59 protein-coding genes and 1 tRNA gene (2 of these 60 only partly in view) are annotated in these 54,847 nt (G+C 69.8%); 24 read left to right on the forward strand and 36 right to left on the reverse strand.

The features are described from left to right. On the reverse strand, positions 1-1,312 hold the 5' portion of the coding sequence (locus ASF27_RS03200; RefSeq protein ID WP_056265029.1) for a DEAD/DEAH box helicase. The gene continues 320 nt to the left of window position 1, outside the view; only the first 1,312 of its 1,632 coding nucleotides appear in the window; it begins with the start codon at positions 1,310-1,312; the stop codon falls past the left edge of the window. Positions 1,313-1,371: 59 nt separating this feature from the next. Next, entirely contained in the window at positions 1,372-1,581 is a 210-nt protein-coding gene (locus ASF27_RS03205) for a hypothetical protein (RefSeq protein ID WP_056165982.1), read from the reverse strand. Positions 1,582-1,722: 141 nt separating this feature from the next. Between ASF27_RS03205 and ASF27_RS03210 the strand changes: the two genes are divergently transcribed. Further along, positions 1,723-2,043: a hypothetical protein gene (locus ASF27_RS03210; protein ID WP_056165979.1), complete on the forward strand. Its 321-nt coding sequence runs from the start codon at positions 1,723-1,725 to the stop codon at positions 2,041-2,043. 7 nt (positions 2,044-2,050) lie between these two features. On the opposite strand, the gene ASF27_RS03215 is transcribed toward ASF27_RS03210, so the two are convergent. The 3 genes from ASF27_RS03215 to ASF27_RS03225 form a co-directional block, all read right to left on the reverse strand. Further along, positions 2,051-3,493: a UdgX family uracil-DNA binding protein gene (locus tag ASF27_RS03215; protein ID WP_056357613.1), complete on the reverse strand. Its 1,443-nt coding sequence runs from the start codon at positions 3,491-3,493 to the stop codon at positions 2,051-2,053. Between the two features lie 2 nt (positions 3,494-3,495). Continuing rightward, complete coding sequence (locus ASF27_RS03220; RefSeq protein ID WP_056265020.1) at positions 3,496-4,710, reverse strand: putative DNA modification/repair radical SAM protein; 1,215 nt, start codon at positions 4,708-4,710, stop codon at positions 3,496-3,498. Between the two features lie 85 nt (positions 4,711-4,795). After that, positions 4,796-5,326 (reverse strand): RecX family transcriptional regulator, encoded by a 531-nt coding sequence (locus ASF27_RS03225; RefSeq protein WP_056265241.1) that lies wholly within the window; start codon positions 5,324-5,326, stop codon positions 4,796-4,798. 278 nt (positions 5,327-5,604) lie between these two features. Between ASF27_RS03225 and ASF27_RS03230 the strand changes: the two genes are divergently transcribed. Next, entirely contained in the window at positions 5,605-7,035 is a 1,431-nt protein-coding gene (locus tag ASF27_RS03230) for a TAXI family TRAP transporter solute-binding subunit (RefSeq protein ID WP_056265018.1), read from the forward strand. A 66-nt stretch (positions 7,036-7,101) separates the two neighbouring features. On the opposite strand, the gene ASF27_RS03235 is transcribed toward ASF27_RS03230, so the two are convergent. Beyond that, on the reverse strand, positions 7,102-7,371 hold the full coding sequence (locus tag ASF27_RS03235; protein ID WP_156467434.1) for a hypothetical protein: 270 nt from the start codon (positions 7,369-7,371) through the stop codon (positions 7,102-7,104). Between the two features lie 129 nt (positions 7,372-7,500). Between ASF27_RS03235 and ASF27_RS03240 the strand changes: the two genes are divergently transcribed. After that, a complete protein-coding gene (locus ASF27_RS03240) occupies positions 7,501-8,046 on the forward strand; it encodes a PAS domain-containing protein (RefSeq protein WP_056357620.1) in 546 nt (181 codons plus the stop codon). Positions 8,047-8,131: 85 nt separating this feature from the next. On the opposite strand, the gene ASF27_RS03245 is transcribed toward ASF27_RS03240, so the two are convergent. From ASF27_RS03245 to ASF27_RS03265, 5 genes are all read right to left on the reverse strand, one after another. Then, a complete protein-coding gene (locus ASF27_RS03245; protein ID WP_244476567.1) occupies positions 8,132-9,544 on the reverse strand; it encodes a carbohydrate porin in 1,413 nt (470 codons plus the stop codon). Positions 9,545-9,692: 148 nt separating this feature from the next. Continuing rightward, a complete protein-coding gene (locus ASF27_RS03250; RefSeq protein ID WP_056357627.1) occupies positions 9,693-11,006 on the reverse strand; it encodes a Gfo/Idh/MocA family oxidoreductase in 1,314 nt (437 codons plus the stop codon). A gap of 92 nt (positions 11,007-11,098) precedes the next feature. Then, positions 11,099-11,467, reverse strand: a complete 369-nt coding sequence (locus ASF27_RS03255; RefSeq protein ID WP_156369072.1) for a hypothetical protein — start codon at positions 11,465-11,467, stop codon at positions 11,099-11,101. 84 nt (positions 11,468-11,551) lie between these two features. After that, the gene (locus ASF27_RS03260; protein ID WP_056165954.1) at positions 11,552-12,316 is read right to left on the reverse strand and encodes a phosphatase PAP2 family protein; all 765 of its coding nucleotides are present in this window, start codon (positions 12,314-12,316) and stop codon (positions 11,552-11,554) included. Positions 12,317-12,338: 22 nt separating this feature from the next. After that, a complete protein-coding gene (locus tag ASF27_RS03265; RefSeq protein WP_056165951.1) occupies positions 12,339-12,869 on the reverse strand; it encodes a 2'-5' RNA ligase family protein in 531 nt (176 codons plus the stop codon). Positions 12,870-12,950: 81 nt separating this feature from the next. Between ASF27_RS03265 and ASF27_RS03270 the strand changes: the two genes are divergently transcribed. From ASF27_RS03270 to ASF27_RS03300, 7 genes are all read left to right on the forward strand, one after another. Next, positions 12,951-13,883, forward strand: coding sequence for a hypothetical protein (locus tag ASF27_RS03270; protein ID WP_056357631.1), 933 nt, complete (start codon positions 12,951-12,953; stop codon positions 13,881-13,883). 76 nt (positions 13,884-13,959) lie between these two features. Further along, complete coding sequence (locus ASF27_RS03275; protein WP_056265009.1) at positions 13,960-14,433, forward strand: hypothetical protein; 474 nt, start codon at positions 13,960-13,962, stop codon at positions 14,431-14,433. 115 nt (positions 14,434-14,548) lie between these two features. Beyond that, positions 14,549-15,442 carry a thioredoxin gene (gene trxA / locus ASF27_RS03280; RefSeq protein WP_056165943.1) on the forward strand — a complete coding sequence of 298 codons (894 nt, stop codon included), beginning with the start codon at positions 14,549-14,551 and terminating at the stop codon, positions 15,440-15,442. Positions 15,443-15,521: 79 nt separating this feature from the next. Beyond that, positions 15,522-16,190: an LON peptidase substrate-binding domain-containing protein gene (locus ASF27_RS03285; protein WP_056165941.1), complete on the forward strand. Its 669-nt coding sequence runs from the start codon at positions 15,522-15,524 to the stop codon at positions 16,188-16,190. Positions 16,191-16,215: 25 nt separating this feature from the next. After that, positions 16,216-16,422 carry a Trm112 family protein gene (locus ASF27_RS03290; protein ID WP_056165938.1) on the forward strand — a complete coding sequence of 69 codons (207 nt, stop codon included), beginning with the start codon at positions 16,216-16,218 and terminating at the stop codon, positions 16,420-16,422. Between the two features lie 97 nt (positions 16,423-16,519). Next, positions 16,520-17,515: an asparaginase gene (locus ASF27_RS03295; protein WP_156369084.1), complete on the forward strand. Its 996-nt coding sequence runs from the start codon at positions 16,520-16,522 to the stop codon at positions 17,513-17,515. 278 nt (positions 17,516-17,793) lie between these two features. Further along, entirely contained in the window at positions 17,794-18,186 is a 393-nt protein-coding gene (locus tag ASF27_RS03300; RefSeq protein WP_056165932.1) for a hypothetical protein, read from the forward strand. Between the two features lie 3 nt (positions 18,187-18,189). Here ASF27_RS03300 and ASF27_RS03305 read toward each other — a convergent pair whose 3' ends face one another. Together ASF27_RS03305 and ASF27_RS03310 are read right to left on the reverse strand one after the other, a co-directional pair. Then, positions 18,190-18,549, reverse strand: a complete 360-nt coding sequence (locus ASF27_RS03305) for an STAS/SEC14 domain-containing protein (RefSeq protein WP_056166902.1) — start codon at positions 18,547-18,549, stop codon at positions 18,190-18,192. A 54-nt stretch (positions 18,550-18,603) separates the two neighbouring features. Then, a complete protein-coding gene (locus ASF27_RS03310; protein WP_056357634.1) occupies positions 18,604-20,880 on the reverse strand; it encodes a primosomal protein N' in 2,277 nt (758 codons plus the stop codon). A 132-nt stretch (positions 20,881-21,012) separates the two neighbouring features. Between ASF27_RS03310 and ASF27_RS03315 the strand changes: the two genes are divergently transcribed. The 5 genes from ASF27_RS03315 to ASF27_RS03335 all read left to right on the forward strand — a co-directional run bounded on the left by ASF27_RS03315 (position 21,013) and on the right by ASF27_RS03335 (position 25,935). Beyond that, positions 21,013-21,726 carry an alpha/beta fold hydrolase gene (locus tag ASF27_RS03315; protein ID WP_056357637.1) on the forward strand — a complete coding sequence of 238 codons (714 nt, stop codon included), beginning with the start codon at positions 21,013-21,015 and terminating at the stop codon, positions 21,724-21,726. Further along, positions 21,723-22,784, forward strand: a complete 1,062-nt coding sequence (locus ASF27_RS03320; protein ID WP_056357640.1) for an ABC transporter ATP-binding protein — start codon at positions 21,723-21,725, stop codon at positions 22,782-22,784. Before ASF27_RS03315 ends, ASF27_RS03320 begins: the two co-directional genes overlap by 4 nt. Before the next feature lie 150 nt (positions 22,785-22,934). Then, positions 22,935-23,957, forward strand: a complete 1,023-nt coding sequence (locus tag ASF27_RS03325; RefSeq protein WP_056306443.1) for an extracellular solute-binding protein — start codon at positions 22,935-22,937, stop codon at positions 23,955-23,957. A gap of 25 nt (positions 23,958-23,982) precedes the next feature. Further along, positions 23,983-25,707 (forward strand): iron ABC transporter permease, encoded by a 1,725-nt coding sequence (locus ASF27_RS03330; protein ID WP_082478765.1) that lies wholly within the window; start codon positions 23,983-23,985, stop codon positions 25,705-25,707. A 153-nt stretch (positions 25,708-25,860) separates the two neighbouring features. After that, positions 25,861-25,935: transfer RNA gene (locus tag ASF27_RS03335), tRNA-Val, on the forward strand. Positions 25,936-26,080: 145 nt separating this feature from the next. Here ASF27_RS03335 and ASF27_RS03340 read toward each other — a convergent pair. Beyond that, positions 26,081-26,788, reverse strand: coding sequence for an HAD family hydrolase (locus ASF27_RS03340; RefSeq protein ID WP_056165921.1), 708 nt, complete (start codon positions 26,786-26,788; stop codon positions 26,081-26,083). 186 nt (positions 26,789-26,974) lie between these two features. On the opposite strand from ASF27_RS03340, the gene ASF27_RS03345 reads away from it, so the two are divergent. The 4 genes from ASF27_RS03345 (at position 26,975) to ASF27_RS03360 (ending at position 30,253) form a co-directional block, all read left to right on the forward strand. Next, positions 26,975-27,466 (forward strand): hypothetical protein, encoded by a 492-nt coding sequence (locus tag ASF27_RS03345; protein ID WP_082478766.1) that lies wholly within the window; start codon positions 26,975-26,977, stop codon positions 27,464-27,466. Between the two features lie 142 nt (positions 27,467-27,608). Then, positions 27,609-28,319 (forward strand): ribose-5-phosphate isomerase RpiA, encoded by a 711-nt coding sequence (gene rpiA, locus ASF27_RS03350; RefSeq protein WP_056165918.1) that lies wholly within the window; start codon positions 27,609-27,611, stop codon positions 28,317-28,319. A 69-nt stretch (positions 28,320-28,388) separates the two neighbouring features. Beyond that, the gene (locus tag ASF27_RS03355) at positions 28,389-28,994 is read left to right on the forward strand and encodes a DUF2059 domain-containing protein (RefSeq protein ID WP_056264992.1); all 606 of its coding nucleotides are present in this window, start codon (positions 28,389-28,391) and stop codon (positions 28,992-28,994) included. Positions 28,995-29,035: 41 nt separating this feature from the next. Beyond that, entirely contained in the window at positions 29,036-30,253 is a 1,218-nt protein-coding gene (locus tag ASF27_RS03360) for an O-antigen ligase family protein (RefSeq protein ID WP_056357643.1), read from the forward strand. 3 nt (positions 30,254-30,256) lie between these two features. On the opposite strand, the gene ASF27_RS03365 is transcribed toward ASF27_RS03360, so the two are convergent. Continuing rightward, positions 30,257-31,630 carry a PleD family two-component system response regulator gene (locus ASF27_RS03365; RefSeq protein ID WP_056357646.1) on the reverse strand — a complete coding sequence of 458 codons (1,374 nt, stop codon included), beginning with the start codon at positions 31,628-31,630 and terminating at the stop codon, positions 30,257-30,259. Between the two features lie 56 nt (positions 31,631-31,686). After that, positions 31,687-32,067, reverse strand: a complete 381-nt coding sequence (locus ASF27_RS03370; protein WP_056165906.1) for a response regulator — start codon at positions 32,065-32,067, stop codon at positions 31,687-31,689. 75 nt (positions 32,068-32,142) lie between these two features. On the opposite strand from ASF27_RS03370, the gene ASF27_RS03375 reads away from it, so the two are divergent. Continuing rightward, positions 32,143-32,475, forward strand: coding sequence for a DUF3572 domain-containing protein (locus tag ASF27_RS03375; RefSeq protein ID WP_056165903.1), 333 nt, complete (start codon positions 32,143-32,145; stop codon positions 32,473-32,475). Positions 32,476-32,722: 247 nt separating this feature from the next. Here ASF27_RS03375 and ASF27_RS03380 read toward each other — a convergent pair whose 3' ends face one another. Next, positions 32,723-33,598 carry a cell envelope integrity EipB family protein gene (locus ASF27_RS03380; protein WP_056165900.1) on the reverse strand — a complete coding sequence of 292 codons (876 nt, stop codon included), beginning with the start codon at positions 33,596-33,598 and terminating at the stop codon, positions 32,723-32,725. Positions 33,599-33,998: 400 nt separating this feature from the next. Between ASF27_RS03380 and ASF27_RS03385 the strand changes: the two genes are divergently transcribed. After that, complete coding sequence (locus ASF27_RS03385) at positions 33,999-34,640, forward strand: GcrA family cell cycle regulator (protein ID WP_056357649.1); 642 nt, start codon at positions 33,999-34,001, stop codon at positions 34,638-34,640. A gap of 66 nt (positions 34,641-34,706) precedes the next feature. Here the strand turns inward: ASF27_RS03385 and phoB are convergent, their stop codons facing one another. The 6 genes from phoB to pstS all read right to left on the reverse strand — a co-directional run bounded on the left by phoB (position 34,707) and on the right by pstS (position 40,287). Continuing rightward, the gene (phoB, locus tag ASF27_RS03390) at positions 34,707-35,408 is read right to left on the reverse strand and encodes a phosphate regulon transcriptional regulator PhoB (RefSeq protein WP_056165894.1); all 702 of its coding nucleotides are present in this window, start codon (positions 35,406-35,408) and stop codon (positions 34,707-34,709) included. 100 nt (positions 35,409-35,508) lie between these two features. Further along, positions 35,509-36,249, reverse strand: coding sequence for a phosphate signaling complex protein PhoU (gene phoU, locus ASF27_RS03395; protein WP_056165889.1), 741 nt, complete (start codon positions 36,247-36,249; stop codon positions 35,509-35,511). A 94-nt stretch (positions 36,250-36,343) separates the two neighbouring features. After that, complete coding sequence (gene pstB, locus ASF27_RS03400; protein ID WP_056165883.1) at positions 36,344-37,162, reverse strand: phosphate ABC transporter ATP-binding protein PstB; 819 nt, start codon at positions 37,160-37,162, stop codon at positions 36,344-36,346. 50 nt (positions 37,163-37,212) lie between these two features. Next, complete coding sequence (gene pstA, locus ASF27_RS03405; protein WP_056165880.1) at positions 37,213-38,103, reverse strand: phosphate ABC transporter permease PstA; 891 nt, start codon at positions 38,101-38,103, stop codon at positions 37,213-37,215. 20 nt (positions 38,104-38,123) lie between these two features. Then, positions 38,124-39,098: a phosphate ABC transporter permease subunit PstC gene (gene pstC, locus ASF27_RS03410; protein WP_056165877.1), complete on the reverse strand. Its 975-nt coding sequence runs from the start codon at positions 39,096-39,098 to the stop codon at positions 38,124-38,126. A gap of 148 nt (positions 39,099-39,246) precedes the next feature. Continuing rightward, positions 39,247-40,287, reverse strand: coding sequence for a phosphate ABC transporter substrate-binding protein PstS (gene pstS / locus ASF27_RS03415; RefSeq protein ID WP_056264982.1), 1,041 nt, complete (start codon positions 40,285-40,287; stop codon positions 39,247-39,249). A gap of 266 nt (positions 40,288-40,553) precedes the next feature. Between pstS and ASF27_RS03420 the strand changes: the two genes are divergently transcribed. Then, positions 40,554-40,823 (forward strand): hypothetical protein, encoded by a 270-nt coding sequence (locus ASF27_RS03420; protein WP_200918677.1) that lies wholly within the window; start codon positions 40,554-40,556, stop codon positions 40,821-40,823. 21 nt (positions 40,824-40,844) lie between these two features. On the opposite strand, the gene ASF27_RS03425 is transcribed toward ASF27_RS03420, so the two are convergent. The 13 genes from ASF27_RS03425 to murB form a co-directional block, all read right to left on the reverse strand. Further along, positions 40,845-41,054: a hypothetical protein gene (locus ASF27_RS03425; RefSeq protein WP_244476557.1), complete on the reverse strand. Its 210-nt coding sequence runs from the start codon at positions 41,052-41,054 to the stop codon at positions 40,845-40,847. Positions 41,055-41,177: 123 nt separating this feature from the next. Then, positions 41,178-42,845, reverse strand: a complete 1,668-nt coding sequence (recN, locus tag ASF27_RS03430; protein ID WP_056264977.1) for a DNA repair protein RecN — start codon at positions 42,843-42,845, stop codon at positions 41,178-41,180. A gap of 191 nt (positions 42,846-43,036) precedes the next feature. After that, a complete protein-coding gene (locus ASF27_RS21400; RefSeq protein WP_082478767.1) occupies positions 43,037-44,221 on the reverse strand; it encodes a glycosyltransferase family 2 protein in 1,185 nt (394 codons plus the stop codon). A gap of 12 nt (positions 44,222-44,233) precedes the next feature. Then, positions 44,234-45,040 (reverse strand): CatB-related O-acetyltransferase, encoded by an 807-nt coding sequence (locus ASF27_RS03440; RefSeq protein WP_162238633.1) that lies wholly within the window; start codon positions 45,038-45,040, stop codon positions 44,234-44,236. Between the two features lie 266 nt (positions 45,041-45,306). Next, positions 45,307-46,185 carry an outer membrane protein assembly factor BamD gene (locus ASF27_RS03445; protein WP_056165863.1) on the reverse strand — a complete coding sequence of 293 codons (879 nt, stop codon included), beginning with the start codon at positions 46,183-46,185 and terminating at the stop codon, positions 45,307-45,309. 245 nt (positions 46,186-46,430) lie between these two features. Beyond that, on the reverse strand, positions 46,431-47,378 hold the full coding sequence (lpxC, locus tag ASF27_RS03450; protein ID WP_056264968.1) for a UDP-3-O-acyl-N-acetylglucosamine deacetylase: 948 nt from the start codon (positions 47,376-47,378) through the stop codon (positions 46,431-46,433). A 321-nt stretch (positions 47,379-47,699) separates the two neighbouring features. Further along, positions 47,700-49,463 carry a cell division protein FtsZ gene (gene ftsZ / locus ASF27_RS03455; RefSeq protein ID WP_056357659.1) on the reverse strand — a complete coding sequence of 588 codons (1,764 nt, stop codon included), beginning with the start codon at positions 49,461-49,463 and terminating at the stop codon, positions 47,700-47,702. 128 nt (positions 49,464-49,591) lie between these two features. After that, entirely contained in the window at positions 49,592-50,914 is a 1,323-nt protein-coding gene (ftsA, locus tag ASF27_RS03460) for a cell division protein FtsA (protein ID WP_056306451.1), read from the reverse strand. A gap of 81 nt (positions 50,915-50,995) precedes the next feature. Continuing rightward, entirely contained in the window at positions 50,996-51,949 is a 954-nt protein-coding gene (locus tag ASF27_RS03465; protein WP_056264959.1) for a cell division protein FtsQ/DivIB, read from the reverse strand. After that, positions 51,916-52,839: a D-alanine--D-alanine ligase gene (locus ASF27_RS03470; protein WP_056357662.1), complete on the reverse strand. Its 924-nt coding sequence runs from the start codon at positions 52,837-52,839 to the stop codon at positions 51,916-51,918. Before ASF27_RS03470 ends, ASF27_RS03465 begins: the two co-directional genes overlap by 34 nt. Before the next feature lie 38 nt (positions 52,840-52,877). Further along, positions 52,878-53,234, reverse strand: a complete 357-nt coding sequence (locus ASF27_RS03475) for a type II toxin-antitoxin system PemK/MazF family toxin (RefSeq protein ID WP_056357665.1) — start codon at positions 53,232-53,234, stop codon at positions 52,878-52,880. Continuing rightward, a complete protein-coding gene (locus ASF27_RS03480; RefSeq protein ID WP_056357668.1) occupies positions 53,221-53,451 on the reverse strand; it encodes an AbrB/MazE/SpoVT family DNA-binding domain-containing protein in 231 nt (76 codons plus the stop codon). The genes ASF27_RS03475 and ASF27_RS03480 overlap by 14 nt, the downstream gene beginning before the upstream one ends. A gap of 28 nt (positions 53,452-53,479) precedes the next feature. Continuing rightward, a complete protein-coding gene (gene murB / locus ASF27_RS03485; RefSeq protein ID WP_056306454.1) occupies positions 53,480-54,439 on the reverse strand; it encodes a UDP-N-acetylmuramate dehydrogenase in 960 nt (319 codons plus the stop codon). Between the two features lie 62 nt (positions 54,440-54,501). Here murB and ASF27_RS03490 point away from each other — a divergent pair, with 62 nt between their 5' ends. Both ASF27_RS03490 and ASF27_RS03495 read left to right on the forward strand, forming a co-directional pair. Beyond that, positions 54,502-54,756, forward strand: coding sequence for a type II toxin-antitoxin system RelE/ParE family toxin (locus ASF27_RS03490; RefSeq protein WP_082478769.1), 255 nt, complete (start codon positions 54,502-54,504; stop codon positions 54,754-54,756). Positions 54,757-54,766: 10 nt separating this feature from the next. Then, positions 54,767-54,847, forward strand: the beginning of a protein-coding gene (locus ASF27_RS03495) for a helix-turn-helix domain-containing protein (RefSeq protein WP_056165838.1). It continues 309 nt past the right edge of the window; only the first 81 of its 390 coding nucleotides appear in the window; the start codon lies at positions 54,767-54,769; the stop codon falls past the right edge of the window.

Consider the following 54,847-nt stretch of genomic DNA (forward strand, 5'->3'; position numbering starts at 1 on the left):
AGCCCCGGATGCCGCGCCACACCGGCACGGCCCGCGATAGGATCGGGTGCTCGTCCTCGGCCGCCGCCTCATGGCTCGGCCCGTCGTCGGCCTCGTCCTCCGGCTCGACCCAGCATCCCTCGCAGGTGCTGGCGTTGAGGGGGATCAGCGCGCCGCAGCCCGGACAGGCTTTCGCCCGCACCTCCCCTTCGCGGCCCTTGATCAGCGCGGCGCTGCGGGCGGTGACGATGTCGACGGGGCCGTGCATCCGCACCAGCCCGGCATAGTCGAGGATCAAGGCATCGGTCTTGCCCGGCGCGGTGCGCAGCGCCCGGCCGACCTGCTGGACGTAGAGCCCGGTGCTCTGGGTCGGGCGCAGGAGGGCGATGAGGTCGACGCGCGGCACGTTGAACCCCGTCGCGAGCACGCCGACGGAGGTCAGGCAGCGCACGCGGCCCGCGCGGAAGTCGCGCACGATCCGGTCGCGCTCGCGCTTGGCCGTCTCGCCCGTCACCATCTCGCAGGAGACCCCTTGCGCCCGCACGGCGTCGCGCACGGCCTCGGCATGGGCCACACCGGCGCAGAAGGCGAGCCAGGCCTTCCTGTCCCGGCCGTAGCCGGCCATCTCCTCCACGGCCGCGCGGGTGATCCAGTCCTGGTTCACCGCCGCCTCCAGGGCGCTCGGGATGTAGTCGCCGCCACGCTTGCCCACGCCGGAGACATCGAGCGCTGTGGCGGTGGCCTTGCAGATCAGGGGCGACAGGTAACCCTGGTGGATGAGGTCGCCGACATTGGCCTCGTAGACGATGCGCTCGAACAAGCGGCCGGCGCCCTCGTCGAGGCGGCCGCTGTCGAGGCGGTAGGGCGTGGCGGTGAGGCCGACGACGCGCAGATCGGGCCGGGCGGCCCGCAGGGCGGCGAGGAAGCGGCCGTAGCGGGTCTCGGCGGCGCGCGGAATCAGGTGGGCCTCGTCCACCACCACGAGGTCGAAGGCGCCGATGGAATCGGTCTGGTTCCAGACCGACTGGATGCCGCAGAACAGGATCTGCGTCGCCGTCTCGCGCCGGCCGAGCCCCGCCGAGTAGATCCCGGCCGGGGCCTCGGGCCAGTACGCGAGGAGTTCGCGGTGGTTCTGAGCGATGAGCTCGCGGGTGTGGGTGACGACGGCGATCCGCGCGCCGGCCTCGCGGGCAATCGTTTCCCGCACCAGGGCCGCGATAACGAAGGCCTTGCCGGCGCCCGTGGGCAGGACGATCAGGCCGTCGCCGGTCTCGGTGCGCCAGGACGCGTAGAGGGCGTCGAGGCTGGCGCGCTGGTAGGGTCTGAGCTCCATCGCCGGGTCTCTACGGCGGTTCGCACGGATGCGGAACACCGGGCGGGCGCAAGGGCCGGCTAATCGGTGCCGCGCACCACCCGGGTGATGCGCTCGACCATGCCCTGCGACAGGCGCACGAACTGCCCGGTGCCGTGGCCGCGCCCGTCCAGCAGCTCGGCGAAGACGGGTTTGGCCGGCTCGCAGGTGAGCGCTTCCACCGGCCGGGTGTTGCGGCGCTTGGCCCGCAGGCGCTCGGCCAGCGCGTCGGGAACGAAGGGATCGCGCAAGCGGGCATCTCCTGTCAGGGCCGTCCTGGGGGGTCGACGCGGGCCTAAGCGCCCCGGGTTGCGGAGGCCTTAAGGCGGCGAAACGGAACTCCCCCTCGCGCCGCCGTGTTTGGCTCAAACCCAAGCGGAGATGGAGATTTCATGTCGGACAGCGTGCTCGCCTCGGTTGCCTTTCCTTCCCTGAACCAGGCTCGTTCGGCGCGCGACCGTCTCGCGCGGGCAGGGTTCGCCCGCAACAGCATCGACATCATCCGCCACGACGACGACTTCTCCGTCGCCATCAACACGCGGCCCGAGAACAAGGCTCGGGCGGAGCGCATCCTCACGGGTTCGCCGCTCGCCGACGACCTGCGCCGCGCCGGCGATTCCGTGGCGACGGCGGTCAACGGCAACCGGGGTCTCGCCCTCGGCCTCGCGGCGCTCGCGGGGTTCGCGTTGTTCGGATTGACGCGACGGCGTTGAAGACCCGTCAGGCCGCCAGCCGCGTCGCGAGTTCGCCGACGCGGCGCAGATCCTGGACGAAGGCCGCATAGGCCTCGTCCTTCGCCCCGTCCGGCAGGCGCAACAGGTAGGACGGGTGGACGGTGATGAACCCGGCGTAGCCCTTGCCGAATTCCGCCGGGCCCCGCGCCCGGGTGACGGGGATCGCCCGACCGGCGAGCGCCAGGACGGCGGTGGCGCCGAGGGCGACGACGAGGCGGGGCGCGACGAAGTCGAGCTCGCGTTCCAGCCACCAGCGGTAGTGGCTGACCTCGCCGGCGGTGGGGTTCTGGTGGATGCGCCGCTTTCCACGCTCCTCGAACTTGAAGTGCTTGACCGCATTGGTGAGGTAGGCGTCCCCACGCACGAGGCCGGCTTCCGCCATGGCCTTCGACAGGAGCTGGCCCGCGGGTCCCACGAAGGGGCGCCCCTGTCGGTCCTCGTGATCGCCGGGCTGCTCGCCCACGAAGGCGATGGCCGCGCCCACCCGTCCTTCGCCCAGAACCGCTTGGGTCGCCCCCGGCACCAGGGGCTCGGAGCGCCGGATGATGGCGTTCAGGGCGTCGAGGGATTCCGGAGCCTGATCCGCCATGGCTGCCACCGCCCGGACGGGATCGCGCTTGATCGCCTTCTGGGGCGCGCGCTCGATCATCGAATCCGTGCGCGACGCCGCCGCTCGGACGAGGCCCGGAATCGCGGCGGTCTCCGGCATGTTGCGCCAGTACTTCTTCGGCATCTCCGCCCGCATGGCGGCCAGGTTGGTGCGGGCGGGATTGAAGGTGCTCTCATAGTAATCGCGCCAGCCCGCTTCGAATCCGTCGCTTGTCGGCGCGTCTTCCCGCCGTCCCGGTGGGCCGAAGGTGAGCGCGGAGGTGTCCCACAGGGCAGACCCCTCGGGGGTGAGAATCGTCCAGTGCAGACTGCGGAAGCGGCCGACGAAGAACGGGGCTGCGGCCTGCAGGATATGGTGATCGGGCTCGAACCAGGCGACGAAGCGCTCCGGCCCCTCACCCTCCACAAGGCGGAAGCGCAGGAAGGCGTGCATCTTGTGCAGGTCGCGGGCGATGGCCTTGGCCATGCGCTCCAGGCGATGAACCAGGGGGTCGCTCGACACTTCGAGCAGGCGGCGCTCGCCGTGGAGGACACGCCAGACGAGGGTGTAGAGCAGGGCGTACCGCTCGGGGTCGCGATGCGGCACCACCCGGGTCACGAGGTCGGCGACCCCGCGCGGCAGGGCCAGCGGCGGCGTCTCGCCCGATTCGTCCGTTGCCCCGAACAGGCCGGGCGCCTCCCCGACGGACCAGACCACGCGTTCGGGTGGGACATCGCCGGCGACGAGGCGCCGGACGGCATTGCGGAATCCCGTGACATCCGCGCCGGCCGCGAGGGACACCGCCCGTGGGCCGGCCCCGAACAGGTCGCCCGGATCCATCGTCAGAACAGGCTCAACTGCTTCGGCGGGTCCGCGAGCCGCGCGCGCAGGTCGAGGCGATCGGTGAGCCCACCGCTTGGGCGATAATCCTCCGTGATGAGGAACGGCCGGGCGCGCTTGAGGCCGGAGGTGAGGCGGGCGACGTCCTCCAGGCGCAGGCGCGTGTGGCGCCGCGCCCGAATGATCTTGTCCACGGCGCGCGCCCCGAGACCCGGCACCCGCAAGAGCCATTCCCGATCGGCCCGGTTCACGTCGAGGGGGAAGTGCGCGCGGTGCTTGAGGGCCCAGGCGAGTTTCGGATCGACGTCGAGGGCGAACATGCCGTCCTCGGTGGCATCGGCGACGTCGTCGGGGGTGAAGCCGTAATACCGCAGCAGCCAATCGCCCTGGTAGAGCCTGTGCTCGCGCTGGAGCGGGGGCGACTTCAACGGCAGGATGGTCGAGCCATCCGGAATCGGGCTGAAGGCCGAGTAATAGACCCGCTTCAGGTTGAACGACCCGTACAGATGCGCGCTCTTGCGCATCAGCGCCTCGTCGGTAGTGGCGTCGGCGCCGACGATGACCTGTGTCGATTGTCCGGCCGGCGAGAACCGGCGCTTTTCGGCCTTCGCCTCGACAATCCGCTCGCCGATCTGCTGAATGGCGTTTTGGATGACCAGACCGTTCTTCTCCGGCGCCAGCCGCTCCAGGCTCACCTCGGTCGGGAGTTCGACGTTGATGGAAAGCCGGTCGGCGTAGAGGCCCGCTTCCTCGATCAGCCAGGGACTCGCTTCCGGGATCGATTTCAGGTGGATGTAGCCGCGAAAGCCGTGGTCGCGCCGGAGCGACTTCGCCACCCGGGTCAGCAATTCCATGGTGTGGTCGGGCGACTTGATGATGCCGGACGAGAGGAACAGGCCCTCGATGTAGTTGCGCTTGTAGAACTCCACCGTGAGGGTCACGACCTCCTCGACGGTGAACTTCGCCCGGGCGACGTTGGACGAGCGCCGGTTGACGCAATAGGCGCAGTCGAACAGGCAGTAGTTCGTCAGCAGGATTTTCAGGAGCGAGATGCAGCGCCCGTCCGGCGTGTAGGCGTGGCAGATGCCCGCCCCCGTGGTCGAACCGAGCTCACCCTTGCCGGCCGTGCGCTTGGGCGCCCCGGAAGAGGAGCACGAGGCGTCGTACTTAGCGGCATCGGCGAGGATGCGCAGCTTCTTCGCGAGGGCTTCGTCCATGGAAGAGAGATGCGCTCCGTTCGCGGTTCGTTCAATTTTTTCTTCGACGAAACACGATCGTGTGCGCTGCCGGATCGTCGCAGCCTCAGGAATCCGCGTCCGGCTCCAGCTCCGCCTCGACGATGCGGCGAGCGAGTCCGTAGGGGAAGCCCGCCCGGGCCATGGCGGCGAGATCGCGGTCGCGGTGGGCCTCGCGGGTGCCGGGCCGGCGCCAGGGTCCGAGCCGCCGGCGCTTGGCATAGGCGTTGGCGGCGGCCTCCTCGGTGTCGGTCCCCTCGGCTTCGGCCTCGTCGCGCTCCGCCGCCATGGCCTCGTCGACGAGGCCGCGCGGCACCCCCTTGGCGGCGAGCTTGGCCGAGAGGGCTCGGGCCGAAGTGCCGCGTCGGCGCAGGGCCGCCATCCGGCCGGCGGTGAAGCGAGCATCGTCGACGAGGCCGGCGCTGACGGCCCGGGCGACCACGGCGTCGATGGTCTCGGCGTGGACGGAGGGGTCCTCGTCGCGCAGACGGCAGCGCTTGTCCACCCGCCGCTGGAGAGTCCGCCGCAGCATCGCCACCGAAGCGCTGTAGCGCTCGAGGTAATGCAGGGCGGCCCGTTCCAGATAGGCCGCGCTCACGGGCCGGGTCGGCTTGACGACCGCCGGCGTGTCCCGGCTCGACCTGTCGAAAGGCGACGTTCCTTTCATGGAAGGCTTGTCATGGAAGGTTTGCTCTCAAAAAGGGCCTGCTCTCAAAAAAGGCTCGCTTCCCAGGGAAGGGGTTGCCCCTCCCCGGCTTGGGATTTGCAACGTTTGAGGCATTCATCGGTTCTTTACGCTTCGGACAGGTTTCCGGTTCAGACTCCCAATAAGGATCCGACCCGGATCGCAAGGATGGACGAGGGCTCGAGCATGCTATGCCGGCATTCCTCCTGAGACGCGAATGGCTCCTCGTCGTGCTGGCCCTCGGCCTCGCGGCCCTGGCCGGAGCGGTGGTGTACCTGTCGCGTCCGACGACGCTCACCGTGGCCGTCGGTCCGCGTGACGGTGCCGAGGCGAACCTGCTCCAGACCTACGCCCGTGCGCTGGCCCGTGGCCACGAGGATGTCCGCCTCAAGGTCATCCCCTATGACGACGTGCGCGATTCCGCCGAAGCCCTCCAGCGCAGCGAGGCCGACCTCGCAGTGGTGCGCCCGGACGTACTGCTGCCCGAGAATGGCCTGACCCTGGCGATCCTGCACGACGAGGCGCTGCTCATCGTCGCCCCCGCGGCGGCGGCCATCGAGAGCTTTCCCGATTTGTCGCGCAAGCGCCTCGGCATTGTCGAACGGCATCAGGCCGACGTGCCGTTCGTGACCAATCTGCTCGGCTTCTACGACTTCACCGCGGAGCCGATCGGCGACGCCGGACCGGACAGGGTCATGGGCCCCGCCCGCGTCGCCCTGGTGCCGTTGAAGCCGGCGGACGTGACGAGCGCCCTGCAGGAGGGTCGCGTCGACGCCGTCGCGGTGATCGCCGCCCCAGCGTCGAAGGCCGCCATCTCCACCGTACGGGCGGTCGAGGCGGCCGCGGCGGACAAGCAGGTGACGTTCGTCTCGGTGCCCGACGGCGAGGCCATCATCCAACGGATGCCCGAACTGCAATCCGTGACGATCCCGGCCGGCACCTTCGGCGGGCGTCCGAAGCGCCCGGAGGAGGACGTGAAGACCGTCGGGGCGTCCTACCGGTTGATGGCTCGGGGTAGCATCAGCCGCATCACCGTCGCCTCCGTCACCCAGCACCTGTTCGAGTGGCGCTCGAAGCTCGCCCCGCAAGCCCCCATCGCCAAGCTGATGAAGGCCCCGGATTTCGATTCGAGCGTCGCCGCCACCAGCGCGCGCCTGCCGAACCATCCGGGCGCGGTGGACTATTTCGAGCGCGAGCAGCAGACCCTGTTCGAGCGCTACGAGGATTACATCTACCTCCTCGCCTTCTTCGGCGGCACCATCGGCTCGGGTATCGCCTGGCTCGGTCAGCGCCTCGCCCGTGAGCAGCGCGAGCGCATCGATGTGGTGCTGGATCGGCTCCTCGATCTCCTGCGCGAGGTGCGGTCGGCGCGCACGCGGGAAGACCTCGACGGTCTCGTGCTCGAGACCGACAGCCTGGTGGCCGACGTGGTCCAGCACGCCCGGGCCCGCAACATCGACACCCGGACGATCAGCGCCCTGATCCTCGCCATCGACGCCGTCCATGCCGCGGTCAACGATGCGCGACGGACCCTGGAAGGGCGCGAGCCGGACGCCGCGCGGACGGCGGCCCGCACCCGCACGGCCCGCCTACTGGCGCTCAACACCCCGGCGGCCGAGTAGACACAGCCTCAAAGTCTGCGGCCGAGCGTTTTCGAAGGATGACGCGGCAGCGCCGCACGGACGGCCCTACGGGCCTCCGCTTTCCGCCAGATCTTCGCCTTCCGCCAGATCTTCGCCTTCCGCTAGGGCGCGCAGGAGGGCGAGGGCCCGGCGGCGGCGCTCCGGCGTTTCGATCTGAAACCACAGCCGCAAGCATTCGTTCGCCTCCGCGGCACTGCTCTGTGCCGTGGTATCCGCGTAGAAATACTCCGTCGGGACGTTGAGTGCGTCAGCGATCTGCCCGACTCGCGCACGAATTCTCTCGTCCCGATCCGCCCGGCGCTGTTTCTCGACCATAAGTCGCACCATGGAACCATTGTGATGGACGACGCCATCTATCAAAAGACATAACCGCGCGGGCCGCAGGCCCGCGATCGCATACGCGATACATCCGCGATGATGCTGAATTGAGGCAGGAGCCGCTCAGTGATCTTCGCGATCGATCCGGTTGGCGCATTGAGCCATGTCAGCCCGGAATGGACCAAACTCACGGGCCAGCCCATCGCCGCCGCCCTGAACGAGGGCTGGCTGTCGTGCCTCCACGACCATGACCGTCCGATCGTCAGGCGGGTCCTGGTGCAGGCGGTCGAGACGGCGTCCGAGTTCTGCATCCAGTTCCGCCTGCGCTCCACGGATGGTGGCGCACGCTGGATCGGCGCCGGCGGTGTTCCCTCGTTCGGCCCGCCGGGCCGCACGTTTCTGGGCTACCTCGGGTCGATGACCGAATTGTCGTTGGACGGGGCGGAGACACCGGCGGCGTTCGGCAACATCGGCCGTTTCGTGCCCCCGCCGCCGCACCCGATGACCACGGCGAGCGACCACCTCGAGACCATCGCCGACCATCTCCTCATCGCCAACGCACTCATCGAGAACGACGGCGCGAAGGCGGCCCTCCCGGGCCTGCGCGAGGCCCTGTACGAGGTGGGGCGGGCCCTGGCCAAGAAGGTCGAGGCGGAACGCAGGCTCAACTGATCCGTCGCAGGCGCGGACGAACGGAAAATCCGACCGGCCATCGGGTTCGCTCCGAAAACCGGCGCCCCCTTCAGGACCGATACCCCTAATATCGGATCGTCGTCCGCAGGCCGAACACCGCAGCGTTGCGGATGCGCCCGGCATCGGGATCGCGCGGGTTGGCGATGCCGCCGCTCGGCCGGAAGATGTACTGCACATCCGGCTGCACGGTCACGCCGGGGCCGAGGACCGCCTGATAGGTCGCCTCCAGCACCGCCTCGCTGCTGCGGCGCGGACCCGGGGCACCGGTGGCCAGGATCGTATCGGTGTCGAAGGCCCGTGCCGTGCGCGACACCCGTGAGAGCGCGAAGGCGATGCCGACGGTGTCGTCGGAGCGTCCCGGCACCAATCCCTTGTAGGCGATACCGGCATCGACATAGAGGTCGATGAGGTTTCGGTCCGAGGGCCCGCCGGCCACGCGAACGAACACGCTGGCGCCGTCGTTGGGGTCGTCGGGTTCCCGGTAGATCGTCTGGTCGATGATGCCGTAGAGGCCGCTGTCGCCCCGGAACCGGCGGGCGATGCCGGTGCTGTCGGGTGAGGCCAGGGGAACGCGGTTCCCGTCGAAGCGCAGGCTGTCGAAGCGCCCGAAATGGTGCCAGCCGCCGAGCGTCACGGTTCCGGCCTCGCCGGTGCTGCCGGGTTCGATGTTGTAGGCGTAGGCGGCCTCGGCGATGACGAGGGCGGGGTCGTTGGTACGAAAGTTGGTGCCGGTGCGGTTGCGCCGCTGCGGGTCGGGATCGGCGCCGGAGCGGGCGGGACCGGCCGGATCGCCGTCGAACACGCCGACCTGCAGCGAGAAATTGGCGTTGGGCACGACTTTCGCCCGGACGCCCGGGACCGCCAGGGGATAGATCGGGCCGCCGCTCGGGATCACCACGGCCATGTTGTTGGGCCAGCCGAAGGTGGAATTGACGAACACGGTGCCGGTCTGGGTCACGGCGAATTCCGTGTCGGCGGCGAGTTGCCCGAACCGCAGCGAGAACCGGTCGTCGAACAGCTTCTGCTCGAAGGAGAGTTCGTAGACGCGCGAGGACGGCAGGGCCTCGATGCCGCTGACCGTGATGATGTTGTCGAGGGTGCCGCGCGACAGGCCCGCACCGTGGATCTGGAACAGGTTGGTGTGCAGGAGCGCCCCCTGCCAGCCGACGAGGGGCCCGAGATCGACATCGATCTCGAGGTCGAGGAGGCCTTCGAGGATCGCGCGCCGCCGCAATCCCCCGGTCGCATTGCCCAGGCCTTCGCCGATGTAGGTCAGGCTGTAGGTGATGCCGCGGGTCTTGAGGAAGGCCCGCAGGCCGAACGGATCGCCGGAGGGACCGAGCTGATCCTCGATGGACGTGTCGAGGTTCGCCGAGGGCCGGGACGAGGTGACCGACTGCGCGACCGAGGTCTGCGGATCGCCGCCGGCCCCCCGGGACGACCCGATGGCGATGGGTTCGGCCGCGATTCGCGCCAGCTCCTCGGCCGGGCTCTGTGCCTGGGCGCCGCGAAGGCTCGCGAGACCGAGCAGGCAGAGGGCGAGGCGAAGGCGGGAGATGGGCGATCTTTCGGGTCGGTGTTCGAAACCGACCCTACCCTGCTTTCATGACGATCCGGAGGGCTCCTCAGCCGGCGTCGTCGAGTTCCGGGCCACGCGTGACATCGAGGCCGCCAGCGCTTCCCGGGGGAGGCCCGACGGTGACGGGACGACCCGATCGCGCGGCTTCGTAGATCGCCTCCATGAGGACGTGGTCCTGAAGGCCCTCCTCGCCGGGGGTACGCGGGCGCCGGTCCTCGAGGATGCACCGGGCCATGTGGTCGATCTCGAGGGCGAACTGGTTCTTCGCCGTCAGCATCCGCGAATCCTGCGATTCCACGGCGCCGTCCGGGTGCGACACCACGAGGTGCTGGCCGCGATACGCGAAGGCGTTGCGCAGGTCGATGTCGGCCCGTTCCGTATGGAGCTGGAGCCGGCGCGACTCGTGGATGCCGTAGCCGGTCATGCATTGGGCGATGAGGCCGGAGGGAAACCGCAAGGTGAACGAGACGGTCTCCTCCACCTCGGCGAACTTCGGATCGCCCGGTGGGGAATAGACGCTCGCCTCCACCGAGACCGGCTCCTCGCCGGTCAGCGCCCGCACGCCGTTGAGGCAGTAGAGACCGATATCCGGCAAGGCCCCCCCACCCGCCAGGGCTTTGCGCAGGCGCCACTGCTCGGGCAGTCCCGTGGTCTGCCCGTTGAAGGCCTGGATCAGGCGCGGCTTGCCGAACTCGCCGGAGCGGGCGAGGCGCGTCACCTCACGGTTGTAGGGCTCGTACTGGCAGCGATAGGCGATCATGAGCTTGAGGTTGGCCTTGGCGCAGGCCTCGATCATCTCACGTGCCTCGGCCGAGGAATTCGCCATGGGCTTCTCGCACAGCACGTGCTTGCCCGCCTTCGCGGCGGCCACGACGTGATCGCGGTGCAGGCCGTTGGGCGTGACGATGTAGACGGCCCTCACGTTCGGGTTCTGCGCCAAGCGCTCCCACCCGTCGTAGCCGTAGACCGCATCGGCCGGTACGCCGTACTGTTCGGCGACGAGGCGGGCCTTGGCTGGCGTGCCCGACATCACGGCCGCGAGGCGCGCGCGCTTCGTCTGCCCGAAGGCCGGCAGGATTTCCTCCAGGCTGAGGCGCCCGAGGCCGACCACGGCGAAGCCCACCCGCTGAGCCGGGGGGAGGGGCGCGGGCGGCGGTGGCGGCACCCGATCGCCGGCGCCGCGCCAGTTCGGAAACATCACCTTGCCGCCCTGCACCGCGCCCGTATCGGCTGGCACGGATGGACCGGGCAGTCCTTGCGCGCCCGCAGCCCCGGTGCCGAGGCCGAGGGCCGCCCCCGTGACCGTCAGGCCGCCGGCGCGCAGAAGGTTTCGTCGGGAAACGGGAAAGTCGTCGCTCATGAATTCACGCCGCTGAAAGCCTCGGACAGGTCGATGACTGTCCGGGAACGCCATGCGGCAGCGCGTGTTCCTGCGTGTGGATGTTTCGGCGGTCAGTCGTCCAGGCCGGCGGCGGCGAGGCGTCCCCGCAGGCCGGAATTCTCCGCCCGGACCGCACGCAGCTCTCGCACCAGATCAAGGGGAACCGTGACGCCGGCGGACTTCTCGGGCGCGAAGCTGATCCCCATGGCGTCGCCCTCGCGCCAGACGAGATGCGCCGTCCGGGTCTCGCGCCGGACGTCGATGGTGACCGGGAAGGTGGCGGGCACCGGCACGGCCGCGCTCACGATGAGCTTGGCTCCCTCCGGACCGACGTTGCGCACGAGGCAGGTGGTAATCGATTCACCGGGGCCGACCTGAAGGCTGGCACCGAGGAGGCTTCGCTGGCGCGGGTCCCGTCGGCGTTCTCGGGGTTCGGTCAAGCGGATCTCCATGGGTTGCGCGACCATACAACCACAACCGCGCCACAATTGATGCGTGCCCTCGTCGCCGTTCCGTCCGCAGCGTTAACGGGGTGCCGACGCGGTGCCCGGAGCCTCGACCTCGCCGCGGCGCTGGAGTTGCAGGGCGATGAACCAGCACAGGGCTGCCCAGGCCGCGCCGACGCACCAGCCGGCGAGCACGTCGCTCGGCCAGTGGACGCCGAGATAGACCCGGCTGAAGCCGACGAGCAGGGTCATGGACACGCCGACCAGCATCACCAGCACCTTGACGCCGCGCTGGCGATCGACCCGGGCGACGAGGGCCGCGAGGGTGAGGTAGGCGATGGCCGACATCATCGCGTGGCCGCTCGGAAAACTCGCGGTGAACACCTCCATGCCGTGGGGCACGAGGTCCGGCCGGGGCCGGTGGTAGAACAGCTTCAGCACCGTGGAGGCGAGCTCGCCCCCGCCGATGGCGGCGACCACGAAGACGGCGATCCGGCGCCGCCCGGTCATGGCGAGGTAGGCCACGGCCGCCACCGTGACGAACACGATGGTGAAGATGCTGCCCAGTCCCGTGATGTCCCGCATGGTCTCCTCGAGCCAGCGCGGCCCGATGGGGTCGGAGAGATCAGCCGGATTGCGCAGGGACAGCAGGATCTTGCGGTCGAGGGCCGCGGTGGAGCCCTCGCCCACTTCGCTCGCCAAAGCAAAGAAGCCGTAGCCGAGCAGGCTCACGGCCAGGAGCGCCACGACGGCCCCGACCTCGTTGAGGCGCAGTGCCAGCCGCAAGGCGTTGGCCCGGCCGATCAACGGGTCGATGCGCCCGAAGGCCGTGAGGGATTTCATCGCGCCGTCGTCCTGTGCTGGCTCACCGGTTCTCTCCAAACGCGAAGGCGGCGCGGCGTTCCCACGGACCGCCGAGATAGCGCCATAGCACGAGGCCCGGCGCCGTGAAGGTGAAGGGCGCGAAGGCGGCCTCGCGCTCGGCCAGCAGCGCGCGGGCGACACCGGCCGTCACCTTGTTCTGGATGGTCACGTGCGGGCGCCAGCCCTGGGCATCCTGGGCGGTGAGGACGGACGCGAACTCATGGGCGAGGCGTCCCCGGAACGCGGAGAGGCCGGGCGCATCGAGCCCATAGGCGACCCCGCGCCCGAGGAAGCGCAGTCCCGTCACGGCCACCTCCGGCGGCGCCTGCGTCCGGGCGAGGGCCACCACCGTCTCGGTGATGCCCGCCTCGTCGAGCCCGGGCAGGTGATGGAACAGGGTGACGTGAGCCGGGATGTGGTTGAGGGCGGCGGGGAAATGCCGTCGGCGCAGGCCGTCGAAATGCGCGAAGGTCTGCGCATCCATCTCCAGGGTCAGGATCAGGGGATCGGACGTGGCGGGGGTTCGCGTCATGGAAACGGCAGATGGCGCAGGCCTAGCCCCGGGTCCAGGGCCTCCCTGTTCAGCGGCCCCATCGGCGTCTAAGGACCGCGCATGCGGCGAAAACACCGGGAGATCGTTCATGTGGGCCGGGACGGCTGGCTCTTCCTGATCGGGGGCAGCAACGGCGTGCTCGCGCAGTACCGCGCGACCCCGTCGCGCTGGTGGCGCCTGCGCGCCTGGGCGAAGCTCATCGAAGCGCGCGCCGCCCGGGCGCGCTCCCTCGGTATCCGCTACGTCCACACCCTCGTGCCGGAGAAGCTGTCCGTCTACGACGACCGCACGGACGGGCTCGGGTTCGATCCGAAGCGCTCGCCGGCCCGGCGCCTGGCCGAGCGGCTGCGAAACGACGCGGCGTTCGTCGATCTGCTCGGGCCGATGCGGGCGGCCCGCGATGGCCCCGTGCCGCTCTACTACCGCACGGACACCCACTGGAACTACGACGGCTGCCTCTTCGCCTATCGCACCCTGCTGCGCGCCTGCGGTGCGGTGCCGCCGCCCGATCTCTTCGACCGGCCGCGCTTCGAGACGACCCGAGTGCGCGATCTCGGCGACAAGCTGTCGAGCCTGCCCGAGGAGACGGCGAGCCACGGGGTCATCGACCGCGACGCGCGGCGCCACTACGCCAGTCCCCTGGTGGAGGCCTACGAGGCGGCGGGACGCGCCCCCGATCTGCATGTCGGCGCCCACGTGATCTATCGCAACGACACCCCCGGCGCGGACCCGCGCACGGTGGTGCTGTTCGGCGATTCCTACGCCCATTTCGCGCCGATCATGCTGACGGGCCTCCTCGCCGAGACGTTTCGCGAGGTGCATTTCGTATGGTCGTCGAGCCTCGACTGGGGCTACGTCGAATCCGTGCGACCGGACCTGCTGCTGTTCGAGATGGCGGAGCGCTTCCTCACCCGCGTGCCGGACGATGCCTTCGACATCCGCGCCTTCCAGAAGGAGGCGCCGCCGGGGCAAGCGGCACCGCAGGCCGCCTGACGGACCGTTCGTGGTGGCGAGGTCCTCTCGACCCATCGCCCCTCGACAGATCGGGACGCCACCATACATCTGCCCCATGACGCACTTTCCGATCTTCCGACTCGCCCTCGTCCTCGCACCCGTCCTCCTCGCCGGCCCCGCCCTGGCGCAGACGGCGGTCAAGCTCGAAGGCCGCTGCGAGAAACTCGTGATCGCCGGGCAGGACCTGACCTCGACGTGCAAGGGCACGCTGATGAACACGGTCTCGCGCAGCCGCACGAGCTTCGACTTCGCGGCCGAGGGACGCGCCCTCAGCTTCAGCGGCAACGGTGCCCAGCAGGAGCGTACGGAAGAGACCGATCCGCTCCAGCCCATCAACCTCGTGATCCCGAGCGAGACGACGAAGGACGGTGTGGTCCAGGGGCCCCTCGTGGCCGTGGGCGCCTGTTCGTTCAGCACGCCGACGCCGGGCAAGACCGCGATCACCTGCGAGGCCAACGCCGCCAAGGGCGCCTACGCGGGCACCTTCGTCACCGACACCAAAGCGCCCCCCGGCGCCCCGGCACAGTAGGACGCGCTCGGGACTGGTTCCGGCACCCGTGCGCGACCATCTCTTGACGGACGGGCGTCCGGATGGACAGACCCGGCTCACGACCGAACATCCCAGACGACGTTTCGAGGAACCGATGCTGAACGACGCGCCCCAGGCGGGCGAACCGACCAAGGACGTGACCACGGCGAGCTTCCGCCAGGATGTCGTCGCCGAATCCATGCAGCAGCCCGTGCTGGTGGATTTCTGGGCGCCCTGGTGCGGCCCCTGCAAGCAGCTCGCCCCCGTGCTGGAGAAGGTGGTCCAGGCCTCGGCCGGGGCCGTGAAGCTCGTCAAGATGAACATCGACGAGCACCCCTCCATCGCCGGCCAGCTCGGCATCCAGTCGATTCCCGCCGTCATCGCCTTCGACAAGGGCCAGCCGGTGGACGGCTTCATGGGCGCCGTGCCCGAGGCCCAAATCAAGGAGTTCATCGAGCGCCTGGCCGGCCCGGCAGGCCCCTCCCCCATCGAGGAGGCCCTGGCCGAGGCCGACGCGATGCTGGGTGTCGGAGACACCGCCGGCGCCGCTCAGCTCTATGCCGCCATCCTCACCGAGGACCCCGGCAACGTCACCGCCATCGCGGCCCTGGCCAAGCTCCAGCTCGACCTCGGCGCCATCGACAAGGCGAAGGAAGTCCTCGCCCTGGCGCCGGCCGACAAGGCGACCGACCCGGCGCTGGTGGGGGTTCGGGCGGCCGTGGAACTCGCCGAGAAGGCCGCCGAACTCGGCGATCTCGGCGCCTTCCAGAGCCGCATCGACGCCGACCCCAACGATCATCAAGCCCGGTTCGACCTCGCGCTCGGCCTCAACGGCCTCAACAAGCGCGACGAGGCCGTGGATCAGCTCATCGAGATCGAGCGGCGGGACCGGACCTGGAACGAGGGCGCGGCGCGCAAGCAGCTGCTCACCTTCTTCGAGGCCTGGGGCCTTATGGACAAGGCCTCGATCCGGGGCCGGCGCCGGTTGTCGACCCTGGTCTTCGCGTGAGGCCGACACTCGGCATCGAGCCAAGGTTTCGCGTGAGGCCGGATTTTCGCGTAAGGCAACGAACCGACGGGGCGACGCGATGAGCACGCATGCGGGCTATAAGGGACCGGGCGACTGCCCCGGGGTGATCCCGGTGTTTCCCCTGCCGGGCGCCTTGTTGCTGCCCCGCGGGCAGATGCCGCTCAACATCTTCGAGCCGCGCTACCTCGCGATGGTGGACGACGCCCTGCGCACGGACCGGATCATCGGCATGATTCAGCCCGACATCGAGAGCGGGACATCGCCGATGACGCCGAAGCTGTTCCGGGTCGGCTGCGCCGGGCGCATCACCCAGTTCGCCGAAACGGGCGACGGGCGCTACCTCATCTCGCTCACGGGCATCGCCCGGTTCCGGGTGGAGAGCGAGATGGCCGTGGCTTCGCGCTACCGCCGCTGTCAGGTGTCCTACGACGACTTCGCCGCCGATTTCGAGCCGCGTGCCGGTGAGGACGCGGTGGACCGCGAGGGCGTCCTCAAGGCCCTCAAGGATTTCGTCGAGGTCAACGACCTCAAGGTCGATTGGGCTGGGATCGAGGAGGCGCCCAACGAGGCGCTGGTCAACGCGCTCTGCATGATGAGCCCGTTCGGCGCCCGCGAGAAGCAGGCGATGCTGGAAGCGCCCGACCTCAAGACACGCGCCGAGGTCTTGATCGCCGTGACCGAAATGGAGTTGGTGCGGGGCTCGGGCACCGAGCCCACCCTTCAGTGACCGTTTCCATAGAGGATGAACGCCCATGGCCGATGACACCCAGAGCCCGGTCGAGGCGACCCGCGTCGACCCGAAGCTCCTCGAACTCCTGGTCTGCCCCCTGACCAAGGACACCCTGGATTACGACTTCGCCCGGCAGGAGCTGATCAGCCGATCGGCCAAGCTCGCCTACCCGATCCGCGACGGCATCCCGATCATGCTGCCCGAAGAGGCGCGGCCCCTGACCGACTGACCCCTCCCCTTCCTCGAAGCCCGGGCGTGCCATGACGAAACCTGCTTTCCTCCGTCGCGCCGTCCTGGCTCTCCTCGCCTGGACCTTGACCGCCAGCATGACCGCCACAGCCGCCGAGCGCCCCCTCGTCGCCATCGTCGCCACCGGCGGCACCATCGCGATGAAGAACGATCCGGCGACCGGGGCGCCGGTGCCGGCCCTGTCGGGAGCCGACCTCGTCGGCGCCGTGCCGAAACTCGGCGAGATCGCCCGGATCGAGGTGACCGAGTTCAGCAACGTCCCGAGCGACTACATGGGCCCGGAGCTCTGGCCCGGACTGTCCGCCAAGGTGGACGAGCTGCTCGCCCGGCCCGACATCGTCGGCGCCGTGGTCCTGCACGGCACCGACACCCTCGACCAGACCGCCTACTTCCTCGACCTCACCCTGCGCAGCACCAAGCCGGTGGTGATGGTGGGGGCCCAGCGGAACGCCTCGGATGCCGACGCGGACGGCAGCCGCAACCTCCTCAACGCCGTCCGGCAGATCCTGTCGCCGGACGCCGTCGACATGGGCGTCACGGTGACCCTCAACCACCGCATCAATGCCGCCCGCGAGGTGCGCAAGACCCATACGAGCAACGTCGAGACCTTCAACTCGGGCGATGCCGGCACCCTCGGCTACGTTGACGAGGACCGGGTGATCTTTTCGCGCAAGTCCCTGCGCCGCCAGACCTTGGCGATCCCCGAGCGCATGCCGCGCATCGATCTCGTGTCGATGTATGCGGGGGCGGACGGCACGCAGGTGCGTCAATCGGCCGATGGCGGCGCCGAGGCCATCGTGGTGGAGGCCTACGGCTTCGGCAACGTGAATGCGGCGATGCACGACGCGATCCAGTACGCCATCGCCAAGGGCGTGCCGGTGATCGTGGCCACCAAGGTCTACAACGGCCGAGCCCTGCCGGTGTACGGCTTCAAGGGTGGCGGCAACACCCTGCTCAAGGCCGGGGCGGTCTTCGCCGACGACCTGACCCCCGACAAGGCCCGGGTGCTCGCTCTTCTGGCGGTGCCCCTGACCAAAGACCGGGCCGCGCTGCAAGCGTATTACAACCGCTGACCGTACCCCCGACGGCATTGGCGTGAGGCAGGGCCGAACCAACAACCGGCTCGCCCCCTCACACCCCCCCAAATACCGCCAAGGTAATTCGCCGTCCCGCGCCAGTCATCGCGGGTTCAGGCCGCGTGTGACATGCCGCTCACCTTGAAACGGTACAGCCCGTCATAATCCTGCCGCTTGCGTGCGTATCCTACGATCACTCTCGATTGATCGTCTGCTTGGAACCCTCGCGCCAACCGCGGCCGGGGCTGGCCGAGCCTTTCGCCAAAGGATGACGCATGACCAGACTCGTCGCACTGTTGACCCTCGGGACCGGCCTCGTCGCCCTCGCGCCGCTGCCCGGTCAGGCCCGTGAGGCCGGCAACTTCAACGGTGCGTGGTCCGTGGATCTGGTGACCGAATCCGGCATGGTCTGCGACAGCCGCTACAGCTACTCCGTCTCGGTGCAGGAAGGCCAGGTCCGCCTCGTCTCGGGGCAGAACGCCAGCATGAGCGGCCGTGTCGGACCGGACGGGACCGTCGGCCTCAGCGTCACCAACGGCACCGCCACGGGTGCGGTCTCGGGCCGGCTTCAGGCGAGCTCCGGCGGCGGCACCTGGAAGGTTTCCTCCCTGTGCTCCGGCCGCTGGACGGCGCGGCGTCACACGACGCGCACCGCCCAGGCGGATTGATCTTTAGTTGCCGGCGAGCCAGGTGCGCGCCTCGTCGATATGGGCGCGGTCGAAGGTCTTGATCGTGGCCGGAGAAACCTTGCCGAAGGTGTCGGCGATCATCCGCAGCCACGACGCGTCGGTGACCAGCGCCACATGGCTGACGCCCTTCATCATGGCGAGGCCGAAACGCGGGTCTTTGAAGAACGCCGCCGGCTCCATGCCCTTGAACTCACGGATATCCTCGAGAAGCTTGAGCTTGCCGCCCTTGTCGAGGTCCGCCTGCATGGCGGTGATGACGGTGTTCATGTCCGCATCGGTGATCTGGCCGTCGACCACGATCTCGGCGACGTTCGAATCCGGCTTCTTCGTATAGGTCAGCACGTGCAGTACTCCTTCGGGGGTCGAACGCGACGCCGAGCGAACGACGGACGCGCGTTATAGGAAACTCTGCGGGTCCACGTCGATGGCGACCTTCACGTTGCCGCGAACCTTGGGCCCGCGCGCGATCCAGTCGCGCAGGTAACTCTGCAGGTCGACGGACCGTTCGGTCTTCACGAGCAGGCGGAAGCGATAGCGGCCGCGAACCAGGGCGAGCGGCGCCTCGGCCGGTCCCAGCACCATCACGCCATCGGGCGGTTCGGATGCCCGCGCCAGGGCCTGCCCGTGGGCTTCGGCCACCTCGCGCTCGTTGGCCGAGACGATGAGGGCGGCGAGACGCCCGAAGGGCGGCAGGCCGGCGGCCTCGCGGGCGGCGATTTCCTCCTCGTAGAACCGCGCCGCATCCCCCGACAGCAGGGCCGCGATCACCGGGTGCTCGGGCTGGAATGTCTGGACCAGGGCACGTCCCGGCTTCTCGCCGCGCCCGGCCCGGCCTGTCACTTGCTGGAGAAGCTGGAAAGTGCGCTCGGCCGCGCGCGGGTCGCCCGAGGTCAGGCCGATATCGGCATCGAGCACGCCCACCAGGGTGAGGTGCGGGAAATTGTGGCCCTTGGCCACGAGCTGCGTGCCGATGACGATGTCGCAGCCACCCTCGGCCACGGTCTGGAGTTCGGCGCGCAACCGTTCGGCCCCACCGGGAAAATCGCTCGACAGGACGATGATGCGCTTGTCGGGAAACAGGGCCGTGACCTCCTCGGCGATGCGCTCGACGCCGGGGCCGCAGGGGGTGAGGTTGTCGAAGGTGCCGCATTCCGAGCAGGAATCCGGGCGGCGCTCGGCGTAGCCGCATTGATGGCACACGAGCGCCTTGCGGAAGCGATGCTCCACCAGCCAGGTCGAGCAGTTGCGGCACTGGTAGCGGTGGCCGCAGGCCCGGCACAGGGTGAGGGGCGCGTAGCCCCGGCGGTTGAGGAACAGCAGAGCCTGGTCGCCCGCGGCCACGGTCTCGCGCACGGCGGCGATGAGGGCGGGCGCGATGAAGCTACCGCGCTCGGGCTTGTCGGAGCGCATGTCGATGGCGGCGATGTCGGGCAGGCGCCGGCCACCGAAGCGTTCGGGCAGGACGATGTGGCGGTAGCGCCCGCGCTCGGCGTTGACCCGCGTCTCGATGGAGGGCGTGGCCGAGGCCAGCACCACGGGACAGTTCTCGATGCGCCCGCGCACCACCGCCATGTCGCGGGCGTGGTAATGCACCCCGTCCTCCTGCTTGTAGGCGGCCTCGTGCTCCTCGTCGACGACGACGATCCCGAGTTGCGTGAACGGCAGGAACAGGGCCGAGCGGGCGCCGACCACCACGGCGATTTCGCCGGCCGCCACCCCGGCGCGGATGCGCTCACGGCGCTTCCCCCCGATGCCCGAATGCCAGGTGGCCGGACGCACGCCGAAGCGCTCGGCGAACCGGTCGAGGAACTGCGCCGTCAGCGCGATCTCGGGCATCAGGATGAGGGCCTGGCGCCCGCGCCGGACGCAATCGGCCACGGCCTCGAAGTACACCTCGGTCTTGCCCGAGCCCGTGACGCCTTCGAGGAGAATCGTGGGCGCGCGAAACGGCGCGGTCTCTGGCTCAGGGGATGACGGCGGCGGGGCGGCGGCGGGGACGGCACCCTGTCCCGCATCCGTCAACAGAAACGCCTCGAGCGGTTCCCCGGGCGGAGGCGCCGGGTTCATCATCGCGATCAGCTCGCGCACGGCCTCACCTTGCGCCTCCGACAGGGGCACCCGGGCGTGGTCCGGGTCGGGCGGCAGAGCCACGGGCTCGGGCGCGAGGGCCGTCGCTTCCAGGGCGCCGTCGTCGATGAGGCCGTCGACGACGCTGAGGGAGACGCCGGCCTCCTTGGCGAGCGCGCTCTTGCCCCGCATGATTCCGTCGGCGGCCACCGCCAGCACCTTCAAGCGCGCCGCCGTCGGGCGGGCGGGCGGCTTGCCGGAGGCGCGCACGCCGATGCGGACGGTCTCGCTCTGCGCGGCCTCGTCCGGCAGACGCAGGGCCATGGCGAGGGCCGAGCCCTTGGGCGCCAGGGTGTAGCGGGCGAGCCAGTCGACGAGTTCGCGCAACGGACCGGACAGGGGCGGCACGTCGAGACGGCCCGTCACCGGGCGCAGGTTCGAGCCCGACGGACTCTGGCGCACGCCCCAGACCACGCCCACGGTCTCGCGGGGGCCGAGGGGAATCTGCACCACGTCGCCCACCGTCAGGGTGAGGCCGGCGGGCACCGCGTAGCTGTAGGCGCTGTCGAGCGCCAGCGGGATCAGGATCTCGGCGACGCTGGGCATCGGCGCGGGCTGTGCTGGAACATACCCGGAATATAAGCATGATCCGGCGATTGCGCGACGGGCATGCCTCGACCATTCCATCGTCCGACCACCCGACGAATCCGCCGCCCGACGCCGTGCCGTGAGACCCCGATGCGCCATCCAGAGCCAGGGACGATCCCGGAGACCGCCGCGCCGGAAGGCGTCCTGCTCCTGCACGGCATCGGACGCCGGGCCGCGTCCCTGGCCCGGATGGAGCGCGCCTTCCAGGCACAGGGCTATGTGACTCTCAACCTCGACTATCCGGCCCGCACGGCCGCCCTCGCGGACCTCGCGGCGCGCGTCGCCCCGACCGTTGCGGCCTTCGCCGCGCGGGTCGCCCGCCTGCACGTCGTCACCCATTCCATGGGCGGCCTCGTCGCCCGCGCGCTCCTGACCCGCCATCGTCCGGACAATCTCGGACGCGTGGTGATGCTGGCGCCGCCCAACGGCGGGAGCGAGGTCGCCGACCGCCTCCACGGCATGGCCGCCTACCGGCGTTTCTTCGGCCCGGCCGGCGCAGAATTGACGACGCGGCGGGACGCGTCCCTAACGGCGCTCCTCGGGACCGTCGACTATCCCCTGGGCGTCATCGCGGGGGACCGCACGCTCTACCCCGTCGAGTCCTGGCTGATGCTGCCCCGCCCCAATGACGGGCGGGTGAGCGTCCACCGCACCCGCGTGGCCGGAATGAGCGCCCACGTGACCCTCCACACGACCCACGGCCTGATGATGTGGAACGGCCGCGTCATCGGGCAGGCCTTGCACTTCGTCCGGAACGGGCGATTTCTCGTCCCCGACGCGAGGACGCCCAAAGGATGCCCATGACCCAGTCCGACCCAGGCCGCGGCATCCCACCCCGCCTCGAACTCCGGGATGTCGGCCTGCGCTTCGGGGCCGTGCGCGCCCTCGACGGCATCGATCTCGCCGTGCGGCCCGGCGAGATCGTCGCCCTGCTGGGCGATTCCGGCTGCGGCAAGAGCACGCTGCTTCGCGCCATCGCCGGGCTGGAGCAGCCCGAGCGGGGCACGATCCGCCTCGACGGCACCGATGTGGGAGACGTGCCGGCCGAGGCCCGCGGCGTCGGGTTGATGTTCCAGGACTACGCCCTGTTCCCGCACCTGACGGCCGCCGAGAACGTGCGGTTCGGCCTCCACGCCCAGCCCGGCAAGGCGGCCCGCGCCATCGCGACGGCGCGCCTGGAGCAGGTTGGCCTCGCCCACCGCGCGGCGAGCTATCCCGGCACCCTGTCGGGCGGCGAGAGCCAGCGGGTGGCGCTGGCCCGCGCCCTGGCCCCCGGGCCGCGCATCCTGCTCCTCGACGAACCGTTCTCGAACCTCGACCGGCGCACCCGGGACCGGGTCCGCGCCGATACCCTCGCCCTCCTGCGCGAGACCGGCACCACGGCGATCCTGGTGACCCACGATCCGGAAGAAGCCCTGGGGTTCGCCGATCGCATCGCCCTGATGCGGGGCGGGCGCATCGTCCAGGTGGGCACGGGGGACGACCTCTATCGCCGACCCGCATCGCGCTTCGCCGCGCGCTTCTTCGGGGACCTCGTCGAGGTTCCGGGTACCTGCCGCGACGGCTCCGTGGCCACGCCCTTCGGCCGCTGCCCGGCGCCGGACCTGTCCGAGGGCAGCCCCGTCGTCGCCTGCTGGCGCCCGGAGGCGATCCATCTCGGGCGGGCGGGAGTCGGCGTGCCCGGCCGGATCGCCGCCCGGCGCTTCCTCGGTGCCGCCGCCTGGCTCACGGTCGAGGCCGAGGGCTTTGCCGATCCGCTGGCCCTTCCGGTATCCGGCACCGACGGGCGCCGGCCGGGCGAGGCCGTGGGGCTGGCCTGCGACGAGGGACAGGCTTTTCTTTTTGCAGGGAGCCCGGATTAAAACCCTGAGCTTGGGTTTTTCCAGCACAGCGCCTGCAGAGACCGGAGAACTCTAGTTTTTAACTGTTTTAAATCAAAGACATCGTGCTTGCCTTTTGAGTCGCGATCCGTCTGAACCTCGTCCCGCAATAGTCTGGAGAGGGACGGGATCATGGTCGGTGCGGTCAAGCGGTTCGCTGTGGCGGGTCTCGTCGCGTGGGCGGCCCTCGGGTCGGCGCGGGCGGCGGAGGTCAACCTCTACACCACCCGCGAACCCGGTCTGATCAAGCCGTTGCTGGACGCCTACACGGCCCGCACGGGAACCACCGTCAACACGGTGTTCGTGGAGAAGGGCCTCGCCGAGCGCGTGGCGGCCGAAGGCGCGCGCGGTAAGGCCGACGTGCTGATGACCGTCGACATCGGCAACCTCATCGAACTCGTGGACCGCGACCTCGCGCAGCCCGTGCGCTCGCCCGCCCTGGAGGCGGCGATCCCGCCGGCCCTGCGGGATGCGGACGGGCGCTGGTTCGCCCTCTCCATGCGCGCGCGTGTGGCCTACGCAGCCAAGGACCTGAAGGACACCAAGGGCCTCACCTACGAGTCCCTCGCCGATCCGAGCTGGAAGGGCGGCCTGTGCCTGCGCTCCGGCCAGCACCCCTACAACACGGCCCTCGTCGCCCATTATCTCGTCCGGCACGGGGCCGAAGCGACGGAGACCTGGCTCAAGGGCGTGAAGGCCAACCTCGCCCGCAAGCCCGCCGGCGGCGACCGGGATGTGGCCCGCGACATCCTCGCCGACACCTGCAAGATCGGGCTGGCGAACTCCTATTACGTCGGCCTGATGCGCTCGGGCAAAGGCGGCCCGGAGCAGAAGGCCTGGGGCGACGGCATCGCCGTGCTGATGCCGGCGTTCCTCGGCGGCGGCACCCACGTCAACGTCTCGGGCGCCGTGGTGGCGAAGTCCGCGCCGAACCGCGACGAGGCGGTCAAGCTCCTCGAATACCTCGTCTCCGACGAGGCCCAGGGGCTCTACGCGCAGGGCAACTACGAGTACCCGGTCAAGGCCGGCGCCCCCGTCGACCCCCTGCTCGCGGCTTTGGGACCCCTGACCATCGACACGACGCCGCTCGCCGAGATCGCCCGCAACCGCAAGGCGGCGAGCCTGCTCCTCGACAAGGTCGGCTTCGACAACTGATCGGGCAATCCTTGGTCCAGCAGCCATGAAAGGGGCGGCGCCGGCGATCGACGTCGGGGCGTTGGCGGTGCCAAGCTCCACCGGACGGGTGGCGCGGGCGTGGCCCCGGACCCTCGGCTGGGGCGCGGCCGCCCTGGCGCTGGCGGCCCTGGTCCTCAGCCCCATCGCGTCCCTCGTCCTCGCCGCGGCCCGGGGCGACGGCACCCTGTGGCCGCACCTCCTCGCCCACGTGCTGCCCCGGGCCCTGGTCGATACCGGCCTGCTGCTCGCCGGCGTCGGCGTCCTCGTGGTGGTGCTCGGCACCGGCGCGGCCTGGCTCGTCTCGGCCTACGCCTTCCCCGGCCGGCGCTGGCTCGAGGCCGGCCTGCTCCTGCCCATGGCGGTGCCGACCTACATCGTCGCCTACGCCTATCTCGACCTCATGCACCCGATCGGCCCGGTGCAGACCGTCCTGCGGGAATGGCTCGGCTACGCCCGGCCCCGCGACTTCGTCCTGCCGGAACTGCGCTCCCTGCCGGGCTGCATCCTGCTCCTCGGCTTCGTGCTCTACCCCTACGTCTATCTGCCGACCCGGGCCCTGTTCCTCATGCAGGCGGCCAACCTCATCGAGGCCGGGCGGATGCTCGGGCGCCCCCCCGCCGCGGTGTTCCTGCGCGTCGCCCTGCCGCTGGCGCGCCCGGCCATCGCGCTCGGCGCCAGCCTCGCCCTCATGGAGGCGCTGAACGACATCGGTGCGGCCGAGTTCCTCGGCGTCCGCACCCTGACGGTGCAGGTCTACGCCACCTGGGTGAACCGCTCCGATCTGCCCGGCGCCGCCCAGATCGCCCTGGTGATGCTGGTCGCCGTCCTCGGCCTCGTGGCGATCGAGCGCTGGGCCCGGCGGGGACGGGGGTTCGCCGGCACCGCCCAGCGCCCGCGCGACCTCGCTCGCCGGCCCCTCCGCGGCTGGCGCGGCTGGGCGGCCCTCGCGCTCGGCCTCGTGCCGGTCACCCTCGGCTTCCTGATTCCGGCGAGCTATCTCGTCCACGCGGCCGTGGCGCGGGTCGCCCGCACCGGCTGGCCCGCGACCATCCTGCCGGAGATCGGCAACACCGTGCTGTACGCGAGCCTCGCCACGGGCCTCGCCGCCGGCATCGGATTCCTCGTCGCGGCCGCCCCCCGCCTGCTGCCCGGCCGCCTCGGGCGCGGCATGGTCCGGCTGACGGGCCTCGGCTACGCCCTGCCGGGCGCCATCCTGGCCATCGGGCTGCTCGGCCCCCTAGCCCTGGCCGACACGATCCTGTCGGAGGGGCTGACGCGCCTGTTCGGCGCCGCCCCCGCCCTCATCGGCCTCGGCACCGGCGGCGCCCTGGTGATCGCCTACCTCATCCGCTTCCTCGCCGTCAGCGTCGGCACCTGCGAGGCCGGGCTCGGCCGCATCCCGCGCAGCCTGCCCGACGCCGGGCGGATGCTCGGACGCGGACCCGCCGCGACCCTCGCGCGGGTGCAGTGGCCCCTGGCCTGGCCGGCGGTGCTCAGCGGGGCACTCCTCGTCTTCGTCGATTGCGTGAAGGAACTGCCCGCGACCCTTCTCCTGCGCCCCCTCAACGTGGAGACCCTGGCGACCCACCTCTACGGCGAGGCCGCGCGCGGCACCTACGAGGACGGCACGGTCGCGGCCCTCCTCATCGTCCTCGTCGGCCTCGTGCCCGTCATCGTCCTGATGCGCCTCGGCACCCGGCGCGAGGCCGCCGTGGCGGCCCGTCCGTGAAAACCTCACCCGGCGAAATTCCCGCCTTGACGGGCCGGGGGGCCGCGCCCTAGAACGCCCTCGGTTCCGGCGGCATCGCCCACGGAACGCCGTTCGCTTCGACCCTTGGCCTGCTCGCGAGAGCCGACCACGCGAACTGGCAAGAATGGCAGCGGGCGGTTGGCTCAGCGGTAGAGCGTCCCCTTCACACGGGGAAGGTCACAGGTTCGATCCCTGTACCGCCCACCATTTCCTCCATCGAACACATACCATCCACCAGATTTCGCCGCCATGCCGTGCGTGATCGGCTGTCCGGGCCGGATCCATCTCGGGTCCTCATCCCGAGGCGGCCCCTCGGGATGAACAGGTTTGGCTGGGGCCATTCGGGCCGGGATTATCCCCGCGCCGCCGGCACGAGCGCTTCCACGGCCGCCACCAGCTCATCGAAATGCGCGATCACCCGGTCGGGGCCGAAGGCCTCGACGGGCAGATCGGTATAGCCGAACGGCACCGCGATCACCGGGATGCCGGCGGCCTTGGCCGCGTCGATGTCCGCGCGCGAATCCCCCACCATCACCGCACGGGCGGGGTCCCCGCCCGCGCGTTCGATGGTGAGGGTGATATGGCGCGGGTCCGGCTTGTAATGCGCGAACGTGTCCCGGCCGCAGATGGCGGAGAAGCGCCCCGACACCCCAAGGAGTTCGAGGAGCGTGAGGGCGTGGGCCTCGACCTTGTTGGTGCACACGGCGAGGGTGAAGCCCCGGGCCGCGAGGGTGTCGAGGGCCTCCGTCACGCCCGGGAACAGGTGGGAATGGTCGCACAGGTGGCGGCCGTAATGATCGAGGAACGCCACGAACAGGGCTTCCAGGCGGTCGTCGTCGAGGTCCGTGCCGGATGCCTCGAACCCGCGCCGGATCAACGCCTTGGCGCCGGCGCCGATCATGTCGCGGGCCTGCGCGAGGTCGAGGGTCTTCAGGCCCTCCTGCGCCAGGATGGCGTTGAGGGTTCCGACGAGGTCGCCCGCCGTCTCGGCCAGGGTGCCGTCGAGGTCGAACACCGCGATGGGCGGCAGGCTGGACGGGGATCGGCTCGGCGCGGACATGGGCTGGCTTTCTGCGAGGGCTCGGCGTTGGAGATCGGGGCCAAGCGCTATCGGGGCCGCGCGGCAGGGGCAAGACGCCCGCGCGGATGTGCGGTTATGGGCAAGACGCTGGCGCGGGGCCACGGTTGCGCCGCAAGGCGGCGCTATCGCTCGCGCGATCCTCAAAGCCGAGACATCGGGACACCCATGCGTCTGACCCACATGCGTCTGACCCAACAGGCCTCACACCTTTTCCGCGCGGTGGGGCTGCTGGCCCTCCTGACGACGACGGCCTGGGCGAGCTCCTACGAGTTCGTGCCCGCGCCGCAGATCGACCTCAACCGGGTCTACCGGGTCGACAAGGTCACGGGCGAAGTCACCTCGTGCCAGTACGGCCTGCGCGAGGGCGCGGTCGGCAGCGTCGGCCTTACCGTGTGCTACGGCGCCGGCGAGGGTGCGAGCGCCCAGGCGCCTTCCGAATACGGCCTCGTCGCCTCCCGCCACACCCGCGAGGCGGGGGTGTTCCGGGTCAATTATCGCACGGGCGAGATGAGCATCTGCTACGTCCAGCTCCAGAAGGAGGCCGTGGTCTGCACGGCGCAGGCCAATCCCACCGGACCGGAGGAAGCGGCGAGCCCCGTCCCCGGCCGGGCGAGCCCGAGCGTGACGCCCCCCCAAGGTGGTTCCGCGCGCCCTTGATCGCGCTCGTCCGCGTCGCGTTTGACGGCGCGGTCAGCCGTGCTAGGGCCTGCCGACGCCCGAAGCCCCGAGCCCGTTCCATGCGCCCTGCCGTCCCGAGCCGTCCCGTCGCCGCCGAACGACCGGCCCCCGGACGTTCGGCATGAGCGGGCCCGACCTGCGGCGCGCCGCCGCCGAGCGGGCCGTCGCCCTCGTGACGGACGGGATGCGCTTGGGGATCGGCACCGGCAGCACCGCCAACGCATTCATCGAGCTGCTCGGCGTCCGCGTCCGCGCCGGCCTCGACGTCGTCGGCGTGCCGACCTCCGAGGCGACGCGGGTCGCGGCGGAGGCCGCCGGCATCCGGCTCGCCACCCTCGAGGAGCTGCCGGAGCTCGATCTCACCATCGACGGGGCCGACGAGATCGACGGGCACATGCGCCTGATCAAGGGCGGCGGCGCCGCCCTCCTGCGCGAGAAGATCGTCGCCTTCGCGAGCCGCCGCATGGTGGTGATCGCCGACGCGGCCAAGCGCGTCGCGACGCTCGGCGCCTTCCCGCTGCCCATCGAGGTCAACCCGTTCGGCCTCGGCGCCACGCGGCGCGCGGTGGAGGCGGCCGTCGCGGCCGCCGGTTGCGCGGGCGCGATCGTCCTGCGCACGGGCGCGGACGGGGCGCCGCTCCGCACCGATGGCGGCCATCACATCCTCGACGCGCATCTCGAGCGCATCCCCGATCCCGAGGCCCTCTCGGCCGCCCTGTGGGCGGTGCCCGGCGTGGTCGAGCACGGCCTGTTCCTCGGCCTCGCCACGGGGGCGATCCTGGCCGAGGCGCGGGACGGCACGGCGCACGTGACCTGCCTCGGCGCCGTCTGACCCATCCCCGATCCCTCGCCCGATCCCTCGCCCGACCCGCATCGTCGAAGACTTCCCGGAGCCTCCTCCATGTTTCGCCCCCTGGCCTCCAGCTCCCACGCCCTGCGCGCCGCACTGGCGGGCGCCGCGCTCCTGATCGCCCCGGCGGTCCACGCCCAGGCGCCGCAGAAGCCGGCCGCCCCGCAAAAGGCCACGCCGGCCAAGCCCGCGCCCCCGGCGCCCGCGACCCCGGCGGCGAACAACCAGGCCCCGGCCTTCGCCCCGTCGCACATGGCGCTGGCCCGCGAGGTGATGCTGAGTTCGGGCATCGCCCGTTCGTTCGATTCCATCATCCCGGCCTTCAGCGAGCAGATCCGGCAGAACGCCGTGACGCGGCCCGAACTCGGCAAGGACCTCGACGAGGTGCTGGTCGGTCTCCAGCCCGAGATGGAGTTGCAGAAGCAGGCGATGATCGACACGGCGGCGCGCATCTACGCCACCCGCCTCACCGAGGCCGAACTCTCCGACATCGCCACCTTCTTCCGGTCGCCCGCCGGCAAGCGCTACGTCGAGACCCAGCCCCAGGTTCTCGACGGCATCGTCCAGGCCATGCAGGGCTGGACACAGGAGGTCTCCGAATACGTCATGGTGCGCGTGCGGGCCGAGATGGTGAAGCGCGGCCACCAGCTTCAGTAAGGCGCCTCGGCGCCGCGGTGCGATCAGGCTTCTTCCCGCGCATGTCCCCGCGCATGTCCCTCGGCGAGCGCCTGCGCGGCACCGGAGCCCTCGCCCTGGCCGCCCTCCCCCTGGCGATGGTGGCGGCCAACCGCTCGAGCCCGGCGGTGATCGGGCTTGCCGCCCTCCTCTTCCTCGCCGCCGCCCTGATCGAGGATCGGCGCGCCGCCTGGACTACCCTCGCGGCCCCCTTGCGCACGGGAGCGGGGCTCACAGCCCTCGCCTTCCTCGGCTGGTGCCTCGTCTCCATCGCCTGGAGCCCGTTTCCCGCCCTGTCCTGGCGCACGACCGGCGAGTTCGGGCCCACCCTCCTGGCCGCCTACCTGCTGGCACGCCTCGCACCGGGCCGGATGCCGCCCGGGACGGCCATGGCCGCCGCCTGGATGCTGGGCCTCGCCGGGCTGGTTCTCGTGGCGGACCTCGCGACCGACCTCGCTCTGCGCAAGGCGCTGGGCACGCGGGTGGCTTACTTCATCTACAACCGCCCGGCCCTGACGATCCTGCTCGTCGCCGGCCCCTTCGTCGCCCTGCTCCTGCGCAGGGGACACCGGCTGACGGCCGGTCTCATCGGGGTCGTGTCCGCCGTCGCGATCCTGCGCTCCGTGAGCGGCGCCGCCGCCCTCGGGCTCCTCGCCGGCACCGGCATGGCCCTGGCGGCGTGGCGCCTGCCCCGGCGTGCCGGCCTCGGCCTCGCCGGGGTCGCCTTGGCGCTGGCGGTGGCGCTCAGCCCCGTGGAGGGCGATCTCCTCCATCGCCTGATGCCGGAGGCGGCCCATGAGCGCCTCGTCCAGAGCAGTTCGCGGGCGCGCGTCGCCATCGCGCGGAGCTTCGGCGCGGCGGTGGCAGCCGATCCGTGGCGCGGGGCCGGCTACGGCACGGCCGGGCGCTTCGCCTGGACGCCCGCGGCCGACGGCATCGCGCCGGAATGGCACCGGATGCTGGCGGTGGGCCATCCGCACAACAGTTTCCTGCAGGTCTGGGCCGAACTCGGGGTCATCGGAGCCGGACTGATGGCGGCCCTCCTGTTCCTGACGCTCCGCGCCATCGCGGCGATGCCCCGCTTCCAGGCGGTGACGGCGCTCGGCCTCCTCGGCGCGGCGGTGGCGGTCGCCTTCGTCGAGCACGGCGCGTGGCAGGCCTGGTGGGTGGCCGGTCTCGGGGGCGCCGTGACCTGGTTGCGCGAGGGGTGGCTGCAGGAAGGCGGGGCTGAGACGAGTTGAGGCTCAGGCCGCCGCCGCCTCGACGCGGTTGCGGCCGGCATTCTTGGCCCGGTAGAGGGCGAGGTCCGCGCGCTTGAGCATGTCGGCCGGTCCCACGTCCTCGGGCCGGCGCCAGGACACGCCGATGGACACGGTGACGCTGATGGCCCGGGTGTCGCGCTGGATCGAGAACGGCACGGCCTCGATCCGCTCGCGGATGCGCTCGGCGATGGCGTGGGCCTCGGGTGCCTCGGCGTCGGGCAGGATGATCACCACCTCCTCGCCGCCGTAGCGGGAGACGATGTCGATGCCCCGCGTGTGCGTGCGGATGCGATCGGCGAAGGCGCGCAGCACCTCGTCGCCGGCCTCGTGGCCCCAGGTGTCGTTGATGGTCTTGAACCGGTCGATGTCGAGCATAAGCGTCGCCACCGGGCGGCCGCGCAGCGCCGCCTCGGCGAACAGGGCGCCGAGATGGCTGTCTAGGTAGCGCCGGTTGTGCAGGCCCGTGAGCCCGTCCATGATCGCCAGTTCCATGGAGGCCTGGACGGCGCCCCGCAGGGTATCGGAGAAGCGGCGGCGGCGCACCTGCGTGCGGACGCGGGCCACGAGCTCGTTCCGGTCGACGGGGCGCATGAGGTAGTCGTGCACGCCGAAATCGAGGCCCCGCACCACGCGCGCCTTGTCGTGCGGCTCGGCGATCATCACCACCGGCATGGCCCGGGTCCGGTCGAGGGACCGTAGCTGGCTGCACAGGCGCAGGCCGTCGAAATCGGCGAGATCGAGGCTGACGAGGGCGAGGTCGAAACCGCCCTCGGTGGCCAGCACCAGGGCCTTGTGCGGATCAGCCTCGACGGTGACGCTGTGGTGCTGGCCGAGCGCCGTCGCGAGGCGGTCGGCGGAACTCGCGCGGTCCTCCACCAGCAGGATCGTGGCGTTCTGCCCGGTCTCGGCGGTGGCGAGCGCCAGGGGGTCGCCCATGCCGAAATCCCGGGAGGCCAGGGCGCGGCTGCGCAGCTCGTCCGTCACCGCCTTCAGCCGCACGAGGCTGCGCACGCGGGCGAACAGGGCGATGTCGTCGATGGGCTTGGTCAGGAAGTCGTCGGCGCCGGCATCGAGGCCGCGCAGGCGGTCGGAGGGCTGGTCGAGGGCGGTGACCATCACCACGGGCAGATGGGCGGTGTTGGGGTCGTTCTTGAGCCGGCGACACACCTCGAACCCGTCCATGCCGGGCATCATCACGTCGAGGAGGACGAGGTCGCACAGACCCTTGGCGCAGATCGCCAGGGCATCCGGGCCGTTCATGGCCGCCAGCACGTCGAAATACTCCAGGGAGAGCTTGGTCTCCAGGAGCTTCACGTTGGGGAAGAGATCATCGACGATCAGGATCCGGGCCGACATCTGTCCTCACGCGTTCGGATCGAAGGGGACACGCCCGATCAGACGGATATGCCGGGTCACGACGACTTGCCGTCACCGAGATATTGACGGACGGTGGCGAGGAACTTGGCGACCGAGATCGGCTTCGACAGGTAGGCCTCGCAGCCCCCCTCGCGGATGCGCTCCTCGTCGCCCTTCATGGCGAAGGCCGTGATGGCGATGACCGGGATCGACTTGAGGTCGTCGTCCTCCTTCAGCCACTTCGTGACTTCGAGGCCGGAGACCTCGGGAAGCTGGATGTCCATCAGGATGAGATCGGGCCGGTGGGCGCGGGCGAGTTCGATGGCCTCGATCCCGTTGGCGGTCTTGAGCGTTGCGTAGCCGTGCCCTTCCAACAGGTCGTTGAAGAGCTTCATGTTCAGCTCGTTGTCCTCGACGATGAGCACCGTCTTTGTCATGGCCCATTGTTCCCGGCGTTCGAGCGGCTCATTGTTCTTCGAGGCATGGCCCGCGCAATGAGATGTAACGGATACATGTTGACGAAACGCAAATCCGCCAATGACCGTGATTCGGCCGAGCGCCTCGCCCTGGCGATCCTCGCCTGGATGGCCACGGACGACGAGCGGCTCTACCCCTTCCTCAACGCCACCGGGGTGACCCCCGACACCCTGCGGGCGAGCGCGCAGGATGCCGGATTCCTGGCCGGGCTCCTCGACCACGTCATGGGCGACGAAGCCACCCTGATGGCCGCGGCGGAGGCCCTGGCGGTGCCGCCCGAGCGGATCGCGGCGGCCTGGGGCCGACTCTCGCCCATGGAGTTCGACGACGGATTTTCGGATCAGGGGACGCGGGGCGACGACGTCTGACGGCGCCCCGCGTCCGCCCATTCGAGGCAGGTCCGCCCGACCGATCGATCGGAGCGGTGGACGGGCCACTCCCGTCGCGGTGAGAGGGGCGCCTCCGCATCATCCGCCCTGCCGGCGGATCGACGCCGCTCCGGGAGCCGATGCCCTCGCGCTGCGCCCGACCGCGTTGGGTCGGGCCACATCGCGAGGCCTTCGCTTTGCCGCGCTCTTTTGCGCCGAACCGGCATCCACTTCGGCGGAGAGTGCTCTAGGACTTGCAGTCGGTGGCGGCTGGGAGCTTGTCGAGGCGGCTGAGATTGCCCGCCACGGCGAATTCCCCGTAATCGAGGCGCAGGTTGCCGCTGACGCCGTTCTCGTAGAGGTCGAAGGTCAGCACGTAGATCGGCGTGCGCTCGCCTTCGCCGGCGGTGAAGTAGCTCAGGGTCACCGGCCAGTGGGTCATGCCCGCCATCTCCCCCTCGCGCAGGGGCTTGTCGCGGTCGGCTTTCGGCTTCGCGGCGCCCTCGCCCGCGGCTTCCTCCTGAGGCGCCCCTTCCTTGACGGAAGCGGTCGTGGCCGGGCGCCCGATCACCGCCAGGGTGTCGTAGACCTTCCGGCCGTCGTCGGTGCCGTCGTAGACCTTCACCGAGAGGGTCGTCCGGCCCTCGCGCGCCGCCGCGATGAGACGGCGCATGTGGACCGTCGGGAACAGCACCTCTCCGCTCGCCTGGAACCCGTCGCGCTTGGGCTCCTTCAGGCGAACCTTGAGGGCATCGGCCACCGTCTCGGCGGTGCCGTCCACGGATTGGCCGGGCGTGCCGTTGAGCAAAGTGCTGACCTTGAAGCGGTAGCTGCGCCCGTCGGCGCTCTCGAAGGTGGTGTTGCGCAGGTCCGAGGTGCGGCTGCCGGTCTCGCCGCTTTCCAGCACCGTCACCTGCCGGGTCTGCATCGTGTAGCCCTTGCAGGCGTCGCCCGAGAAATCGATGACGATGCGCCCGCGCGCGCTCTCCACCGCCCGGGTGCCGCCGCTCTGGGCGAGCGACAGGTCGTAGACCGCGCGGTGGCTGGCGAGGGGCACGGGCTCGGCGGCCGACGCCCCGCTGGCGGACAGGATGAGGCAGGCCGTGGCGCGGGACAGACGCATGAAGTCTCCTGCCGGGGGGTTGGCGGGGTCGGACCGGCGCACCGTTCGGCACGCATGGACTGCCCGTCAGATAGGCCGCCCGTCACCCACCGGCAATGCGAGTCCCTCGCGGCGGAGAGAGCCGGGCACGGCTTTGCGAACTCGTCCTTGCAAACCTGGGTTTGCAAACTTGGCTTTGCCAACTTGGCTTTGACGGTGAAAACCCCGTCGCCCGCCCGGACGCGGTCAAGGCCGCTCTTGCCTCGGACTCGGGCGCTCCTGTACGGTTCGACCGTCGCCGAAGAGAGCCCGAGGCGAACGTCACCTGTCCGGTCCCGGGACCTTACGCTGCGGAGCTCCGCCGCCGGTCCTTCGCGCCCGTGATACATGCGGTGATCGGTGCACGATGTCGGAGGGGGCGATGACCGAAACGGTTCCGAGCTGGTCGGACGAGCGCGTCGATCTCCTGCGTCGCCTGTGGCAGGACGGCCTGAGCGCGAGCCAGGTCGCCACGCAACTCGGTGGCGTGACCCGCAACGCCGTCATCGGCAAGGTCCATCGTCTCGGCCTGTCCGGCCGCGTGGCGAAAGGGCCCGACACCCTCCCCCGCAAGAAGCCGGTCCGCGAGGGCGCGGGCCAGGAGCCCGGACAACCGGAATCCGCGGACCACGAGACCGGGCATCGGGACACCGAAATCCAAGGGCTCGGGATCGATGCCCCCATGCTCGGGACCGTGGGCCGGGACAGCGAACCGTCCGGAACCGCGGCGGTCGAGGCCGGATCCGTCGTCGCGATGCAGCCCGCTCCCGCGGATACGCGCGCCGCGCCGGTGCTCGTGGCCCGGATCGAGGCCGTGGGCTTGGCGGCCTCGCGCAGGGTCACGATCATGGATCTGCGCGAATCCATGTGTCGCTGGCCCCTCGGGGACCCGACGTCGCCCGATTTCCACTATTGCGGCGACCGCGCCATCACCGGCCTGCCCTACTGCACCCACCACGCCCAGATCGCCTACCAGCCGGCGGCCGAGCGCAAGCGCGACCGCAGGGTCGGCGGATTTCGCTGAGGCGATCGCGATCGTCGTGCCGCCGGGAATCCGAGCGGGTCACGCTCCGCGCTTGCGGCCGGCGCGTCACTCGGTGCCGGCGAACATCTCGTCGAACGAGTAGCCCGAGCCCCGGACCGTGCGGATCGGGTCGCTCTGCCGGGGCCGGTTCAGGGCCTTGCGCAAACGCCCGACGTGCACGTCCACGGTACGCTCGTCGATGTAGACGTCGTGCCCCCAGACGCCGTCGAGCAGCTGCTCGCGCGAGAACACGCGCCCGGGACTGCGCATGAGGAATTCGAGGAGCTTGAACTCCGTCGGACCGAGATGGATCTCGCGGCCCTCGCGGCGGATGCGGTGGCTGAGACGGTCGAGCTCGATGTCGCCGGCCACCAGCAGGTTGGCCACGTGGGCCGGCTTGGCCCGGCGCAGGAGCGCGCGCACGCGGGCGAGCAGTTCCGGCACGGAGAACGGCTTGACGATATAGTCGTCGGCCCCGGTGCCGAGGCCGCGGATGCGGTCGCCCTCCTCGCCCCGGGCCGTCAGCATGATCACCGGCAGGCGCTCGGTCTCCCGGCGCGCCCGGATCCGGCGGCACAGCTCGATCCCCGACAGGCCGGGCAGCATCCAGTCGAGCAGCACGAGGTCGGGCACCTGCTCCTGCATCCGCAGGTCGGCCTCGTCGCCGCGCGCGGCGGAATCGACCTCGAACCCTTCGGCCTCGAGATTATAGCGCAACAGGAGGGTCAGGGCCTCCTCGTCCTCGACGATGAGGATCCGCGTACTCATCACAACCGCCCGCTCATGCGGCCCGGAACCCCGCCCGACCCATGGCGGGGCGGGCAGGGCTCGAACCCTTGGTCTTTCGCGCCCTCGACGAGGGCTCCCCTCAGGCGCCCGTGGTCAGGCCGAGGGGCGGCATGTCCACCGTGGCGTAGTTCGAAGCGTCGTTCTTGGGACGATCGCTCTCCGCCAGGCTGTTGGCGCCGGTGACGAGGTAGTGAATCGTCTCGGCGATGTTGGTGGTGTGGTCGCCGATACGCTCGATGTTCTTGGCGACGAACAGCAGGTGCGTACAGAACGAGATGTTGCGCGGATCCTCCATCATGTAGGTCAGGAGCTCGCGAAACAGCGAGTTGTACAGGGCGTCGATGGCGTCGTCGCGCTCCCATACGTCGAGGGCCGCCTTGGTGTCGCGGCTGGCATAGGCGTCGAGGACGTCCTTGAGCTGCTCCTGCACCAGGTCGCTCATGTGCTGGACGCCGATGACGATCTTCTGCGGCTGGATCTGGTCCGCGATCGCCACCACGCGCTTGGCGACGTTCTTGGCGAGATCGCCGATGCGCTCGAGGTCGTTCGAGACCCGGATCGCCGACACGGTCTCGCGCAGGTCGATGGCCATGGGCTGGCGCCGGGCGATGAGCAGGATCGAGCGCTCCTCGATCTCGCGCTGCAGGGTGTCGAGGCGGTGATCGGCGGCGATGACCGCCTGGGCCAGGGGCACGTCGCGGCGCACGAGGGCGTCGCTCGCCTCCGTCATCATCTTCTCGGCGATGCCGCCCATCTCGGAGATGGACCGCCGCAGGTCTTCGAGGTCGGTGTCGTAGGAACTGACGATGTGGTCGGGCATGTCGCACTCCTCGGTCAGGTCTCGTTCGGGGAAACCTGCCACAGGGCGGGGTGGGGCGGGCTGCGGCGGAGGAGCCGCCCCCTCTCCCAAGAAATCAGCCGAAGCGGCCGGTGATGTAGTCCTGGGTCTGGCGCTTCTCGGGGTTCATGAAGATCCGCGTGGTCGGACCGAACTCGACGAGTTCGCCGAGATACATGAACGCCGTGAACTGCGAGATGCGCGCCGCCTGCTGCATGTTGTGCGTGACGATGACGATGGTGAATTCGGACCGCAGCTGCTCGATGAGCTCTTCGATGCGGCCCGTCGAGATCGGGTCGAGGGCCGAGGTCGGCTCGTCGAACAGGATCACCTCGGGGCGCTGCGCCACCGTGCGGGCGATGCACAGGCGCTGCTGCTGGCCGCCCGAGAGGCCCATGCCGGACTGCTTGAGCTTGTCCTTCACCTCGTCCCACAGGGCAGCCTTGCGCAGGGACTCCTCCACGCGCACGTCGAGGTCGGCTTTCGGCAGCTTCTCGTAGAGGCGCAGGCCGAAGGCGACGTTGTCGTAGATCGACATCGGGAACGGCGTCGGCTTCTGGAACACCATGCCGATGCGCGAGCGCAGCTCGTTCAGGTCGACCCTGGCGTCGAGGACGTTCTGGCCGTCGAGCAGGATCTCCCCTTCGGCGCGCTGGTCGGGGTAGAGGCTGTAGATGCGGTTGAAGGTGCGCAGCAGGGTCGATTTCCCGCAGCCCGACGGACCGATGAGTGCGGTGACCTGCCGGTCGTGGAAGTTGAGGTTCACGGATTTCAGGCCGTGGAAGGTGCCGTAGTAGAAGTTCAGATCCTTCACGGCGATGCGGACGGGGGAACTCTCGTCCGCCTTGTGGCGGCCGGTGAGCTGCGCGGAGGTGATCCCGTTGGCGGCGTTCATCGGTTGCGGGTCCTTCAGGTCGAACGGGGGCGGGGCGAACGGGGCGCGGATCAGCGCGCGCGCTCGCTCTTGATGACGAAGCGGGCCACGATCGAGAGGGCGAGGATCGTGACGGTGATCAGGAGGGCGCCGGCCCAGGCGAGCTGCTGCCAGTTGCCGTAGGGCGAGAGGGCGAACTGGTAGATCATCACCGGCAGGTTCGGCACGCCGCCCATGAGGTTGGGTGAGAACCAGCTGTTGTTGTTGAGCGCCGTGAACAGGAGCGGCGCGGTCTCGCCGGCGATGCGGGCGAGCGCCAGGATGATGCCGGTGACGATGCCGGCGGAGGCCCCGCGCCACGTGATGGCGGTGATCACCTTGGAGGGCGGGGCCCCGAGCGCCGCGCCGGCCTCGCGCAGGGTCGAGGGCACGAGGCGCAGCATGTCCTCGGTGGTGCGGACGATGACCGGGGTGGCGATGATGGCGAGCGCCACGGCGCCGGCCCAGCCCGAGTAGCTCCCCATGGGCCGCACCATCAGGGTGTAGACGAACAGGCCGATGAGGATGGAGGGTGCCGAGAGCAGGATGTCGTTGAGGAAGCGGATGAGGTCGGCGAGCTTCGAGTTGCGGCCGTACTCCGCGAGGAAGGTGCCGGCCATGACGCCCACCGGCGTCGCGACCAGGATGCCCAGGAAGGTCATCACCAGACTGCCGAGGATCGCGTTGGCGATGCCGCCGCCCTCGGAGCCGGGCCCGGGCGTCGGCTCGGTGAAGAGGAGCGGCGAGAACCCCTTCACGCCCTCGATGATCAGCATGGCCAGGATCGAGCCGAGCACGAGGATGCCGATGAGGGTCGCGACCGTGCTGGCGCCGATGAGCAGCTTGTCGGCGACCCGGCGTCCCGAGCGGACCCGGCTCGCCTGGAGGGGCGGCGCGGCGGTGACGGTGTTGAGCGCGTCCATGGTGGTGTCTCCGGCCGGACTCAAGCGACCTTCACGCGCCGGACGAGCAGGCGGGCGACGATCAGGACGAGGAAGGTGATGACGAACAGGATGCAGCCGAGCGCCATCAGGGAGTTCAGCTGCAGGCCGTCGGCCTCGTTGAACTCGTTGGCGATGCGGGACGCGATGGTGGAGCCCGGATCGAACACCGAGGCCGAGAGGCGGTTGGCGTTGCCGATGACGAAGGTCACCGCCATGGTCTCGCCGAGGGCGCGGCCGAGGCCGAGCATGATCGCGCCGATGATCGAGACCGAGGCCTGGGGCACGAGGACGTGCCGCACCACCTCCCAGGTGGTGCAGCCGATGCCGTAGGCGCTCTCGCGCAGCACCGTCGGGATCTGGTCGAGCATGTCGCGGGTGATCGAGGCCACGAACGGCACGATCATGATGGCGAGGATGATGCCGGCGGTGAGGATGCCGACGCCCGAGGGCACGCGGGCGTAGAACAGGGTGCCGACGATGGGCATCCCCTCCACGAGGTTCGACACCGGCATCTGCACGAAGCGGGCGAACAGGGGCGCGAAGATGAACAGGCCCCACATGCCGTAGATGATGCTCGGCACCGAGGCGAGGAGCTCGATGGTCATCGCCACGGGCTTGCGCGCCCAGCCGGGGCAGAGCTGCGTCAGGTAGATGGCGATGCCGAGGGACAGCGGCACGCCGATGAGGAGAGCGAGGATCGCCGAGGCCAGGGTGCCCACGATGGCGACGAAGGCACCGTATTGCTCCTGGCCGATGTTCCAGGCGCTCGAGGTGATGAAGCCGGGGCCGAACTCGGCGAAGGCCGGCCAGCCGCCATACGCGATGGAGGCGAGGATGCCGAAGAGAACGAGGAGGACGAGGATCGCCGAGGCGTAGGAGGCGGTCCGAAACAGGGTGTCGCCGAGGCCGCCGGGCTTGCGCCGGGCCGGAGCGGCGGTCCGCGTCAGGGAGATCTGTTCAGTCAAGGCGCCCATCCGAAATCGTCTCTTCTCTCTGCGGCGTCTACAGCGCGGCGTGCCCCGACGCGAGCCCACCGTCGCCGGGCCCACTTTCGCCCATGGGACGGGCCCGGCGCATGCACCGGGCCCGTCGATGGATCACCTGTCCTCCGTGAAGGAGGGCTCAGTTGTTGTAGACGGGCTTGCCATCCTTGGTCTTGATGGTCTTCCAGGCCTCGTGGATCAGGCCGACGACGTTGTCGGGCAGCGGCACGTAGTCGAGGTCGACGGCGAGCTTGTCGCCGTTCTTGTAGGCCCAGTCGAAGAACTTGAGCACGTCGGCGGTCTTGGCCGCGTCGGCCGGCTCGCGGTAGACGAGGATGAAGGTCGCGGCGGTGATCGGCCAGGCGTCCTCGCCGGCCTGGTCGGTCAGCGAGATGCCGAAACCGGGGGCGGACTTCCAGTCGGCGCTGGCGGCTGCGGCCTGGAACGCCTTGTCGTCGGGCTGCGGGAACTTGCCGGCCTTGTTCTGGAGCAGGGTGTGGCTGAGCTTGTTCTGCTTGGCGTAGGCGGACTCGACGTAGCCGATGGCGTTGGGGACCTGCTTGACGGTGGCGGTGACGCCCTCGTTGCCCTTGCCGCCCTGGCCCACGGGCCAGCTCACCGTGGTGGCGGCACCGAACTCCTTCTTCCAGGGCTCGGACACCTGGGAGAGGTAGGTGGTGAAGATGTTGGTCGTGCCGGACGCATCCGAGCGGTAGACCGGGGTGATGTTGGCGTCGGGGAGCTTCACGCCTTCGTTGAGCTTGGTGATGCGGGCATCCGACCACTTGGCGATCTTGCCGGCATAGATGTCGGCGACGATCTCGCCGGTGAGCTTGAGCTTGCCCGGCTCGACGCCCGGGATGTTCACCACGGGGACGACGCCGCCCATCACGGTGGGGAACTGGACGAGGCCGTCCTTCTCGAGGGCCGGTCCCTTCAGGGGCGCGTCGGTGGCGCCGAAATCGACGGTCTTGGCCTGGATCTGCTTGATGCCGCCGCCCGAGCCGATGGACTGGTAGTTCAGGCCCATGCCGCTTTCCTTGCGGTAGGCCTCGGCCCACTTGGAATAGACCGGGAACGGGAAGGTTGCGCCAGCACCCGTGATGTCGGCAGCCAGGGCGGAGGTGGCGAGCTGGGCGGTCGCGAGCCCGAGGGCAAGCGCGTAGGCGAAGGGTTTCACGAGGCTCTCCGTGTCTGTCGAGCGGGAGGGGGGACCGAAGGGCCCGCGCGATCCGCGCGCCCTCGATCCGCCACGACCCGTTAGCCGCCCGATGGTGCGGCTCTATGACCACGACGTGACATACGGATGACAGCGCCCGCCCATTCCCCGTGGCGGCGCGGCGGAATGGCACGGTCCTTGGACTTCGTGCGTTGGCAACACCTGCGCTCAGCACCGTGTCTTGGCGCCGTGTGGTGGCACGATGCGGCTCGGGGGAAACGATGGCGATGAACGAAGCGGACCGCGAAGAGGCGCCGTCGGGCGGCGATCCGGTGGGCGATCCGGGCGAGGGCGCGTTCCTCGACCTCCACGTGCAGCGCGAGGCCCTGGAGCGCAGGCTCGTCCTCGTTCAGCAGCAGCAGCAATTCGGTACGAATGCGGAGGCGATCGCGCAGGCCGGCACCGAGGAGCGCGAAGCCCTGCTCGACCTCGATCGGGTGCTCACCCTGATTCGGGCGGCGGAATATCGGCGACAGCCGGGCGCGCGGCGCTGGTAGGCCCGCGCAGTCCGGGGACGTTCAGTCCATCCGGCGGCGGTCGCGCTCCTTGTGGCGCAGGCGCAGCAGGAGGTCGATCTGGCTGTCGGGGATCGGCAGCGTGTCGCAGGTCTCCTCGTAGAGGGAGCGCAGGGCGTTGCCGAGGCGGTAGCGCGTCTCGTCGGTCAGCGTGGGATGCGCGTCCCCGTCGTGTTCGTGGTCCATGCCCATTCCGGTGATTCTCTGGTCCACGTCGCAGTCCCTCGTCTCGAGCGATGTTCAACGCCGACGCCGAATCAGGCGCGTGCCCGTCACCACGTGAGAGTCCGCGATCATGGTAAACAAAATCTTAACGCTGTCCGTGTCCCAGGTGCATCACGCATCCGCCGATTGAAGCAGGCGGGCGGCCGCGGCGCGGGCCTCGTCGGTCACGGTGGCGCCGGCGAGCATCCGGGCGATCTCCTCGCGCCGGGCCGGGGCGGCCAGGGACGCGACCCGGGTGGCGACGCGGTCGCTGCCCTTCACCGGGTCCTTGGCGATGAGGAAATGGGTCTCGGCCCGGGCGGCCACCTGAGGCGCGTGGGTGACGGCCACCACCTGAACCCGGGTGGCGAGGCGCCCCAGGCGGGCGCCGATGGCGTCGGCCACGGCCCCGCCGACGCCGGTGTCGATCTCGTCGAAGATCAGGGTCGGCGCCGAGCCCTTGTCGGCGAGTACGACCTTGAGGGCGAGCATGAAGCGCGACAGCTCGCCGCCGGACGCGACCTTCATCATCGGCCCGGGCCGGGTGCCCGGATTGGTCTGCGCCCAGAACTCGACGCGGTCGTAGCCCGCGGCATCCCGCGAGTCCGGGTCGGTGCTGATCTCGGTGATGAAGCGGGCGCGTTCGAGCTTGAGCGGCGGCAATTCGCCCTTCACCGCCGCGTCGAGGGCCTTGGCCGCCTTGCGGCGCCCCTCGGTGAGCTTCGTCGCCGCCTTGGCGTAGGCGGCCTCGGCCCCCGCCAGGGTCTTTTCCAGGCCGCCGAGGGCCTCCTCGCCGGCATCGATGGCGGCGACGTCCGACGCGTAGCGCTCGCGCAGCGCCGCGAGATCGTCCACGGGCACGTCGTACTTTCGCGATGCGGCGCGGAGCGCGAACAGCCGCTCCTCGACCCGCTCCAACTCGCGCGGGTCGAACTCGGCCTCGCGCAAGGCGGCGTCCAGAACCGTATGGGCCTCGTCGAGGGCCGTCAGGGCGGCATCGAGGGCGGCGACGCAGGGCTCGACCAGGGCGGGCAACTGTCCGGCCCGGCGCTCGAGCTTGCGCAGGGCGGAAGAGAGGTGGGCGACGCCCGGACCACCCGACGCCTCGATGGCCTCGTTGAGTTCACGGGCGACCTTCTCGCCCTGCTGCATCACCGTGCGGCGCTCGGCCAGGGCCGTCTCCTCCCCGGCCTTCGGATCGAGGGTCTCCAACTCGTCCACGGCGTGGCGCAGGAAGTCGACCTCCTTGCGCGCGGCCTCCACCCGGGCCCGGTGCTCAGCAAGGCTGGCGCGGGCGGCGCGTACGCGCTTGGCGGCTTCGCTCACCTGACCGAGGGGCGCCTGGAGGCCACCGAAGGCGTCGAGGATGGCGCGATGCGTCCCCGGATCGGCGAGCGCGCGATCGTCGTGCTGGCCGTGGATCTCCACGAGGGCGAGGCCGATGGCGCGCAGGACCTGCACACCCACGGGCTGATCGTTGACGAAGGCCCGGGTGCGGCCGTCGGCCATCTGGATGCGGCGCAGGATGAGATCGCCCTCGGTGTCGAGGTCGGCCTGCGCGGCCAGCGCCCGGGCGGGGTGGTCGAGGCCGATGTCGAACACGGCGGTCACGGCGCCCTGCGCCTCGCCGTGGCGCACGAGCCGGCCGTCGCCGCGCCCGCCGAGCGCCAGGGCGAAGGCGTCGAGCAAGATCGACTTGCCCGCCCCCGTCTCGCCGGTCAGGACGCTGAGGCCCTCGCGAAAGTTCAGGTCGAGCTTGTCGATGAGGACGATGTCGCGGATCGCGAGCTGGCTCAGCATGCTGCGGCGCGGGTCCTCTCCACTGGGACGGGTCCTCTCCACCGGATACCTGCGTCCCAACGCACCGTGATGTCCGGTCGAGGGACGGCGTCAGGTACGGATTCTGTCAGGGGCACTCTTAGCCATAACGCTTCCCGGGTTCACGCGCAAAATGCAGTTGGGCATCCTTGGCGCCCGTTCCGCTCAAGTGATCAGTGGGGAAGCAGCGCAGCGAAATCGAACGCTTCGATCTGTCGCTGGAAGTCCGGATTCCTCTCGCGAACCGAGCGGGCGATCAGATCAGTTTCGAAGGTGGGCCCCGGTGCGGCCGCGACCTCACCGGCTCGCAGGAATTGGTCCGCGTAATGCCGATCGCCTTGAGCGATCGACCCTCGCGCGATCGCTTCGGCAAGAAAATCCGCGACGGAGTCGGAGGGCATATCCGACGGAACCAAACCCTTGGCCTTCAGGTGCCTGAGAACTCGCATTCTGGCCTGCGTGGAGCCAAGATTCGAGACATGGAGCACCCCGATCCGGCCGCACGCGTCCGACCGGATGCGCGCGGCAACGTCCCCAACGTGGAGATTGTGACCGACATGGGTGAGATCGGGGCAGATGTTCGAACGCACGATAGCCTTTCCGTTGAAGGTCCCGGCCGCGATCGCATCCCGTGAGACATCGAAGCGCAGCGGTCCTTGCCACGCACGGTCATCGGATCGCTCCGCCGGCGCGGCGATGTTCTGATACCAGGTGCCCGGATAGATTGGCTCATCGCCCTCCGACAGAATCGAGAGCAGATTGTCCCCCCCGATGGTCCCGTCCCGGTAGCCGAACACGAACTCGTCCGCATCGACCACACAAAGATACTTGCAGCTTCGTGATACAAACCGATAGAAATTCAAATTGAACGCAACGTCGTGCAGATTGTCGTAGTAATGCGGATATGAGAACAGCAAAACTCGTTCTCTATATTCCGCAAGCAGGCTCAGATACGCCTCATCTCTCGACCCACAGTCCATGACGATGATATTATGCCACCCAACGAGACGACCATAGTAGTCCATCCATTTCGGCAGCAAATACGCGTCATCCTTTATCTTAAGAACGACTTTTAGATAGGTATTCAACCCTGCGCCGAATTCGAGCCCGCGGGTGCGACCGACGGCGAGCCAATCCCGATATGCGTCCCGGCGTGAAAAAAAGCGTTTCCGGCGGCTGTTCTCGTAGACACGTTTCGAGAAGAACGGGGTCTCGTGCCGCAGGTCCGAGCCGCAGCGGTCGAAGTGCCGCTCCTCAGGACGCTCTAGGAGATACTGATAGGTATCGTGGAACCGCGGCCTAGCAGCAAAGCCTCGTATGCGCTGCCAAGCATGGAACGTCCAGCGTTGCAGGTCCATCGATGGCAGTCGCTAGACCAAATCAACCAGATGAATGGGATCCGGCTTGTAAGGCTCCGACTCCGCAACGCGGCGCTCAATTGCATCGATGGATTTGGCGGGGCGCGACACATCGATCCCCTTCAGCTGCCACGGCGCGAGCGTCCACCAATTCGAGGCGAGGAGACGCGCGATGAGCGCCTCATCGAAGCGGTAGCGGACGACCCGGCCCGGATTCCCCACGACGATGGCATACGGCGGAACATCACGGCTCACCACCGCGTAGGCACCAATGATCGCGCCCGTTCCGATGGTCACGCCGGGCCGGACATAGGCACGGTGGCCGATCCAGACGTCGTTCCCAATCACGATGGTACTGCCTTGAACGAACCCCGCGCTTCCGGCCGTGTCCGGATCGAACGCATGGTAGGCGTCGGCGTCTGCGAAGTCGCGACCGACTGGAATGATCGTCTCGTGCAGATAGAAGAACGGCGAGGTGCTCAGCCAATCGATCGAGTGATCGCCCCGTCCCATCTGGACCTCGTCGCCGATGGAGACGTACCGCCCAATCGTGACGTTGTTGAAGTGACCGGAGACGCCGTAGCTGAAGCTGCCCACGGAAATCCGGCCTAGGATATCCATCCACTGCAGGGAGCAGGGCGGCTCGAAGACGCTGTTGGGCGGAAGCACCCGGCCGTCCGGCGGCGGCGCGGAATCGACGCCGCGTGCATTCAGCGTCGCCTTGAGTTCGGCAGTTATGACGTAGCGACCATCCGCCGTCATCCGCGGCTGAACGGGTGCAGGGGCGTCATCGATCGGGACCGAAACCGGCGTCGGCATCGGTCGATGAATCGGAGGGAGGATGCCGACCTTCCGCAACAGCCGGGTCGTTCTGCGTACGAGCATGAGGCGGTGACGTCGCTCCAAAAGCAGAGAATATGGACCCAAGCGGTGGATCTCCGCTTTCGGAAAAGGTGATACAAAGTCGATGATCGGCGGTGGTATGGTCCGCCTCGGAAACCGCGGTAACTTCGAACTGGAAGCCCCCCCCTCCTACCTGGGTCGGGCGGTCGAACGGCGGCCCCGAGCGGGGCCGCTGACTCAGGTCACTGCGCTTCGGCGGTCCGGCCGACGACGCCGCGATAGACCTTGCTCAGCCACGAGGACTTTTCCTCGCGCGGCTCCAGGCCGCCGTTCTGCAGGAGCGCGAAGGCGTCCTTGTACCAGGGGCTGTCGGGGAAGTTGTGGCCCAGCACGGCGGCGGCTGTCTGCGCCTCGGCGGTGATGCCGAGCGCCATATAGGCCTCGACGAGGCGCTCCAGAGCTTCCTCCGCGTGGCGGGTCGTCTGGTACTTGCTCACCACATCGCGGAAGCGGTTGATGGCGGCGGGGAAGTTGCGACGCTCGAGGTAGAAGCGGCCGACCTCCATCTCCTTGCCGGCGAGCTGGTCGCGGGTGATCTGGATCTTGGCCTTGGCGTCGGTCGCGTATTCCGAGGTCGGATACTTCTGGACGAGCTCCTGCAGTCCGGCGAGCGCCTTCTCCGAGCGATCCTGATCGCGGGTCACGTCGGGGATCTGCTTGTAGTGCGACATCGCCATCAGGTACTGGGCGTAGGCCGCGTCCTTGCTCGCCGGGTGGCGCTGGAGGTAGCGCTTCGAGGCCGAGATGGCGTCGTCGTACTTCTGGCCCTCGTAGTTCGAGTAGGCCGTCATCAGCAGCGCGCGGCGCGACCAGTCGGAATAGCTGTAGGCCTTGTCGAGCTCGCCGAATTTCTTCGAGGCGCCCTCGTAGTCCTTGTCCTCCATCCGCGCCAGGCCGTCGCTGTAGAGCTTGTCGGCAGGAACATCCGGCACGACTTCCGGCTTGTACTTCTCAGCGAAGGGGTTGATCGAATCGAGGGCGTCGCAGCCGCCGAGGCCCACGCCGCAGAGCGTGAGAAGCACGGCCGCCATCGCACCGCGGTTCGGATGAGTGAGGCGCATTCCGGTACTTCCCCCAACAGGCGGCCCGCTTGGGACGCGCGTCGTCAAGCCATCACAGGTGTCGGTCGCGTGGCTGACGGCGTGATGCCACGGTCCGGCTGCGTTGCCCAGCGGACCTTGCCCCGTTTCACGGACGATTCACCGTGGCGCGCGATTTGGGCGTGAAAACGGCGGCCGGCTCGGCCTTTGCCCTGAGCCCACCGATTTGCGGACCGGATGTTGCGGGCCCGCTACAGATCCCGATGTCAGAGTTCGCCCGCGAAGGCGGCGAGGCCGAGGCTGTTGCCGAATTCGGCGAGGCTGGTCTCGCGGCGCGGGCTGGCGGCTTCGACGATGGCGTAATTGGCCCGGTCGGAGAACAGGGCGGTCAGCACGCCGACGTTCATGCGGTGGCCGCCGCAATAGGAGCGGTAGGCGCCCTGGAGCGGCAGGCCGGCAAGCGCGAGGTCGCCGACGGCGTCGAGGAACTTGTGGCGGACGAACTCGTCGGCGTAGCGCAGGCCCTCGGGGTTCACGACCGCCGTCTCGCCCACCGCGACGGTGTTCTCGAGGGAGGCGCCCAGGGCAAACCCGGCCTTCCAGTAGCGTTCGACGTCGCGCATCATCCCGAAGGTGCGCGCGCCCGCGATCTCGCGGCGATAGGCGGAGGGGGTGAGGTCCATGGCCTTGCGGCTGCGGCCGATCACCGGGTTCTCGAAATCGATCTCCACGTCGAGGCGGAAGCCGCGGTCGATGGGGCGGAGCTCGGCGAAGGCGCGGTCCACCTCGATGCGGACGGGGCGCAGAACCTTGATCCAGCGCCGGGCGGCGCCGCAGGTGGTGAGGCCGACGGCGTCGATGGCCTGCACGAAGGGACGGGCGCTGCCGTCGAGGATCGGCATCTCGGGGCCGTCGATCTCGACGAGGACGTTGTCGAGCCCGAGCCCGTAGAGGGCGGACATCAGGTGCTCGATGGTGGCCACGGCGCCCGTCTGGACATCGCCGATGACGGTGCAGAGTTCGGTGGCGGACACGCAGGCGTGGTGGGCTTTGATGAGGCGATCGTTGCCGGTGGGCATGCCGGTGCGGAGGAACGCGATTCCGTGGTTCGCCGGCGCGGGGTGGAGGGTGATCTCCGCCGGGTTCCCGGAATGCACGCCGATCCCCCTGAGGGTGGCCGGTGCCTTGAGTGTCGTTTGATGGTTCGTTCGCATTCCATAGCCCTCGGCCGTGATCGAACGCAGGCCTCCTTCGAGGGAGGCAAGTCGTTCCCGTGATCCGTCCGCTGCTTGAAGCCCCGCGAGCGCGGGCGGCGAAACCGCCGCGCTTTTCGTTCCAAAATTCGTATAGCCCCGCCCCAAACCGGGACCAAATCACGGATTCTTACGCTGTGTTACAATGCAGCGTTTGGAGAGCGATCGAAAAACCTCTGCGCGATCAATCGCTTGACCACGCACGTCACCCGAGGTCGCAAGACCCCGGGTGCGTTGCAAAAACACATCAGACCGGACGGAGATGGGCCCCGTCCGGGGCGTTCAGTTGGCCTGGCGACGGAGGAAGGCCGGGATCTCGAGCTGATCGTCGTCCATCATCCGGGCCTGCGGGGCCTGTACCCGGCCCTGCGGGTCGAGGTTGCCCTGGGCCGGGCGGTAGCCCTGGGCGACGGGCGCGGGCGCCCGCTTGGCGTAGTCGGCGGGGGCCTGCGGCACCGGGCTGGCCGGAGCGCGCACCGGCACCGGCACGGGGGCGGCCTCGGCCTCCTCGCGGCGTCCGCCGAAGCCGACGGTGGCGAGGCGGCGCAGGAGCGTCATCCGCTTGGTATCGGCGGCGGGCTCCGCCGGCTCTTCGCCGCGGCTGGCGCGGAGCTGGGCCTGGGCCGGCATCGGCAGGTCCTGAATCTGCGGCATGCGCGGCGCGCGGGCGACGGCAACGGCCGGGCGCGGCGGCACGAACGGGCCGGCGGCCTGGAGGGGAGCCGGCTCCGGCAGCGGCAGAGGGGCCGGCTCGTACGCCATGGCGGCGCGGGGCTGGGTCTGGGTCAGCACGACCTCGTCGCGGATGACGGGGGCCATCTCCATCCGCACAGGCTCGACGGGGGCCATGGCCTCCGGCAGGGCGGGGCGCGGAGCCTGGACCGGCGCCGGAGCGACGGGGGCGACGACCGGGGCGGCCGCGGGAGCGGTCAGGGGCTGGTCTTGTCCGGGGGTGCGAAAGGTGGTGGCGGGCTGCGCCGCCCGGGCCCTCGCTTCCGCCCGAAGCCGCTCGGCCACCTCGGCGATCCGCTGCTCGGTCTGCTGGATCTCGGGGTTGTTCTGCGAATGGGCCGTGATCAGGGCCGGCTCGATGCCGGTGGCGACCACGGAGACGCGGATGATGCCGTCGAGGCTCTCGTCGAAGGTGGCGCCGAGGATGATGTTGGCGTCCGAGTCGACCTCCTCGCGGATGCGGGTGGCGGCCTCGTCGAGCTCGTAGAGGGTGAGGTCGTTGCCGCCCGTGATGGAGATCAGCAGGCCGCGGGCGCCCTTCATCGACACGTCGTCGAGGAGCGGGTTGGCGATGGCCGCTTCCGCCGCCCGGTTGGCGCGGTTCTCACCGGAGGCCTCGCCGGTGCCCATCATGGCCTTGCCCATGCCGCGCATGATCGCGCGGACGTCGGCGAAGTCGAGGTTGATGAGGCCTTCCTTGACCATGAGGTCGGTGATGCAGGCGACGCCCGAGTAGAGCACCTGGTCGGCCATGGCGAAGGCGTCGGCGAAGGTGGTCTTCTCGTTGGCGACCCGGAACAGGTTCTGGTTCGGGATCACGATGAGCGTGTCGACGGCGGCCTGGAGCTCCTGGATGCCGGCCTCCGCCGTGCGCATCCGGCGCACGCCCTCGAACTGGAAGGGCTTGGTGACGACGCCGACGGTGAGGATGCCCATGTCGCGGGCGGCGCGGGCGATGACGGGGGCCGCACCGGTGCCGGTGCCGCCGCCCATGCCGGCGGTGATGAAGCACATGTGGGCGCCGGACAGCTGGTCGCGGATCTCGTCGATGACCTCGTCGGCGGCGGCCGAGCCGACCTCCGGGTGCGAGCCGGCGCCGAGCCCCTGCGTCACGCCGAGACCCATCTGGATCACGCGCTCGGCCTTGGAGGAGGTGAGGGCCTGGGCATCCGTGTTGGCGACGACGAACTCGCAGCCGAGCAGGCCGGATTCGATCATGTTGTTGACGGCGTTGCCGCCGGCTCCACCGACGCCGAAGACGGTGATGCGGGGCTTCAGTTCCCGGATGTCAGGTGCCTGCAGACTGATGGCCATGGGTGTCGAGCCTCTCGTGCCTTTCACGTTTCATTTGACGCCTCGATGGAGGGAGGCGCCGATTCTCGTCTGGCCGTTCGCGCCCACCCCCGATGCCGGGGGTTTGGGGCGCGACGGCGGTCGTTCCTCTAGAAACTCTCGCGGAGCCAGCGTCCGACGCGCGAGAAGTAGCCGTCCGTTCCGGTGCCCGCGAAGGCGCCGTGCCCACGTGGTTCGAAGTGCTCCGCGTGGGCCACCTGCGGGTAGACCAGGAGCCCCACCGCCGCCGAGAAGGCGGGTCCCTTGGCGGCCTCGGGGAGGCCGCGGATGCCGAGCGGCCGGCCGATGCGGACCTGCCCCTCCATCACCCGGCGGGCGACTTCCGGCAGGCCGACGAGCTGGCTCGCCCCGCCCGTGAGCACCACCCGGCGCCCGGCCTGGGCCGAGAAGCCGGCGTTGCGCAGGCGGTCCCGCACGAGTTCGAGGACCTCCTCGACGCGCGGGCGGATGATCCGCACGAGCTGCGAGCGCGGCACGTGGGTGGGGGCGTCGCCCTCGTCCTCGCCGACCCCGTGGACCGCGATCATGTCGCGGTCGTCCGACGCCGTGGGAAGCGCCGAGCCGTAGAGGGTCTTCAGGCGCTCGGCGGCCGCGACCCGGGTGGAGAGGCCGCGGGCGATGTCCATGGTGACGTGGTGGCCGCCGACCGCGATGGCGTCGACATGGACGAGGTGGCCGCCGGAGAACACGCCGACGCTGGTGGTGCCGCCGCCCATGTCGACGACGCAGACGCCCATCTCGGCCTCGTCGTCGACGAGCGCCGACAGGCCCGCGGCGTAGGGGGTGGCGATGACCGCCTCGACGCCGAGGTGGCAATGCTCCACCGCCAGCATGAGGTTGCGGGCGGCGGCGGCCTCGCCGGTGACCACGTGGAGATCGACGCCCAGCGCGTCGCCCATCATGCCCGACGGGTCGATGACCGCGCCCTGGCCGTCGATGGCGTAGCCCGTGGGCAGGGCGTGGAGCACGGCCCGGCCGGGGCTGACGCCGTGGGCGGAGGCCGTCTCCAGCACGCGCTCCACGTCCGTCCCCGTGACGGTGCCCGTGCGGGTGTTGACCCGGGCCTCGAAATGCTGGGAGCCGATGCGGCCGCCCGACATGTTGACGATGACGGACTGCACCTCGACCTTGGCCATGCGCTCGGCGGCGTGGACCGCCTGGCGGATGGCGCCCTCGGCGGCTTCGAGATCGACGATGGCGCCGCCCTTCAGCCCCTGCGAGCGCTGGTGGCCGATGCCGATGATGCGGGCGAAGTGGGTGCGACCGCGCAGGGTCGAGAGCGCCTCGGCCGGCTGAAGCTCGGCGATGAGGCAGACGATCTTGCTCGTCCCGATGTCGAGCACCGAGAGGGTGGTGCTCCGTCGGGCGGAGAGCGGCTTGAGCCGCGGGGTGAGGCCGTGCTGGTGGTGCATGGTGCTACCGGGCCGGGAACGCGGGGACAGTCGGCGTGGACGCGGGATGCGCCGGACGGATCGTGCGGCTCATGTCGCGGGTCACGTGGCGGCTCCCTTGGCCTTGGGCTTCTTCTGGGATTCCGCGCGGGCGGCGGCGGCTTCCTCGGTGAGCCGCACCACCACCCGGTCGGGCATGCGCAGGTCCACCGCGATGATGTCCTTCTCGAGGATGCGGTTGTCGCGCTCGAGGCGCACGAGGCGGGCGAGCGCGTCCGCCGCCCCGGTCTCGGGCAGGCGGATGTCGACGCCGTCGAGCTTGAGCGTCCAGCGCCGGCCGGAGACGTAGGTTCCGGCCTTAACCCGCTCGGCGAGGGTGCCGGCGGCCTCGATGAGGGCGAGGTAATCCTTGAGGCGCTCGTTGGCGCCCTCCCCCACCACGAGGGGGAGCGCGGCGTAGCGGTCGTCCCGCATCTCGTCGATCACCTTGCCGTCGGCGGCGATGACCGAGATGATTCCGTTGCGCTGCCACAGGGCGGCGGGCTCGCGCTCGACCTGGGTGATGACGATCTCGTTCGGGTACACCTTGCGCACGGAGGCGCTGGCGATGAGGGGCACCTGCATCAGCCGGTCGCGGACCTCGTTGACGTCGAGGAACACCACCGACGAGTGGCCGTCGATGCCGGCGGCCTGGAGCACTTCGCGCTCATAGAGGCGAGCGATCCCCGCGATGGTGACGCGCTCGACGCCGAAGCCGGCCAGGCGCGCGAGAATGTCGAAGGGGCGGCCGTTCTCGAGGACGAAGCGCTCGTAGCGGCCGCTGGCGACGAAGCCCGTCAGCGCCAGGGCGGCGAAGGACACGGACATGGCCAGGGTGCCGAGGTGGCGCGGGATGCGCCGCTCGATGGGCAGAGCGAGGCGCGAGCGGCGGCCCGGACCCAGGCGCCGCAGGCGTGCGGTCACGGCGTCGCGCAGGGCGCGGGCCGGGGCGAAGCCTGCGCCGCCGGAATGACCCGACCCGCTCAGCGGCCCAACGTTGCGTCCTCCACCATCCATTGGACGAGCTCACCGAAACTATGACCAGCGTGGGCTGCGATCTCCGGCACAAGGCTCGTCTTCGTCATGCCGGGTTGCGTGTTGACCTCCAGGACGACGAGGGCACCGGTTCCACCCGGTGTGTCGTCGAAGCGGAGGTCCGCACGGCTGATGCCCCGGCACCCGAGTGCTTGATGCGCCGTTAACGACAACTCTTGGACACGCTGGTAAAGATTTGGTTTAATTTCTGCCGGGAGGACGTGGATCGACCCCCCTTCGGCGTACTTCGCATCGTAGTCGTACCAGTCCCCCGAGGCGGTCTTGATCTCGATCACCCCGAGGGCCTTGTCGCCCATCACCGCGCAGGTCAGCTCGCGTCCGGCGACGTAGGTTTCGATAAGGATATCATCGCCGTAGCCCCAATCCGCCCGGCCGATGTCCCGGGGTGGCGGGGCGCTCGCGTCGCGCACGATGACGACGCCCATGGACGAGCCCTCGGCCACCGGCTTGAGCACGTAGGGCGGCGTCAGCAGGTGTGACTTCGCGGCCGCATGACGGTTAACGACGCGGCCCTCGGGAACGCTCACACCGGCCGCCCGCATGATCGTTTTGGCACGTTCCTTGTGCATGGCGAGCGCCGAGGCGAGCACGCCCGAGTGGGTGTAGGGAATGCGCAGCAGCTCCAGCAGGCCCTGGATCGTGCCGTCCTCGCCCGCCGGCCCGTGCAGGGCGTTGAAGGCGACGTCGGGCTTGAGGTCGGTGAGCACCGTGGCGATGTCCGGTCCGACATCGACGCGGGTGACGCGAAACCCCCGGCCCTCGAGGGCCTCGGCGCAGGCGTTGCCGGAATTGAGCGAGACCGGGCGCTCGGAGGACCACCCGCCCATGAGGACGGCGACGTGCTGGGACATGGGAGGCTCCGGAAGGCGGATGCGGACAGGACAAGGGATCAGACGGGACCAATCCGACTGCGGACGGCGTCAAAGACCGCCTCGGCGGCATGGACCGGCAAGGCACCGATCCGGCGCAGGATGCGCGACGGCTCGATGCAGGCAATCTTGGACGGGCGCACCATCGAAGCGGTTTCGAGACCGGCAGCTTCGAGGTCCGAAATCGGAAGGTCTCCCGCCCTGTTCGCATGGCGTGCGCTGGTGATCATGGCGATCCAAACGAAGCCGGCCTCGGCCACGGCGGGACCGGAGACAACGACGGCCGGGCGGCGCTTTTCCGCGAGACGATCGGAGTATGGAAAAGGCACGACAATGACGGTGCCGGCGACGAGCGCCTGACGGTCAGAGGTTGGCATAATCTTCGTCGTCGATGGGGCTCCCCCATTCCGTGAAGGTCACGAACGGGTCCTCAACCTCCGGCTGCGCCTTCTCGATCCGGATCCCATCGGCCGTCAGCACATAGCGAAGGCGGTCTCCGGGCGCGATCCCGAGCTTGGCGCGAACCTCGGCGGGCAGGACCGTCTGGCTTTTCACGGAAACCTTGGAATAGGCGGTTCGAACGGCGTGGGCCATGGCTGTACTCCAGAAGCGTCCTTACGACTTACCGACTTACAGCAGAGGCGTCGAGGCCGATGCGCTTGATCTCCCAATGTAGGTCGACGCCGCTGGTCTCGCGCACGCGCCGGCGCACCTCCTCGCCGAGGCCCTCGATGTCGGCCGCCGTGGCGCCGTCGCGGTTGATCAGGAAGTTGCAGTGCATGGGCGAGACCTCGGCACCGCCGACCCGCAGGCCCCGGCAGCCGGCGGCGTCGACGAGCTGCCAGGCCTTGCCGCCGGGCGGGTTCTTGAAGGTCGAGCCGCCGGTGCGCTCGCGGATGGGCTGGGCGGCCTCGCGCGCCGCCGTGACCCGATCCATCTCGGCCTCGATGCTTTCGCGATCACCCGGACGGCCCCGGAACACGGCATGGGTGAAGATCACGTCGTCGGGGGCCCCGCTGTGGCGGTAGGCGAACCCCATCTCGGCGTGGCCGAACGTCCGCCGGTCGCCTTTCCGGTCGACGCCCTCGGCCGCGATCAGCACGTCCGTGGTCTCGCCGCCATGGGCCCCGGCATTCATGCGGAGCGCCCCGCCGATGGAGCCGGGGATGCCGCGGAAGAACGCGAGCCCGTCGAGGCCGGCTTCCGCCGCCGCCTTGGCGAGGCGCATGTCGGGCACGGCGGTACCGACGCGCAGGTGATCGCCGTCGATCGCGACCGACCCGAAGGCCTTGCCGCCGAGGCGCACCACCACGCCCGGCACGCCGCCGTCGCGCACGATGAGGTTCGAGCCGAGGCCGATCACCGTGACGGGGATCTCCGGGTCGAGGCCGGCCAGCAGGGCGGCGAGATCCTCCGCATCGGCCGGGGTGAACAGCACCTGCGCCGGCCCGCCGACCCGGAACCAGGTCAGGTCGGACAGGGGCTGGTTGGCGATGAGGCGCCCGCGCAGGGCGGGCGCGGCCGCGCGGATGGCGGGGGTGAGATCGGGGAAGGCGGGGGTGAGATCGGGGAAGGCGGTCATGGGTACTGGTGCCTTTCGGCATAATCAATTAGAAATTGCAGAGCCGATGGGCGGGTGGGGGCATGGACAGGGCGATCGTTTTCACCCGCCCGGCGGCCTGTGCCCTGAGCCGGATGCCGGCGACGACGGAGGCCCTGATCCGCGCCAAACTGCGCCAACTCGCCGAAGATCCGGACGCCCTGGTCAACAACATCAAGGCCCTGAAAGGTCAGGACGGCTGTCGCCGCCGCGTCGGCGATTGGCGGGTGATTTTCACGAGCGAGCCCGATCGGGTCATTGTGCATGATGTCGGACCGCGTGGGTCGATCTACGATTAGGACCAGCGACATGACCACCGTCCGCACGAGAACGCCGGCCGGCGAAGCGATCGTCATTCTTCCCGAAGCCGAGTTCGAACGCCTCGTCGCC

Origin of the sequence: Methylobacterium sp. Leaf102, assembly GCF_001422425.1 — a bacterium.
Classification (GTDB): domain Bacteria; phylum Pseudomonadota; class Alphaproteobacteria; order Rhizobiales; family Beijerinckiaceae; genus Methylobacterium.

Coding starts and splice junctions, on each gene's coding strand:
- ASF27_RS03475 (WP_056357665.1), bottom strand. CDS start 53,234: ATGCCAACCTCTGACCGTCAGGCGCTCGTCGCCGGCACCGTCATTGTC.
- ASF27_RS03220 (WP_056265020.1), bottom strand. CDS start 4,710: ATGGACGAAGCCCTCGCGAAGAAGCTGCGCATCCTCGCCGATGCCGCT.
- ASF27_RS03365 (WP_056357646.1), bottom strand. CDS start 31,630: ATGTCGGCCCGGATCCTGATCGTCGATGATCTCTTCCCCAACGTGAAG.
- ASF27_RS03480 (WP_056357668.1), bottom strand. CDS start 53,451: ATGGCCCACGCCGTTCGAACCGCCTATTCCAAGGTTTCCGTGAAAAGC.
- phoU (WP_056165889.1), bottom strand. CDS start 36,249: ATGCCCGACCACATCGTCAGTTCCTACGACACCGACCTCGAAGACCTG.
- ASF27_RS03285 (WP_056165941.1), top strand. CDS start 15,522: ATGAGCACGCATGCGGGCTATAAGGGACCGGGCGACTGCCCCGGGGTG.
- ASF27_RS03420 (WP_200918677.1), top strand. CDS start 40,554: ATGAACGAAGCGGACCGCGAAGAGGCGCCGTCGGGCGGCGATCCGGTG.
- ASF27_RS03375 (WP_056165903.1), top strand. CDS start 32,143: ATGTTGACGAAACGCAAATCCGCCAATGACCGTGATTCGGCCGAGCGC.
- ASF27_RS03385 (WP_056357649.1), top strand. CDS start 33,999: ATGACCGAAACGGTTCCGAGCTGGTCGGACGAGCGCGTCGATCTCCTG.
- ASF27_RS21400 (WP_082478767.1), bottom strand. CDS start 44,221: ATGGACCTGCAACGCTGGACGTTCCATGCTTGGCAGCGCATACGAGGC.
- ASF27_RS03215 (WP_056357613.1), bottom strand. CDS start 3,493: ATGGATCCGGGCGACCTGTTCGGGGCCGGCCCACGGGCGGTGTCCCTC.
- recN (WP_056264977.1), bottom strand. CDS start 42,845: ATGCTGAGCCAGCTCGCGATCCGCGACATCGTCCTCATCGACAAGCTC.
- pstA (WP_056165880.1), bottom strand. CDS start 38,103: ATGGACGCGCTCAACACCGTCACCGCCGCGCCGCCCCTCCAGGCGAGC.
- ASF27_RS03270 (WP_056357631.1), top strand. CDS start 12,951: ATGCGGCGAAAACACCGGGAGATCGTTCATGTGGGCCGGGACGGCTGG.
- ASF27_RS03370 (WP_056165906.1), bottom strand. CDS start 32,067: ATGACAAAGACGGTGCTCATCGTCGAGGACAACGAGCTGAACATGAAG.
- ASF27_RS03465 (WP_056264959.1), bottom strand. CDS start 51,949: ATGGATGGTGGAGGACGCAACGTTGGGCCGCTGAGCGGGTCGGGTCAT.
- ASF27_RS03320 (WP_056357640.1), top strand. CDS start 21,723: ATGACCCAGTCCGACCCAGGCCGCGGCATCCCACCCCGCCTCGAACTC.
- ASF27_RS03360 (WP_056357643.1), top strand. CDS start 29,036: ATGTCCCCGCGCATGTCCCTCGGCGAGCGCCTGCGCGGCACCGGAGCC.
- murB (WP_056306454.1), bottom strand. CDS start 54,439: ATGACCGCCTTCCCCGATCTCACCCCCGCCTTCCCCGATCTCACCCCC.
- ASF27_RS03250 (WP_056357627.1), bottom strand. CDS start 11,006: ATGAGCGACGACTTTCCCGTTTCCCGACGAAACCTTCTGCGCGCCGGC.
- rpiA (WP_056165918.1), top strand. CDS start 27,609: ATGAGCGGGCCCGACCTGCGGCGCGCCGCCGCCGAGCGGGCCGTCGCC.
- ASF27_RS03275 (WP_056265009.1), top strand. CDS start 13,960: ATGACGCACTTTCCGATCTTCCGACTCGCCCTCGTCCTCGCACCCGTC.
- lpxC (WP_056264968.1), bottom strand. CDS start 47,378: ATGCGAACGAACCATCAAACGACACTCAAGGCACCGGCCACCCTCAGG.
- ASF27_RS03315 (WP_056357637.1), top strand. CDS start 21,013: ATGCGCCATCCAGAGCCAGGGACGATCCCGGAGACCGCCGCGCCGGAA.
- ASF27_RS03355 (WP_056264992.1), top strand. CDS start 28,389: ATGTTTCGCCCCCTGGCCTCCAGCTCCCACGCCCTGCGCGCCGCACTG.
- pstC (WP_056165877.1), bottom strand. CDS start 39,098: ATGGGCGCCTTGACTGAACAGATCTCCCTGACGCGGACCGCCGCTCCG.
- ASF27_RS03445 (WP_056165863.1), bottom strand. CDS start 46,185: ATGCGCCTCACTCATCCGAACCGCGGTGCGATGGCGGCCGTGCTTCTC.
- ASF27_RS03440 (WP_162238633.1), bottom strand. CDS start 45,040: ATGCCGACGCCGGTTTCGGTCCCGATCGATGACGCCCCTGCACCCGTT.
- ASF27_RS03210 (WP_056165979.1), top strand. CDS start 1,723: ATGTCGGACAGCGTGCTCGCCTCGGTTGCCTTTCCTTCCCTGAACCAG.
- ASF27_RS03345 (WP_082478766.1), top strand. CDS start 26,975: ATGCGTCTGACCCACATGCGTCTGACCCAACAGGCCTCACACCTTTTC.
- ASF27_RS03310 (WP_056357634.1), bottom strand. CDS start 20,880: ATGCCCAGCGTCGCCGAGATCCTGATCCCGCTGGCGCTCGACAGCGCC.
- phoB (WP_056165894.1), bottom strand. CDS start 35,408: ATGAGTACGCGGATCCTCATCGTCGAGGACGAGGAGGCCCTGACCCTC.
- ftsA (WP_056306451.1), bottom strand. CDS start 50,914: ATGCACCACCAGCACGGCCTCACCCCGCGGCTCAAGCCGCTCTCCGCC.
- ASF27_RS03470 (WP_056357662.1), bottom strand. CDS start 52,839: ATGTCCCAGCACGTCGCCGTCCTCATGGGCGGGTGGTCCTCCGAGCGC.
- pstB (WP_056165883.1), bottom strand. CDS start 37,162: ATGAACGCCGCCAACGGGATCACCTCCGCGCAGCTCACCGGCCGCCAC.
- ftsZ (WP_056357659.1), bottom strand. CDS start 49,463: ATGGCCATCAGTCTGCAGGCACCTGACATCCGGGAACTGAAGCCCCGC.
- ASF27_RS03380 (WP_056165900.1), bottom strand. CDS start 33,598: ATGCGTCTGTCCCGCGCCACGGCCTGCCTCATCCTGTCCGCCAGCGGG.
- ASF27_RS03490 (WP_082478769.1), top strand. CDS start 54,502: ATGGACAGGGCGATCGTTTTCACCCGCCCGGCGGCCTGTGCCCTGAGC.
- ASF27_RS03300 (WP_056165932.1), top strand. CDS start 17,794: ATGACCAGACTCGTCGCACTGTTGACCCTCGGGACCGGCCTCGTCGCC.
- trxA (WP_056165943.1), top strand. CDS start 14,549: ATGCTGAACGACGCGCCCCAGGCGGGCGAACCGACCAAGGACGTGACC.
- ASF27_RS03330 (WP_082478765.1), top strand. CDS start 23,983: ATGAAAGGGGCGGCGCCGGCGATCGACGTCGGGGCGTTGGCGGTGCCA.
- ASF27_RS03325 (WP_056306443.1), top strand. CDS start 22,935: ATGGTCGGTGCGGTCAAGCGGTTCGCTGTGGCGGGTCTCGTCGCGTGG.
- ASF27_RS03295 (WP_156369084.1), top strand. CDS start 16,520: ATGACCGCCACAGCCGCCGAGCGCCCCCTCGTCGCCATCGTCGCCACC.
- ASF27_RS03340 (WP_056165921.1), bottom strand. CDS start 26,788: ATGTCCGCGCCGAGCCGATCCCCGTCCAGCCTGCCGCCCATCGCGGTG.
- ASF27_RS03235 (WP_156467434.1), bottom strand. CDS start 7,371: ATGGTCGAGAAACAGCGCCGGGCGGATCGGGACGAGAGAATTCGTGCG.
- ASF27_RS03265 (WP_056165951.1), bottom strand. CDS start 12,869: ATGACGCGAACCCCCGCCACGTCCGATCCCCTGATCCTGACCCTGGAG.
- ASF27_RS03260 (WP_056165954.1), bottom strand. CDS start 12,316: ATGAAATCCCTCACGGCCTTCGGGCGCATCGACCCGTTGATCGGCCGG.
- ASF27_RS03290 (WP_056165938.1), top strand. CDS start 16,216: ATGGCCGATGACACCCAGAGCCCGGTCGAGGCGACCCGCGTCGACCCG.
- ASF27_RS03230 (WP_056265018.1), top strand. CDS start 5,605: ATGCCGGCATTCCTCCTGAGACGCGAATGGCTCCTCGTCGTGCTGGCC.